We start from the raw sequence: 57671 nt of genomic DNA on the forward strand, positions 1-57671 counted from the left end.
GGCCAGGAAGTCGAGCGTGCCCTCCACCGGCCGGTGGTACAGCCAGGACAGCAGCCCGAGGGCGAACATGTTCTTGGCCCGGGAGGCGTCCTTGCGGCTCAGCCCGAACTCCTTGACCGCCTCGACGGTCATCCCGGTCAGGTCGAGCGCGTGCACCTGGTAGTCGGCCAGCGAGTCGTCGGTCAGCGGGTCCGCGGCGTAGCCGACCTTGGCCAGGTTGCGCTTGGTGAAGTCGGCGGTGTCGGCGATGATCACGCCGCCGCGCGGCAGGTCGGCGATGTTCGCTTTGAGCGCCGCCGGGTTCATCGCCACCAGCACGTCCGGCCGGTCACCCGGCGTCATGATGTCGTAGTTGGCGAAGTGCAGCTGGAAGCTCGACACGCCGGGCAGGGTGCCGGCAGGCGCGCGGATCTCGGCGGGGAAGTTCGGGAGCGTCGAGATGTCGTTGCCCCACAGCGCGGAGTCGGCGGTGAAGCGGTCGCCGGTCAGCTGCATGCCGTCGCCGGAGTCGCCGGCGAACCGGATCACGACACGGTCGAGCGTCTGGACCTTGTGCACGGCGGTGATGCCTTCTTTCCCCGATGTCGTCGGTGGTCTCGATCGGTGCGCCTCGTCGCGCGGCTCCGCACGGGATCCGGGTGCTGGAGGGTCGGCCGGAGCGCTGGCCGTCGGGTCACGCCGGCGATCCGACGTCCGGGCGCGGCTCGGCAACCTGGTCCATGTTAGGGGCGTCGGGAAACCCGGTCGGCGACGTCCGGGCGCTGGACCCGGAGCGGGCTTCCGTAGGGTCTGCTGCTGTGCGGATCGAGCCGACGGTCTTCGCCGACCCCGCGACGCTGGGGGAGGCGGTCGCTGCGCTGGTGCTGGCCCGGATCGGGGCCCGGCCGGCGGGCGCGCCGTTCGTCCTCGGCTGTCCGGGCGGCCGGAGCGCGCTGAGCAGCTATCGGGCGCTGGCCCGGCGGGCCGCCGCCGAGGGCACCGACCTGTCCGGGCTGCGGGTGCTGATGATGGACGAGTACGTCGAGCAGGGCCCCGACGGACCGGCGCCCGTCGACCCCGGGCTGGCGCACTCCTGCCGCCGGTTCGGCCGGGTGGAGATCGTCGAGCCGCTCCGCGCGGCCGCCGCGGACGCCGGGGTGCCGGAGTCGCGCCGGGTGGCCGTCGACGCGCTCGAGGTGCCCGACCCGGCCGACCCGGAGGCCTACGAGCACCGGCTGGACGCCCTCGGTGGCGTCGACCTGTTCCTGCTGGCCAGCGGCGCCGGCGACGGTCACGTGGCCTTCAACACGCCGGGCTCCGCCCCGGACAGCCGGACCCGGGTGGTGCCGTTGCCGGACAGCACCCGCACCGACAACCTGGCCACCTTCCCCAGCTTCGGCGGCCGGCTCGAGAACGTCCCCGCCCACGGCGTCACCGTCGGGGTCGGGACCATCCGGGACCGCTCGGCCGAGGTCGTGATGATCGTCCACGGCCGCGACAAGCAGACCGCCTTCGGCCGGCTCACCGCGGCCGAGGGCTACCAGTCGGACTGGCCGGCGACCGTGGTCGCCGACTGCCGCACCCCGCACCTGTACGCCGACCGGGCCGCCGCGGGCGGACCCGAGCGAAGGAGTTGACCATGGCCGCCATCTCGATCGCCTACGTGGGCGGCGGGTCGTCCCGGGCCGCCGGGACGATGGCCTCCCTGTTCAGCAAGGGCGACGCGTTCGACGGGTCGCGGGTGGTGCTGATCGACCAGCGCGCCGACACCCTCGAGCTGGTCGCGACCATCGCCCGCAAGATCGCCGCCCGCCAGGGGCTCGACATCACCGTCGAGACCAGCACCGACCAGCGGGCCGGGTTGACCGGCGTCGACGCGGTGCTCACCAGCTTCCGCCCGGGCGGGTTCGAGATGCGGCTGGCCGACGAGCAGATCCCGATGCGGCACGGGGTGATCGGCCAGGAGACCCAGGGCCCCGGCGGGATGATGATGGCGTTCCGCTCGGTCGCCGCCATGAAGACGATCCTCGACGACCTCGACGCCGTCGCCCCGGACGCGGTGATCTTCAACTACACCAACCCGGTGAACCTGGTGAGCCAGGCGATCACCACCCACAGCGACCGGACGATCTGGTCGATGTGCGAAGGACCGATCACCTTCTGGCCGCCGATCCTCCGCACCGCCGGCCTCGATCCCGACCGGGCCGAGGTGATGATGGCCGGGGTCAACCACAACTGCTGGTCGACCGTGCACCGCTACGACGGTGAGGACCTGATCCCGCGGCTCGCCGAGGGGTACGCGGCGGTCGCCGACGACCCGACCGTCGACGTCTGGTCGAAGCGGCTGCTGCACCTGGCGGTGGCCGTCGGCTCGGTGCCCAGCGACTACTTCCGCTACTACTACTTCGGCGAGGAGGCGTTCCGCGAGGCCCAGGCCGGGCGGCTGACCCGGGCCGGGGTGCTGCTGGAGGCGCTGCCCGGCTACTGGCAGCACTACGCCGAGCAGGCCGCCTCCGACGACCCGCAGCTCGACCCGACCCGCTCGCGCGGCGGCATCCACGAGCTCGAGCTGGCCATCGACGTGATGAGCGCCTACTACAACCGCACCCCGGGCACCGACGCCCCGGCGCGGCTGCCGGTCAACCTGCCCAACGCCGGGCCAGGGCGGCCGGCCGCGCTGCCGGGCTTCGACGACGACACCGTGGTCGAGGTGTGGTGCGAGGTCGACGGCGACGGCGTGCGTCCGGTCCCGCAGGAGCCGCTCCCGCACGCGGTCCGCGGGATCACCCAGACGCTGGCCGAGTACCAGCGGCTGGCCGCCGACGCGGCCTGGGACGGCACCCGCGCGGACGCCGTGCGGGCGCTGGTCAGTCACCCGTTCGTCCGCAACCTGCACGTCGCCGAGGAGCTCTACGACGAGCTCGCCTTCGCCAACCGCGACTACCTGCCGGAGCGGTTGCTCCGGTGACCGACCGCGCCCTGCACCTCGGGGTCGACGCCGGCAACTCGAAGACGGTCGCGCTGGTCGCCGACGACACCGGGCGCGTGCTCGGCCGCGGCCGGAGCGGCAACGGCGACATCTACGGCGCCGGTGAGCGGGCGGCCACCCGGGCGGTGGCCGAGGCGGTCGCCGCCGCGCTGACCGGGGCGGACAGCCCGCCCGACGGTGCCGGTCTGGTCTCGGCGGCGTTCTGCCTGGCCGGGGTGGATTATGACGACGACCACGCCTTCTGGCACGCGGAGCTGGCCGACCGGATGCCCGGGCTCGGCGCGCGGTACACGCTGCTCAACGACGGCTTCGCGCTGCTCCGGGCCGGTGCTCCCGACGGCCTCGGCGTCGCGCTGTCGGCGGGGACCGGGGCGGCCGCGGTCGCGCGCGGGCCGGCCGGCCCGGACGGGGCGGTCCCGGAATGGTCGGCCTCGTTCTGGATCGTCGGCCGGTTCGGCGGCACCGACCTCGGCTCGGCAGCGGTCGACGCGGTGATCAGTGCCGAGCTCGGGCTCGCCCCGACCACGGCGCTGACCGCGCGGGTGCTCGAGCGCTGGGACTATCCGGACGTCGCCACGCTGCTCGAGCGCACCACCCGGCGCGGCGCCGACCGGCGGAGCCGCCCGGCGCTGGCCCGCGACGTGCTCGCCGCCGCGGCGGAAGGCGACGCGGTGGCGCGGGCGATCGTCCTCGACCAGGCCGAGCGGATCGCCGGGTACGGCGTCGCCGCCCGTGACCGGGTCGGGCTCTCCGCGCCGTTCCCGGTGGTGCTCGGCGGCTCGGTGCTGAGCAGCGACCACGGGCTGCTCCGCGAAGCCACCGTCGAGGCGCTCGGCCGCCGGCTGCCCGGCTGCCCGGTGGTCGCCACCCACCGGTCCCCGGTGCTCGGCGCGCTGGCCGAGTCCTACGCCCGGGTCGGCCGGCTCGACGCGGACGTCCTGGCCGAGCTCGACCGACAGGTCTTCCCGCCGGACTTCCTGCTCACCTGACGCGCGGAGCGTTCGTCGAAGCGCCCTTCGACAAGCTCAGGGCACGGGGCGGGGTGGGCTCAGGGCACCTTGTGGGCTCAGGCACGGCCTGAGGCGCGCCCAGGTCACGCTGGATGAGGACCGCACGAACGCGCGCTGAGCTTGTCGAAGCGCCCTTCGACAAGCTCAGGGCACGCTGGATGAGGCCCGCACGAACGCGCGCTGAGCTTGTCGATGCGCCCTTCGACGGGCTCAGGGCACGGGGTGGGGTGCGCTGAGGCACGGGGTGGGGGTGGGCTCAGGCACGGCGTGAGGCGCGCCCAGGGCGCGCTGGATGAGGACCGCACGAACGCGCGCTGAGCTTGTCGAAGCGCTCTCGACGTATGTCAGCGGCCGAGCCGGTAGCGGATGTGGGTGGCCCAGGGTGAGTGGACCGCTTCGACGACCTCGAGGCCGGGGTCGTCGAGACCGTCGAGCAACCGGGCGCCCGACCCGAGCAGCGCCGGGGCGATGTCGATCAGCAGCTCGTCGAGCGCACCCAGCCGGATCACCTGCTGCACCGTCGAGGCGCCGCCGGCGACGTCCACCACGCCGTCCGGGCCGGCGGCCTCACGCGCGCGGTCCAGCGCCGCCGCGACACCGTCGGTGACGAAGTGGAAGGTGGTGCCCTGCAGCTCCAGCGGCGGACGCGGGTGGTGGGTCAGCACGAACACCGGCGCGTGGTACGGCGGCTCCTCGCCCCACCAGCCGCGCCACTCGGCCGGCTCGCCGTCGGGTGCCCAGCTGTCCCAGCCGCCGCGGACCGGCCCGAACATGTTCCGGCCCATCACGTAGGCGGCGCCGCGGCCGAGCAGCTGGTCGCGGAAGCCGGCGTCGACCTCGTGCCCGGGCTCGTCCGCTTCGAAGTGCCAGCGGTGCAGCCGCGGACCGCCGATCCCGAGCGGGTTCTCCAGGCTCTGGTCGGGACCGGCGACGAAGCCGTCGACCGACACCGACATGTGGCTGATCACGAGGGTCATGGCTGCTCCGACCTCCGACGGCGGCAGAAGTCATCGGCCTCCGCGACCAGGGCGACGGCGTGCTCGACGGCTGCGCCGAGCACGTCCGGAGCGTCGGTCAGACCGGAGAGCACGGCGCGAGCCCGCCCGGCGAACCCGGCCGGCGTGCCGGGCAGCGCGCCCACCTCGTCGACCAGCCCCTTCTCGGTGATCATCCACCGGTGCTGGGCCGCGGCCACCGCGTGTGCGGCCAGCCCCACCGCCCGGAACAGGGTCCCGGCCACGAAGACGAGGTCACCGCGGCGCGCCGATTTGGTCACCGCGCCCAGCAGGAACCGGGCCTCATCGAGCCGGTCGGCGAAGGCGGCGGCCAGCGCGTCCGGGTAGGGGTCCAGCCCGGCCCGCAACCGACCGAGCTCGCCGTCCGGGTCGGCCAGCACCCGTCCCAGCGCCAGTTCGCCGGCGTAGGCCACCTCGGCGAAGCCGAAGGGGTGGCCGACCTGGAAACCGAAGTCGAGCGCGCCGCGCCGGGCGGCGGCGCAGGCGGCGGCCACCCGGTCGAGGTCGCGATAGAGCCAGTCGACCGGGACGCCGTCGATCGTCAGCCAGCCGCCGCCGTCGACCCAGCGGCCCCAGCCGCCGGGCTCGGTCAACTCCGGCGTCGCCCCGCCGTCGCGGTCGGTGGCGAGCTCGGCGGCCAGCTTCCGCAGCCCGGGCACGTCGAGCGGGCCGCGGTAGTAGAGCCCGAGGTCGACGTCGGAGTCGGGGCGGGCCACGCCCCGGGCCCGGCTGCCGCCGAGCGCCACTCCGACCACGCCGCCGACGCGGGCCAGCCGGTCGGCCACGGCGGTCGGCCGGTCATCGCTCAGCACGGCGCCATCCTCGACCAGCCGGCCCGGCCGGGACAGTCCTTTTCGGGCCGGGGCTTTCGGTCCGGTGTTCTCGATCCGGGTGGGAGGGGTGCGGCTCAGCCCCCGTCGAGCACGTCGAGCAGGGACCGCGGGCCGAACGGCACCGCGCCGAGCGCCTCGACCCGACGGCGGAGCTCGCGGTCGGCGGTGACCACCAGCGTCGGACGGTCGTCCCCCTGCCCGACCACCTCCACGATCGCGTCGTCACCGGAGCCCGGCGCAGCGACCACCTCGACCCCCGGCACCGGCTCGAGCTCGCGGGCGGCCCCCTCGACCACCAGCACCACCGGGCAGTGCCGGCGGAGCGGTTCGAGGCCGGGACGTCCGAGCCAGCGGCCGAGCAACGGGTCCGGCCAGGAATCGACGGCGGCGAGCTGGTCGCGCAGCCGGGCCGCTGCGCCGGCCCGGTCGCGCCACCAGCCGTCCGGTCGGCTGCCCATGGTGTTGGCGACGTCGACCACCAGCCGCGGCGACCGGTCGAGCGGACGGAGCAGTGGCCAGGTGCGGCCGAAGCCGGGGTGCAGCTCGAGCCGGTCGGTCTCGGCGACCGCGAACCAGCGCAGGTCGTCGCTCTCCGGGCCACGGGGTCGTGGCGCCGGCTCGGCGTCGGCCCACCCGATCACCGTGGTGTAGGTCCAGCCGCCGTGGTCGTCGGTGTAGGTGGCCTCGACCTGCACCCGGCCGGGGTCGAGCGTGGTCTCCTCGGCGACCTCGCGGAGCGCGCCGGCGACCACTGTCTCGTCGTCGTCGCGGGCGCCGCCGGGGATGCCCCAGGTACCGCCGTGGTGGCTCCAGCAGACCCGCTGCTGGAGCAGGATCCGGTCGACGGCCACGCCGGGCGGGCTGCCGGCGTCGGGGAAGGCGTGCAGCAGCACGCCTGCCGCACCGAACAGCCCCCAGTGCCGGTGGCCGCGTCCGCAGGTCGTCCAGCCGTCGCCGCTGCCCCTCACCGGAGCCGACGACCGTTCGGATCAGGCGCCGACGGGCTCCCGGCTGATCTTGCCCTCGACCGCAGCGAGGACGTCGGGGGTGATGGTGGTGATGCCGTGGTCGGCCGCCGCGTGGGCGGCGACGGCACCGAGCAGCTGGTCGCGGTCGGTGTTCTCGAAGTGGGCGGTGCAGCCAGGCATGACGTCACCACAGGCGAGCTTGAAGACCATCGGGGGACTCCGTTCGGGGGGCGGACGTCACGACGTCCGGGAGCGACAGGGGGCAGCACACGCGCCACCTCACGTGCCCTCGGGCTGGGGAACGGCGTCGCCGGTCGGCCGGCGACGCGGCACCCGGACCCAGAAGGCCGCGCCGGCGTCGTTCTGGTCGACCCCGATCGTCCCGCCGTGCGCCACAGCGAGAGCTCGCGCCAGATGCAGGCCCATCGTAACCCCGGTGCTGTCGGAGTTGCTGTCGAACGGATCGAACAGGGCACCCAGCACCCGGACGTCCACCGGGTCGCCGCGACGCCGGGCCCGGAACTCGACCCACGGCTCGACCGCCCGGACCTCCCACCACCGCTCCTGCGGCGCGGGTGGGTGGCCGGCGGTCCGCCACAGGTCGCGGAGCACGCGGGTGAACTGGTCGAGGTCGACCTCCACCAGCGGCACCTCGGCGGTGTCCGCGCCGAGCCGCACCGGGGCGTCCGGCGCGGTCCGGGCCAGCAACGCGTCGGCCGGGACGGTCTCCGGCTCCAGCTCGAGACGCCCCAGCGACGAGGCGGCCAGCAGCTCCATCTCCTCGACCCGCTCGTTGAGCCGTTCCAGTGCCGCGGACAGCTTGGCCACGGCGCGGTCGCGCTCGGCCTCGGTGAGCTCTTCCTCGCGCAGCACGGTCGCCCAGCCCGAGGCGACCCCCAGCGGGGTGCGGGTCTCGTGGGCGTACGCGGCGAGGAACCGGTCGCGCTGCCGGGCCGCCCGCGGGTTCGGCTGGTTGGTCACCTCGGCGGCGCCGGCGTCGACGAAGGCCTCGACCCAGCGTTCGAGCAGCGCCGGCTCGACCACCTGACGACGGGCGACCTCGGCGAGCGGCTCGCCACCGAGCACCGCGAGCACCGCGGCGACGCGCAGGTCGAGCCCGTCGTCCGGCACCAGATCCACTCCCGTCGGGACTGCGCGGCGGGTGGAGGGCTCCGCCGGGATCGCGACCGGCACGGGCCGGAGCGGTCGGGCCCATCATCGCCCCTGGGCCGGCGACGGTCGGCGACCGGGCTCCTGCCCGCGCGGCGGTCGCTGGCTACCCTGCAGCCGTGACGACGCTGCGGGCCTGGCGGCTGACCGGGCGCGGGCCGGCCGACGGCCCGGACCCCGCGCTGGTCGACGTCGGGCTGGCCTGCTGCACGCTCGAGTTCGAGGCCGCGCTGGCCGCCTTCCCGGAGGCGGTGCCGGTCCCGGTGGGCGAGCTGCCACCCGGGACCCCGCGGCTGGTGGTGATCTCGGGGACGGTCACTGACCGGCTGGCCCCGGCGGTGCAGGCGGTGGTCGAGGCCTGCGCGGCGGTCGGACCGGTGACGGTGGCCGCGTTCGGGGCCTGCGCGTCGTCCGGCGGCCCCTACTGGGACAGCTACGCGGTCACCAACGGGATCGACCAGGTCGTCGGCGTCGACGTCTACCTGCCGGGGTGCCCGCCGCCGCCGGACGCGCTGGTCACCGTGGTCGAGGAGCTGCTGGCCGAGCCGCGGGACGCCGTCCGGGAGGCGTCGTGAGCGACGGCGACCTCGTCGAGCAGGTCGAGGTCGGTGACTGGCGGCGGCGGGTCGCCGAGGCCCGCGACCAGGGCTGGTCCTGGTTCGACTGGCTCGGTTGTGTCGACGAGATCGGCCGCGACGACACCTTCACCGTGGTGCTGCGGCTGATCGACCCCGCCCGGCCGGGCGTCGGACTCCGGCTGTCCACCACGGTCCCGCGGTCGACGCCGCAGCTCGCCAGCATCGCCGGGGTCTTCGCCGGCGCGGGCTGGCACGAGCGCGAGGGCACCGACCTGTTCGGGATCGACTTCGTCGGCGGCGACTCCCGTCCGCTGCTGCTCGACCACCACGCCGGGACGCCCCCGCTGCGCAAGGACGCCGTGCTCGGCGCGCGGGCGGCCACCGGTTGGCCGGGGGCCAAGGACCCGTCGGACCGGGGCGCGGTCCCGCGGTCGTCGCGTCCGACCGGTGCGGCCGAGCGTCCGGGCCCGGCGGGGCCGTCCGGTTCGTCGGGCTCGTCGGGCTCGTCGGGCTCGTCAGGCTCGTCAGGCTCGTCAGGGGCCCCGAGCCGGCGGCGGATGCTGCCGCCCGGCGTGCCCGAGCCGGAGGTCTGGGGTGACCGGACCGAACCCGACCCGGCCGGCCCGGAGGAGATCGCCGGGTCGGTGACCGGGGGCCGGGTGCGGAGGCGACGACGGTGACCGTTCCGCCCGGCCCGTCCGCCGGCCCTGCGACCGGGCACCGCTCGATCCGGCTGGTCCCGCAGGCGTGCACCTCGTGCATGATCTGCGCCCGCGAGTGCCCGAGCTGGTGCATCGACATCACCTCGCACACCGCGCCCGCCACCGACGTCCCGGCGGGCGCCCGGACCCGGACGGTGAATGTGCTCGACGCCTTCACCCTCGACTGGTCGCTGTGCATGTTCTGCGGGATCTGCGTCGACGAGTGCCCCTTCGACGCGCTCGCCTGGTCGGCCGACGCCGTGCCGGCGGGGGACCGGGTCGACCTGCTCCGGCACGGGATCGAACGGCTCGCGGACCCCGCGGTCACGGACTGAGCCCGACGGGCGACGGCCGCCCGGTCGGCCCGCAGTGCACGGCGTGCACGGCGTGCGCGCTCACCGGGGGGGGGCCGACTGTGCACTTCTGGCCGATGCACTGTGCACACCAGGCCCTGCTGGTCCGACCCGGTCCGCGCCATGATCGTCTCGTGCTTGCCGACCCCCGGGCGAACGCCGCCGACCTCGCCTCCTCCGCGCCGGACGCGTCCGGTCTGGCGCTGCTCGCCCGGCCGGCCCGGACGCTGGCCCCCGAGACCGTCCCGTCGGTCCCGGCCGCCCCGGTCGCTGCGGCTCCGGTCTGGGACGCCCCGACCGCGCCCGACCACGTCGGCGGCGCCCGGAGCTGGAAGCTGCTGCACAGCGACCTCGGTCTCGACGACGTCCACGGGCTCCGCCCGGTGGTCCGCCGGCTCCGCAGCGCGGTCCGCCGCGCCGAGCGCCTCGCCGCGGTCGGCCGGAGCGCCGGCCTGCTGCTCTATGGCCCGCAGGGCTGTGGCCGCACCCTGCTGGTCCGCGCGGTCGCCGGGGAGCTCGGCGGCAGTCTGGTCCGGCTCCAGGTCGCCGACCTGGTCACCCGCGCCTCACGCACCGCCGACCCGGCCGAGACCGTCGAGCTCGAGCTCGCCGCCCTGTTCGCCGCGGCCGTCCGCACCCCGTCCACCGTCGTGCTGCTCGACGAGCTCGACGCGCTGACCCCCGGCTCCGAGGCCGGCCGCACCGTCTGGACCGCCGCCGACGCCGTCGTCGGCCGGCTCGCCGCCGAGCTGGACGGGTCCTCGTCCACCGCCCGCCGGGGTCGCCGGGTCGTCCTGGTCGGCTCGACCGAACGCCCCTGGCTGGTGCCGCCGGCGCTGCGCGGCAGCGACCGGCTCGGCCCCGAGGTCCTGGTCGCCGAACCCGACCGGCACGCCCGCCGGGCGATCCTCGAGCGCCGGCTCGCCGGCCCGTCGGTCGGGCTGGTCAACCTCCGCCGGCTGGTCCGCAGCACCACCGGTCTGTCGGCCGCCGACCTGGTCTGGGTCTGCACCCGGGCCCGGGCGCTCGCGTCCTGGGACCAGCTGACCGGACGTGGTCCCGGGCTCGTCGGGATGGCCGAGCTGGCCGCCGCGGTCTCCGAGGTCCGTCCCACCGCCCGGCTCTGGCGGGCCGAGCGCACCCGCGTCGAGGAGCACACCGACGTCCCGCTCTCGCTGCTCCCCGCACGCTCCTGACCCCGGTCACGCGCCCTGAGCCGCCACCACGGTGCCCTGAGCCGCCACGACCGCGCCCTGAGCCTGTCGAACGGGCACGGTGCCCTGAGCCGCCACCACGGTGCCATGAGCCACCACCACCGCGCCCTGAGCCTGTCGAAGGGCGATCATGATCACGGTGCCCCGAGCCGCCACCACGGTGCCCTGAGCCTGTCGAAGGGTGATCACCCGCCCGCGCAGAGCCGGCCGATGATCACCGCGGCGACAGCGTCGCCAGCCGTTCGGCTGCGGCGCTGAGCACCGCGGGCCGCTTGCAGAAGGCGAAACGGACGAAGCTCGCCGCCGGTCCCGGGTCGGTGTAGAAGACCCGGCTGGGCACCGCGACCACCCCGCAGAGCTCGGGCAGCCGACGGCAGAAGTCGAGACCATCGTCGAAGCCGAGCCTGGCCACGTCGACGGTGAGGAAGTACGTGCCCTGGCAGCGGAACGGTTCGAGCCCGGCGGCCCGCAGCCCGTCGGCCAGCAGGTCACGGCCGGCGCGCAGGTCGTCGCGGATCGTGGTGATCACGGAGTCGGGCAGACCGAGCCCGGTGGCCACCGCCCACTGGAACGGCGCCCCGTTGACGTAGGTCAGGAACTGCTTGGTGGTGGTGATCGCGGTGATCAGCTCGGGCCGGGCGCAGGCCCAGCCGATCTTCCAGCCGGTCACCGCGAACGTCTTGCCCGCCGAGCTGACGGTGATCGTCCGTTCCGCCATGCCGGGGAAGCGGGCCAGCGGCAGGTGCTCGCCGTCGTAGACCAGGTGCTCGTAGACCTCGTCGGTGATCACCAACAGGTCGTGCGCGACCGCCAGCCGGGCGATCCCGGCCAGCTCCTGCTCGTCGAGCACCCGGCCGGTCGGGTTGTGCGGGGTGTTGATCAACAACAACCGGGTGCGCGGGGTAATCGCCGCGGCCAGCCGGTCGAGGTCGACACCGAAGTCCGGCGGCTCGAGCCGCACCGGGACGAGTCGCGCGCCGGCCAGCGCGATCGAGGCGGCGTAGGAGTCGTAGGTCGGCTCGAGCGCGATCACCTCGTCGCCGGCCTCGCAGAGCGCCAGGACCGCCGCGGTGATCGCCTCGGTGGCGCCGGCGGTGACCAGCACCTCGGTCTCGGGGTCGAACCGCTGCCCGCGCCGCCGCTCGCGGTCGGCGGCGATCGCCTGCCGCAGCTCGGGGATGCCGCGACCCGGCGGGTACTGGTTGTGGCCGTCGGAGATCGCCTGCCGCGCGGCGGCCAGCACCTCCTCGGGCCCGTCGGTGTCGGGGAAGCCCTGACCGAGGTTGATCGACCCGGTCCGGGTGGCCAGCGCCGACATCTCGGCGAAGATCGTCGTCCCGAACGCCCGCATCCGCTCGGCCAGCGGCGGCGTCCCCGCCGCCCGGGCGGGGGCCGGCACCGGTCCCCGCGCCGGACCGGGCTGCCCGGTGATCGTCATCGGCGGTGCGTCGCCGGCCGGGCGTAGCGGCCGGTCCCGCCCTGCTGGTACGGACGCGGGCCGGCCTCGGGGCGGTAGCCGACGCCGAGCGCGTCGAGCCGGGTCAGGTGCCCGGCCAGCCGGGCGGAGAACTCGGTCCAGTCGCGGCCCTCGGCATCGGACCAGGCGACCTCGGAGTGCGCGCACCCTCGCGGCCAGAGCGCGTACTCCACCCGGGCGGTGGTCGGCATGTACTCCCGCCAGACCTGGCACTGGGTGCCGATCACCCGCGGCTGTGCGTCCTCGGGGATGTTCTCCAGCGGGTCGAAGGCGTAGGCCATCTCGGTCGTGATCAGCCCGCCGATCGCGTAGGGCTCGTCGTCGCGGTCCGAGGGGTAGTAGTCGAAGTAGGTCGACGGACTCGGCGACATCACCACGTCCTGGCCGGCCCGGGCGCCCTCGACGCCGTACTTGGCGTCCCGCCAGGCCATCAGCACCGCGCCGTCGAGGATGCCCTCGTCGTTGATCTCGTCCCAGCCGACCAGCTGCCGGTCGCGGGCGGCCAGCCAGTCGCGGAGCTGGCGGGTGAACCAGTTCTGCAGCTCGGTGGCGTCGTCGAGCCCGCGTTCGGCGGCCAGCGCGTGCGCGGCCTCGCTGCGCTGCCACTCGACCCGCGGGCACTCGTCGCCGCCGACGTGGACCCAGCGGCTCGGGAACACCTCGAGCACCTCGGTGAAGATGTCGTAGACCAGCTGCATCGCCTGGTCGGACATGTTGAGCACCTCGTCGAAGATGCCCCAGGTGGTGGCCGGCTCGTAGGTCCGCGACGGGTCGTTGCTGAGCTCGGGATAGGCGGCCAGCACCGCGAGCACGTGGCCCGGGAACTCGATCTCGGGGACGATCGTCACCCCGCGCTGCTCGGCGTAGCGGACCAGCGAGCGCAGCTGGTCCTGGGTGTAGAGCCCCCCGTGCGGGGTGCCGTCGCCGCTCTCCCAGGCCGGGTTGCGGGTCTCGCGGCGGACGCTGGCCACGGTGTTGAGCTCGGGGTGCGTCTTCGACTCGAACCGCCAGCCCTGGTCCTCGGTGAGGTGCAGGTGGAAGCGGTTGTACTTGTGCAGCGCGAGCTGGTCGACGAAGCCGTAGAGGTCGTGCAGGGGCATGAAGTGCCGGCCCACGTCGAGCATCACGCCGCGCCAGGCGAACCGCGGCTGGTCGGTGATCTCGACGCAGGGCACGGCCAGCGCCCCGCCCGACGGGGCCGGGCGCAGCGTCGAGGCCGGCAGCAGCTGGCGCAGCGTCTGGGTGGCCCAGTTGACGCCGGCGAAGTCCGCGGCGGCGATGGTGACGCCCTCGGTGCCGACGGAGAGCCGGTAGCCCTCGGCCGGGACGGACGGGTCGGTCTCGATCCGGATGGTGCCGGCCTCGCCGTCGGCGGAGTCGGGCAGACCGAACCCGGTGCCCGGACCGAGCAACCGGCGGACCACCGCGGTCCACTCCGGCGGCCCGGAGACGGTCAGGTCGGGCGGCAGCCGGAACTCGCCCTCGCGGGGCTCGACCGAGGCGGGCTGGGGCAGCAGGTGCAGGTCGTCGGACGTCAGAGCCACGGGGCCACGCTACGGCGCGGGCGCGGGTGCGGACCCTGGGGTCCCGGCCGTGGCCGGTGGTCAGCGGTCGGTCGGCCGGACCCGGACGGTCAGAGCCTGCGGGACCACCTCGGCGACCAGCCGGGTGCAGTGCCCGATCGGGTCCCCGTCGAGCTCGTAGGCCTCCTCGTGGTCGACGGTGATCTCCACCCGCCGCCCGCTGAGCAGGTCGAACGCCTCGTCCTCGTGGTGCCGCCGGAACAGCACCTCGAGCAGCAGCTTGAGCCGGCCGGGCTGGGACTTGGGCGAGGCGACCAGCACGTCGAGCCGGCCGTCGTCGGGCTCGGCGTCGGGGATCAGCGGGATCTGCGCCTGCAGGTAGCCGACGTTGCCGACCAGCATCAGCACGGCCTCGCGGTCGAAGGTCTCGATCTTCTTGTCCTCGCGGCGCCGGCCCTTGTCGAGCACGATGTGCGCCTTGAGCGGCGGGCGGTCGGCGTTCTGGATGGCCGAGAACACGTAGGCGGCCGATCCCATCACCCGCTTGAGGTCGGGGTTGGCCGACTCCATCACCACCGCGTCGGCGCCGATCCCGGCCATCACCGCGAAGTGGTCGGGCTCGCCGTCGTCGGCGCTGATCCGCACCAGGTCGATCCGTCGTTCACCCTCGCCGACCGCAACCTCGAGGGCCTCGTCGAGCTTCTGCGGCAGGTCGAGGTTCCGGGCCAGCAGGTTGGCCGTCCCCATCGGCAGCACGCCGAGCGCGATGTCGCTCTCGCCGAGCCCGGCGGCGACCATCCGGACGGTGCCGTCACCGCCGGCGGCCAGCACCAGTCCGACGCCGGCCTCGCGGGCCTGTGCGGTCATCGCCCGGCCGGGGTCGTCCTCGGTGGTCTCGAGCCAGAGCGGCTCCTCGTATCCGGCGCCGGTGAGCGCCGCCGTGACGGTGCGGCGGAACTCCTCGCGGGCGTCGTCGTCGTCGAACTTGGAGGGGTTGACCACCACGGCCGCCCCGCGGCGGTCCTGCCCCGGCCCGCCGGCCGGGGTGCTGTCGGGGCTCACGCGACGGCTCCGGTCACCAGGTGGGCGTAGGGGTCGGTGCGCTCGCGGCCGCCGCGCAGGACGCAGAACTCGTTGCCCTCGGGATCGGCGAGCACCATCCAGCCCCGTCCGTCGTCGAGCCGCCGGTCGTCGACCTCGGTGGCGCCGAGCGCCAGCACCCGGTCGATCTCCTCGTCACGCGTCCGGTCGGTCGGGGCCAGATCGAGGTGCACCCGGTTGCGGACCTGCTTGGCGTCGGGCACCGCGATGAACAGCAGCCGGGTCCGGCCGTCCGGGGAGAAGATCATGCACTCCTCGTGGTCGGGCTGGTTCGGGTCCTGTGGGTCCTCGGCCATCCCGAGCACCGCACCCCAGAACCTCGCCTGACCGTAGGGATCCCGGGCGTTGACGGTGGTGTGCGAGATGCGGCTGGTCACGAGCGAAGTCTGCTGCATCAGCCTCAGCATCACCTCAGGAGGTACGGCTGACCAGCGCCTCGTCGCGCGCCCGGGTGCGGGCGGTGGCCACGGTGGCGACCAGCGGCTGGCTGAGTCCGACCGCCGCGGTCACCAGCAGCACCGAGACGACGATGCCACCGAGGAAGACCGCCACCCCGCCCGGATCCGACCAGGCCAGCGGGATCCCGATCGGCGCGATGATGATCAGCGAGGTCGCCGCGGCGATGGCCACCGACGCGGTCAGCGGCAGCCAGGTCTCACGCAGCCGGGCGGCGCGCAGGACCGTCAGGTCGGTGCCGGCCAGGTGGAGCAGCGCGTACTGGTCGCGCTGGTCGAGCAGCCGGGACGCCTGGCTGACCCCGCTGGACACGGCGGCCAGCACGGCGGCGATCACCAGGGTGAGGATCGCGCCGGTCATCAGGTCGGTGCCGAGCATCGCGCCCTCGGCGTCGCCCCGGCTGCCGGTGGCGTCGTGCAGGGCGGGGGCGATCGACAGCACGCCTGCGACGAAGGTGGCCAGGGTGACCCCGGCGACCGTCCGCCAGGCGCTCCTCGGGTCGTCCACCAGCCGCCGGGCGGCCAGCAGCATCGGGACCGTCCGGGCCCGGCCGGCAGCGATCCGGCCGACCACACCGAGGACGAACGGCCCGAGCAGGTTGAGGATCGCGAAGCAGATCCCCAGCACCACGAGGATCCCGGTCATCGCGGCGACGGTGGTCACGGTGCGGAACAGCGGGGCCCAGGCCGCCAGCACGACGACGGCGACGACCACCCGGAGCCAGCTCAGCCGGCTGGGGGTGGTGCGCCGGGCGACGCCGAGCGGGCTGATCACCACCTTCGCGAGGCTGAGCGCGGCGGAGACCACGGCGAGGGCGACCACGCCGGCCACGGCACCGAGCAGCAGCGGCCAGCCGACCCAGAGCTCGGCCCAGGCGAACGGGCGTCCCTGGAAGTGCAGCAGCGCGATCCCCGGCAGGGCGACCAGATAGAGCCCGACGCCGAGCACGGCACCGGCCAGCGCCTGGGCGGCGGCGTCGACCACGGCCATCGCCCCGACCTGGCCGCCGGTCATCCCGGCCAGCCGGAGCGCAGCGAGCCGCTCGTCGCGGCGCGCGACGCTGAGCCGGGCCGCCGCACCGCCGAGGGTGAGGATCGGGACCATCAGGATCACCGTGGCGGTCTCGGCCAGCACGACGTAGAACGAGCCGATGCCGGTGTCGCCGCGGCCGAGGAAGGCGTGGAGCCCGCCGAGCACGGTGAGCAGCACCCCGGTGGTCACGGTGAAGGCGGTCAGGGTGAGCGCGATGGTGAGGCGTTGGGCTTCCTGGCGCCGGAGCAGCCGCCACCAGAGCCTGAGCGCGATCACCGGGCCACCGCCGTCGCGGCCTGGGGACGGTGGTGCTCGGCGACGATCCGGCCGTCGGCCATGGTCACCGTGCGGGCGCAGGTGCGGGCCACGCCGGGGTCGTGGGTGACGACCACCAGCGCGGCGCCGGTGGCAACGACAGCGTGCTCGAGCAGCCCCATCACCTCGGCGCCGGTGCGCTGGTCGAGCGCGCCGGTGGGCTCGTCGGCGAAGACGATCCGCGGTTCGGTGACCAGGGCGCGGGCGATCGCGACCCGCTGGAGCTGGCCGCCGGAGAGCTCGCCCGGGCGGCGGCGTTCCATCCCGGCCAACCCGAGCCGGCCGAGCCAGACGTCGGCCCGACCGACGGCCTCGCGCAGCGACAGCCCGCCGAGCATCAGCGGCAGCGCGACGTTCTCGTTCGCGGGCAGCTCGGCGAGCAGCTGACCGCTCTGGAAGACGAAGCCGAAGTCATCGCGGCGGAGCCGGGTGCGCAGCCGGTCGGAGAGCGTGGTGAGGTCGGTGCCCTGGTACTGGACGTGGCCGCTGCTCGGCCGGACGATCCCGGCCAGGCAGTGCAGCAGCGAGGTCTTGCCCGAGCCCGAAGGCCCCATCACCGCCAGCGAGCCGGGGTGGACGTCGAGGTCGACGCCGGCCAGCGCGTGCACGGTCGAGGGGCCGCTGCCGTAGGTCATGGTCAGCCCGCGGCCGCTGATCACCGGGGCGGAGCGGTGGCCGGTGGTCGGCGGCTGGGTGGTCGGGGTGGTGTCGATCATGATCAGCAGTCTGGTCAGCGACGGCCCGGCGGCCATCCGGCGACGGTGCCGACCTCGGGGGCGGTCGGTGCGACTCGGGAGCACCCGGGCGCAGACTGTGGTCGTAGCCGGGCGGGCGCGTCCGGCGGCGACGCGAGGAGGCGGCGATGGAGCTCGGGTGGGACCTGCCGGTGTGCGCGACCTGCGCGGTGCAGTACGAGGCGGACGCCGACCGGGCGCACTGCCCGGTCTGCGAGGACGAGCGGCAGTACGTCGGACCGGACGGCCAGCAGTGGACGACGCTCCGCGAGCTGGCCGAGTCCGGGCACCGCACCGAGCTCCGCGAGGAGGTGACCGGGCTGTGGGGCGTCGGGACCACGCCGGCGGTGGCCATCGGCCAGCGGGCGCTGCTGGTGCCGGGGGAGGGCGGCAACCTGCTCTGGGACTGCACGCCCTATCTCGACGACGACACGGTGGCCGCGGTCGAGGCCCACGGCGGGATCGCGGCGATCGCGGTCTCGCACCCGCACTTCTTCTCCACGATCAGCGACTGGAGCGCTGCGTTCGACGCGCCGGTCTGGGTGCACGCGAGCGACGCCCGTTGGCTGGGGCGCCGGTCCGGGGTGCGGACCTGGGACGGGGAGAGCGCCGGGGTGTTGCCGGGCCGGACGCTGCTCGACCTGGGGATGCACTTCCCGGGCGGCTCGGTGGTGCACTGGCCGGGGCTCGACGGCCGCGGCGCGCTCTGCACCGGCGACATCATCACGGTCGTCGCGGACCGGCGCTGGGCCAGCTTCATGTACAGCTATCCGAACCTGATCCCCGAACATCCCGACACCATCGCCCACGCGCTCGGCGTGCTCGAGCGGTTCGACTACGACTCCGTGTTCGGCGGCTGGTGGGGCAAGACGATGATCGGGGACGCCAAGACCAAGGTGCTCCGGTCAGCCCATCGCTACTTCGCCCACCTCGGCGCCGACCCCTCGGCCCTCCCGCCGCTGAGGTAGTCGACGTGCGCTGAGCCCGTCGAAGCGCTCACCCGCGCGCTGAGCCTGTCGAAGCGCTGACCCGTGCGCTGAGCCTGTCGAAGCGCTGACCCGTGCGCTGAGCCTGTCGAAGCGCTGACCCGTGCGCTGAGCCTGTCGAAGCGCTGACCCGTGCGCTGAGCCTGTCGAAGCGCTGACCCGTGCGCTGAGCCTGTCGAAGCGCTCACCCGTGCGCTGAGCCTGTCGAAGCGCCGTCCACAGCCCGCGCCGCCCCCGGAGCACCGACCGCTCCCTGTGCACGAGCCCGGACCCGCCGCGCGCCACCCGCCCACGGTGAGGGCATGAACGCCGGACTCATCGTCGTCGACCTCCTCGCGCCGCGCGGGGACGACGTGGTCAACCTCCGCGAGGACGTGCTGTCGCTCGCGCTCGACCAGCGGGCGTTCGGTCCGCGCCGGCTGCTGGTCGCCTTCGGCACCGAGGACGGTGAGCTGACCGCCCTCGCCCACGCGCGGAGGACCGACCCGCCCGATCTCGGGCTGGAGGCGTGTCTGTTCGAGTGGGCGACGGTCGACCTGCGTTCGCGGACCGCGATAGCTCTGAGCGACGAGCCGGTCGTGTCGGACCAACCGCTCCGGCCGATCGCGGAACGCCTGGCCCTGGCCCGTGGGCTGGCCGCGGGGTTCGGCGTACACCTGGTCGACTGGATCGCCTGCGACGACCAGTCCTACCGCTCGTTCGCGCTCAGCGTGGGCCAGCCGGAGGAGTGGTGGAGTCGACCCGAGCCCTGGCCGGAGCGGGTGGCGGTCCCGGGGACGGGACGGCTGTCAGCGATGCCCGGGTACGCCGACGGGCCGGCGCACCGGCACAGAGCGAAGCGCCGGCCGGGCGGTCGCGCCGGGCGCGTCGGGTCGGCGGCTGGGCCGCGAGCGACGCGGGGTCAGCGGTAGTTGGTGAACTGCACCGCGAAGTCGTACTCCTGCTCCTTGACCAGCCGCTGCACGGTCTGCAGGTCGTCCCGGCTCTTGGAGGTGACGCGGAGCTCCTCGCCCTGGATCTGGGTCTTGACGCCCTTGGGTCCCTCGTCGCGGATGAGCTTGGAGACCTTCTTGGCGTTCTCGGAGCTGATGCCCTCGGTGATGGTCGCGGTGATCTTGACCAGCTTGCCGGAGGTCCGGGGTTCGGCGGCCTCGAGCGCCTTGAGGCTGATCCCGCGCTTGACGAGCTTGGACTGGAAGACGTCGAGGACGGCGCGGACCCGGTCCTCGGACACCGCCTCCATCTCGATCGCCTCGCCCGACCAGGCGATGGCCGCCTCGGTGTTCTTGAAGTCGAACCGCTGCCGGATCTCCTTGGCCGCCTGGTTCAGCGCGTTGTCGACCTCCTGGTGGTCGACCTTGCTGACGATGTCGAACGAGCTCTCCGAGGCCATCGGGCTTCCTCTCACGGTCGGCGGCGGCTGGGCAGGGTCATTGTGCCCGGAGCCGGCCCGACCCTTCACCACGGTCGGCACCGTCCCGATCCGACTTGGGCGAGCCCGCCCGGGCTTGCTATCGTTCTGCGTCGCGGCGCCTCCGGGTGTTGCACGGCAGGTTGCCCGAGTGGCCAAAGGGAGCGGACTGTAAATCCGTCGGCTCAGCCTACGAAGGTTCGAATCCTTCACCTGCCACCACGCGTGAAACAGCCTCTGGCCAGGCCGGATACTCTCCGGCCGGTCGATGCGGCTGTCTGGCTGTGAACGGCCGGATCCGGCTCCGGCCGGAAGTTTTCTCCCAATGCTCTCCCACGGGAGACGCGCCCTGAGGAGCCCGGAGCGCCAGCGGAGGGCGTCTCGAAGGGCACGGCCGACGGTTCAACCCGACCGGTCAGGTGGTCGCGTCCAGGATCTTCTGCAGGCTCGCCGACTGGGTGCCGTCGACGCACTTCGCGTAGACGCGGAGTAGCACCATCACGCTGTGCCCGGCCCACGCGGCGACCTGGGCGGGATCGCCGGTCGCCTTCAGCCAGGTCGACACGGCGGCGTGGCGCAGTGAGTAGGGGACTCCCATCAGGGGTGAGTCGGCTTCCTCGGGTGTGAAGGCGGCGGCCCGCGCCTCGTGGAAGATCCGCAGGTAGGTTCGATCGGTGACGGCGCCGCCGTGCATTCCCACGAAGAGGTGGCCGTCGGCTGAATAGCCGAATCGGTCGAGGTGGCGGCGGAGCATCTCGGCGAGTTCGGGGTGCATGGGCACGCTCCGGCTGTCGCCGCTGGCGCGGTGCTTGAGCGGTGCCTGCTCCCTCGGCCGGCCGCTCTCGGTCCACCGGCTTCCTGACCTGGGCACGGAGTGGGTGAGTTGGATCTCGCCCCAGCGGTTCGAGTTCGCCCCGGGCAGCCGGCTCAGGTTGCTCATGCGCAGCTCTGCCGCTTCCTCCGGCCGCATGCCGGCGTAGTACATGCAGCCGAAGAAGGCGGCCAGGCGCGCGCCGCGATCGCTGTGCTGATCGACTGCGGTCAGGAATCGGCGCGCCTGCTCGGCGTTCACCACGATCCTCGGATCGACCGAGGAGACGGAGCGTGGTCGCGTCCACTTCACGTAGGTCAGCGGGTTGACCGCGATGACGCCGGTCTCGCAGGCGTGGTCGAGTGCGTTGTAGATCACAGCCCGCTTGCGGGTCGCCGTGCTCGGTGCGGCGCTGCCGCCTGACTTCGTCTGGCTCAACCTGACCAGCACCTCGCGGACGAGCTTCGCGCCGGCTGCACGGTCGCCGATCGCGTCCATCCGGCTCGTGTTGCGTCGGAGCCATGCGAGCGCGTGCGCGGTCTGGCGGTCTGGATCCGCCTCCGGCTTGGCGAGTGCGGTGCTGAACGCCCATCGCATCGCGGCCCGGAGCTGCTCGCGGTCGGGACCGTCGCTCTTGGTGATCAAGGCCTCGGTGGCGTCGGTGAGCGACTCTGCGATGCCCCGTCGGTGGTTCGGGGAGGCCCGTGACCATTTGCTGGCGGCGTAGGACTCGGCGAAGGCGAACCAGGTGATCTTCTGACCCGGGCGTTGCCACGCTGCTGGCTCGCCGGTGTCCACGCGGAACGCCTCACCGCGACGCGCGACCGCGATCAGCTCGGCACGGAAGGCGTCGGCCTGAGTGCGGGTCCCGAAACTGCGCCGATGGAGCTGCCGATCGACCCGCCAGCAGACGCGGAACGAGGAAATCTTGCCCTCAGCGGTCTTCCGCTTCTCGAGGTTCTGAACCCGCGCGTCGTAGGAAAGTTCAGCCACCGAATCCTTCCTCGTGTTCGGCGAGCCAGGCGTCGAGGTCGCTGCGGCGGATCCGGAGGTCACCATTCGGCAGCTTGATGCAGCGCGGTGCGTGTCCCTTGGATCGCCAGTCATAGAACGTCGATCGGGCGATCTGCAACTCGTCGCAGAGCTGGGCGAGGGTGAGCTTGTCGAGCCGGTACTCGCTGCCTCGCACACCGGCTGTGCCGTTGATCGGAGTCGGTCGGGCGGTGGTGGTCATTCGTCGCCATCCTCGGTCCGGACGGGAGCGATCGTGACGTTGGGAAGGGGCACAACGGCGTGAGCTCGCATCCAGCTCTCGTCGACCAGCGGGTCGCCGAGCGGGTCGGCGTTCAAGATCGACTTGGTCTCGCCGTCCCACCAGAGCGACTCGGGATCGGCGTCGCTGATCACGGTAACGCTGGTCCGGAGCCGGAGCTCGCTGACCACAGCGGTCACTACCGTCTCGAAGCGCTCTGCGTACTCCGCGTAGCTCAGGTGGTAGCGCCGCTCGAGGCTCGCTGCGTCGCGGTCGTAGTCATCGGCTCGCGGGTCGTCGTCGGTGAGGTCTGGATACCGGTCGCCGAGGAGTTCGACCGCATCCGCGAGGCCCAACAGCCCGGGATGCAGGACGCCGTCCTCGACCAGCTGGGCGACGTTGAGCGGAACGGTCACCGCTTCGGTGCGCAGCCTGATCCAGTGCGAGGGGTCGTCGCCCATGGCGCCCGACAACAGGCTGGAGATGCGGGAAGACTCCCAGGAGGCCGGCCGACCGGACAGGAGCAGGTCGGGCCCGCCGACGTTGGCCGCGGCCGCAGCCAGGGAGTAGGTGAGGATGTCGGCGAAGTCGGTACCGCTCGCGTGGGTGAGGGTGTGCCGCGCGATCGCAGTCAGCAGTCCCGTCAGACGATCGGCGGCGTCACCCGTCGACTCGAACGCGCTCACCGCTGAGACCCGTTCGCCTTGGTCAGCTGTGCCGGAGTGCGCGGCCCACGCGCCAGTCGGTCGACGTCGAGCTTCATCAGCTCGAGATCACGAACCTCGCGGTAGGTGCGCTCCATCCCGGCCCAGAGCCGCTCGCGATCCTCACGGTCGAGCCCGCCCCGCCATTCCGCGCGGTCATCGCTGGCGATCGCAGCCGCCAGGCACTCGGCCGCAACGGGACAGTGCTGGCAGGTGTCTTCGGTCGCCGTGAGGCGGTTGGCGCACGCCGCCGAGTCGGTCCACTCCAGGACTCTCCACTCCGCCGTCACGCCGAGCCGGCGTACCACGAGAGTCCGGTACTCGTAGACGACGAGATCCATCAGTCGCTGCCTGCTCATCGGCCCGCCCTGCTGTTCCTGTTCGCTCACGATGACGCTCCTCTGCTGCTGGTCAGTTGACCGGAGCGTGGTCCGCCGGTCACCTCTCCGTGAGCGTCGCCGAGAAGCTGTGGACATCTGCAGCCCATCTAGAGGACATCTGTGGACATCTACTGTGGAGACGGACGATCGGCGTGATGGTAACCTGAGTTAGTGGTCAACCATCGGCTCCGCGGAGCGATGCTGAACGCCGAGCTGACCCCGGCACGCCTTGCCGCGATCGTCCAGGTCGACATCAAGACTGTCCAGCGCTGGCTGACTGAAGACCGTGTTCCATACCCGGTTACACGCGCGCGGATCGCCCGCGCCACAGGCGAACTCGAGACCTCGTTGTGGCCGGCGCTCCTGCTCGAGCAAGACGATGATCCGGGGTGTAACGCCGTGCATCGCATCTGGCCCAGCCTCAATGCGGTTCATCCAGACGTGTGGTACGCGCTGTTCAGTAGAGTCCGTCGTCAGCTCGACATCATCGACTACTCCGGTCGCTTCCTCTTCGAGATCCTCGATGTCGTCGACGTTCTCAGGGCGAAGTCGGCGGAGGGAATCAGCATCCGCCTTCTCCTGGCTGACAGCGCATCGATCGCCCTCGAGCAGCGAGCTCGCGAACTCAGTGCGCCGTGGCTGGCCGACGAGAGCGCTGGCGTGCTTCGCCTGCTGAGCAGAGCCGAGCTGCCAATGGCAGTTCGATCGCACCAGTTGGGGCTCGCGGCCAGCAGCTTCCGCTTCGACGACACCATGATCGTCAACCTGCATGCCTACGGCGCATGGCCATCGCAGTCTCCGACTGAGCGGGTGCTCTGCGGTGCAGGCCCCCTCTTCAGCTTCTACGCGGATGCATTCGAGCGAGCATGGGTCATGGCGGTGTAGGTCCTCACTCGGCTGGTAAGGCCACCATCAGGTAGGCGTGCGGGCGCGGGCTGGTCGTCCGAGATGTTCGGCTGAGCGGCTGTTGACCCGGCCGGCGAAAACAATGGGGCGGTCCCGTGTTGGGCCTGGGCTTGGCAAGATGCTCACAACCGGGAAGCTCTACGCCTTTCGAGTTGGCACGGTCTGATCAGGGTGTCGGATGATGTCGAGGTCGATGCCGGGTCTGCGGGCCACTTGACGAAATCCGATATCCGGGTCGTAGGCAATCACCTGGCCGCGTTCAGCCAGACCCTTGAGCCAACCGGTCAGGCGGATGCGTGCGGCCTCAGTCAGTTCAGCGCCTGCACGGCGACGAGCCTCCCACCGCAGGCACATGAGGTCGGCATGTTCCCGGTCAGGTTCCTGCACGATCCAAGGGATTAGCTCAAGATCTCGGACAGCCCGCGGGTCCATCCCGCGCTTGCGCCGGATCTCAGAGAACATACTGGTGGTGGTCTCGACGTTGTATTTTTCTGCGTACTGTTCCACCATCCAGCGGTAGGTCCTTCCCTCACTGATCCAGCGATACACCTCGGGATAGTTGACGACCTTTGATCGCGCCGGCACTAACGCCTCACCCTCCTTGATCTGGCTGCGAGAGGAGAATTGTACTTCGCTCTCGTGAGCCCGCAAACGCTCGGCGTGTCGGCAGCGCAATTCTCATGCATCTGATGGAAATGGTGCACGTGCTAAGGACTCCGTTTACGATTCAAGAGGGTGTTACAGCCTTGCGTCAGATGGAATTTCGAAAGACGGTGCATGCAAGCGCCTGAAATCCTACCGGATATTTTTCCTCGTGCTTTCAGCAGATCTTGAGAGAAGGGCATCTACAACTTCGGGATTGCCCGGCGCCAAGGCTTGCGCCATCCATCCGAACATCGTGACGGACGAGGTTGTCGACCTGGTACCCAAGAGTTTGACCCCTGAAGCCAGGAAAGCATCTGCAGTAGCTAAGCCTCGGGCTACCCGGGCCCGGGATCCCCACACACACTTGCTGAATGGTTCAAGAAAACGAGTGTCGCGACGACGACTCACCTGATGCTCGGACCTGAAGCTATCGTGTGCCGGGTGACCTCCCCCACCACGCTCGAAGTCGGACAGCTCGTCCGGGCACGGGGTCAGCAGTGGATCGTCTCCGACATCGACGTCTCGACGCTGCCGGTGGATGAGCTGTCGGCCAGTGCGATCCCCGGTCGCACCCTCGCCCGACTGACCTCGGTCTCCGAGGACGACCTGGGTGAGGAATTGACCGTCGTTTGGGAGGTTGAGCCGGGCCGCGGGGTCGTTTCCGCCGCGGAACTCCCGGCGGTGCCCTCTCCTGAGCATTGGGACGACCCGCAGCAGCTCGGCGCGCTGATCGACGCTGTGCGTTGGGGCACTGTCGCTTCGGCCGACGTGAATACCCTGCAGGCACCGTTCCGTTCGGGCATCCAGATCAAGGACTACCAGCTCGAACCGGTGGCCAAGGCGTTGCGGATGCCGCGAGTGGCCCTGCTGATCGCCGACGACGTGGGTCTTGGCAAGACGATCGAGGCCGGTCTGGTGGTCCAGGAGATGCTGCTGCGCCACCGGGCCCGACGGGTCATCGTCGTCTGTCCGGCATCCCTGACGCTCAAGTGGCGCGAGGAGATGCGCGACAAGTTCGGCCTCGACTTCACCATCGTGGACACCGAGATGCTGCGGCAGCTGCGCCGCACTCACGGGCTGCAGGCCAATCCGTTCACCATCTATCCGCGGATGATCATCAGTCTGCCCTGGCTGCGGACCCCACGCGTCCAACGGCTGCTCGACGAGGTGCTCGACCCCGATCTGCACGGACCAGCATTCTTCGACCTCATGGTCGTCGATGAGGCCCACCATTGCGCCCCTCCGGCACCCGCCCGCGCCCGGCGGGGCTATGCCGTCGACAGCCTGCAGACGAAAGCTGTCCGCCGACTTAGCCACCACACTCAGCACCGCGTACTCCTGTCGGCCACTCCGCACAACGGCCACAGTGAATCCTGGCAAGCCTTACTCGAGATCGTCGACTCACGCCGCTTCCAGCGTGGTCTGGCGCCCACCCAAGAGTTGGTGGACGAGGTGTGCGTCCGACGACTCAAGGACGAGATCCGCACTGCTGACGGCCGGCCAGAGTTTGCCGAACGGCTGCCCGCCACTCCGCTCGAGGTCCACTACACCGACGACGAACGCCGCGGCCACGAACTTCTCCATCAGTACTCCACGCTGCGCACGGGTTCGCCACGCCGCAACGATCTGGTCACGTTGCTCCTCAAGAAGCGGCTCTTCTCCTCACCGGCCGCATTCGCCAGGACGCTCGCGCAGCACGCTCAAACCGTGCGCGGCCTCGGCGCCGCCCCCGATGACGACCCGTGGGACACCGGCTACGACTACGACGATGAGCCCGATGACTCCGTCGGTTCGGATCGCGAGGCTGCTGAGTTCGTCGCCACAGCGACTGCCCTGACCCCCGAAGCCGCTGCCGCGCTCGATGAGCTACTCCGATGGGCGGACCTGCATACCGGCCCGGCCGACAGGAAGGCCGAACGGCTGGTCGCCGAGCTGAAGACGATCTGCACGCCCAACGGACCCTGGAATGACGCGCGGGTCGTTGTTTTCACCGAGTACCGCGACACTCAGCTGTGGCTCGCCCAGTTGCTGAGCGCCCGGGGTCTGGGCGGTAACCGGCTCGGCCTGCTGCATGGCGGCATGGACTCCAAGGAACGCGAACTGCTCAAGCACGCCTTCCAGGCGCCACCGGATCGGCACCCGGTCCGCATCTTGCTCGCGACGGACGCCGCCAGCGAAGGCATCGACCTGCAGGCCCACTGCCACCAGATCATCAACTACGACATTCCCTTCAACCCCAACCGCCTCGAGCAACGCATCGGCCGCGTGGACCGCTTCGGTCAGACCCTGCCCGTCCATGTCGCCCACTTCGTCGGGGCCGACTGGCAGCAGGCGTCAGCCGGCTCGTATGAGGCGGACCTGGAGTTCCTCAGCCGAGTGGCGAGCAAGGTGGCCCAGGAGCGGGCGGACCTCGGGCGCGTAAACCCGGTCCTGGCTCAAGCGGTAGAGGCACGGATGCTGGGCCGGCCGATCTTCGACGATCCGCTCGCCGCGCGGCCTGGACCGAATCCGCTGCGGGCCGAGCGCGACCTCCGCGCGCAAGTGGCTCGGCTCCGGACACAGCTGGACACCAGCGTCGAGACGCTGCACGTCGCGTCGGCGAACATCCGCCGCCTCGTCGACACCGCCCTGAGCCTGGCTAGTCAGCCCCCACTCGTGGAGCGCGCCGATGGGCTACTGGAGCCGCCCGAGTTGAGTCGGGGCTGGGAGCGCACCCTCGATGGTCTCGCCGATCCCCTGTCACCGCATGTGCTTCGTCCGATCACCTTCGATGCTGAACGAGGCAACCGAGATGTTGTCCGTCTCCATCTCGGGTCGCAGCTAGTCGACCAAGCACAGCGGCTGGTCCGCAGCGCGGTGTGGGGTGAGGTGTCCGGTATGAGCCGAGTCAGCGGCGTGGTCGCCGACCTTCCGTCCGAGGTCCGACCGGGCGAGCGGCTTGCCACAGTGATCAACCGCCTGGTGCTGGTCGGCACCGATGGCTCCCGGCTACATGAGGAAGTGATCCTCGCCGCGCGCGCCGTGCCGGAGACCGGGCGTCCTCGCCGGATCGAGGTGGAGGAGCGCCGTTTCGACGAGCTGCGCCGAGTCGTCGAGGACGCCCTCGACCCTGATCGATGTCTGCCGGTCAGCCGTACCGACGCCCAGGCCTTCGCCGAACAGTGGCCCACCTTGTCCGACCAGCTCGTCGGCGATGTCGCCGCCCGCGCCGCGGTCCGCAAGGCGGCGCTCCAGCGCGACCTCGAGCGCCGCAAGGAGGACGACCTGCGCCGCGTCGACGCCATGACCGAGCAGCTTCGCCGACTTCTCACCGACGCGCTGAGCGAGTCACCGGCGGAGTACCAGCCGACCTTAGATGAACTCGACGAACCTCAGCGCGACCAGCTGGCCCGAGACCGTGCCGCCTGGGTTGCGCGCCTGGACGGCCTCGACGCCGAGAACGAGCGCGAGCGTGCAGCCGTCACCCACCGCTACGAATCCGTGCGCGAGCTGACCTTCCCGGTGGCGGTGCTCCTCGTCACCCGGCCGGAGGGATCATGAGCACCGACGCCGCCGCCCGCCGACACGGGTGGCTGGAACTGCTGCAGATCTCCGGTCCGTTCGTGACGATCCCGGTCGCCGACAGTGTCTGGCCGACCGGACTGCCTGCGGTCTCGACGGCGACCCGGGCCCAGGTCCGGGCTGCTGTCTCTGGCCTGCTGGACGGCGACGGGCGGACCCAGAGCGAGGTCATCCGCACCGTCTTGTCCGAGATCCTCGGATGGAACGAGGCATTGTTGACCGGTCCGGCGATTCCGGCCGCCTTGATTGAGGTGGTTGGCGAGCACGGCACCACGGTCGCGCCCGATTTTGCCTTCCACGTCTCGCCCGAAGCAGACGCCGAGGACGACGAGCTGCTCGAGCCCGAGGCGTCGGACCACCTCGACGAGGACGTGGCTGATGAAGGGGACGAAAGCGAGGAAGGCGACGAGCCTGGGCCTGCCGCTGATCAGGCCGGTACCGTCGTTGACAGTCCATGGCGGCTGCTGGGTCTCATCTCGCCGTGGGGCTCACACCCGCTGGCCCGGACACTGAACGCCGGTTGGGCTGCGAGCCCAGCCGAGCGGTTGGCCGCCCTCCTCCGCGCCCGGAATGTCCCAATCGGGCTGGTCACCGACGGCCGATGGTGGGCCGTGGTGTCGGCGCCCCGGGGGAAGCCGATGGGCGTCGCGGTCTGGGACGCCAGCCTGTGGAGCGAAGAGCCGGAAACACTGGCAGCCTTCGTCGCTCTGCTTGAGCGTCGACGATTCGTCGGCGTGGCCGCCGCCGACCGTCTACCGGCCATCTTGTCCCGCAGTGCCGAGGCGCAGGAAGACGTCACCACCGCCCTCGGTGGGCAGGTCCGCACCGCCGTGGAGATGCTGGTGCGCCGGTTCGACGCGCTGGACCGCAACAGTGGCGGTCAGCTCCTTCGCGACGTCAACAACGACGACCTGTACGCCGGGATCGTCACCGTGATGATGCGGATCGTCTTTCTGCTCTTCGCCGAGGAACGACGGCTTCTACCCAGCGACGACGACGCCTACGACCGCGGCTACTCCGTCGGTCGGCTGGTCGAGCAGCTGCGGCAGCGCGCCAGTCTGAACGGCGAGCAGACCCTTGAACACCGGACCGGCGCCTGGCATCGGCTGCTCGCTTTGACCCGGGCACTCCACTCCGGGGTGCACCACCAAGATCTGCGGCTCCCGGCCTATGGCGGTGCGCTCTTCGACCCCGACCGTTACCCCTGGCTCGAAGTCCAGGGATCGACCACGCCCCCGGTGGACGACCTCACCGTGCTGCGGATGCTCGAAGCGGTCCAGTTCGTCCGGATCGGAGGCGAGTCCCGCCGGCTCAGCTTCCGTACCCTCGATGTGGAGCAGATCGGCTATGTCTACGAGGGCTTGCTTGAGCTCGAGGTGCGAACCGCGACTGAGCCCGTTCTTTTCCTGCGCCGGCGGCCGGGTGTCGTCGACTTCGTCTTTGAGTCCGAAGCCTTGCAGGTTCTCGTGGACCTCCCGGAATGGACCGCTAGCACCTACCTGGGGAAGAAGAAGGCAACGGCGGCAACCCGGAAACAGGCCGGACGGCTCCTAGCCCCTGACGGCAAGGACGCGTCGCCCGTGGTTCCGAGTTCGCCGCTGGAGCGGCGGCTCGGTGAGGAGCTCGCCGCGTTGGGCCCACTCTTCCGGCGGGACGAGAGCGATCGGCCAGTGATCACCCCGCCTGGTGGCCGCTATCTGGCCGCGTCATCGCGTCGGACGGCGACTGGCGCCTACTACACCCCCCGGTCGCTGGCCGAAGAGATCGTCAAGCACACGCTCGAACCCTTGGTCTACCGGCCCGGCCCGCTGCAGACGCTGGACCGCGACCAATGGGTCTTGCGTCCGTCGGCGGAGCTCGAGCGGCTCCGGGTGGCCGACATCGCCATGGGCAGCGGCGCATTCCTGGTGGCAGCCTGCCGATTCCTGGCTGACCGGTGGGTGGAGGCCCGCGACACGGAAGGCGACCTGGCCGCTACCCGTTCGCTGGCCGACCGCACCGAGGGTGCCGCGGACACCGAGGTCGATGAGATCATCCTCGCCGCGCGGCGGGAGATCGCCGAGCACTGCCTCTACGGTGTCGACATCAACCCGCTCGCCGTGGAGATGGCCAAGCTGTCGCTGTGGCTCGTCACCATGGACAGGGAACGACCTTTCGGATTCCTCGACGACCGGCTCGTGTGCGGTGACTCCCTGCTCGGCATCGCATCGATGGACCAGCTTGAGACGCTGCACCTCGATCCGGTCGCTGGCCGCGCGCTGACCCACGGAACGCTCGACTTCGGCCACTCCTGGCGCACTCAGCTTGCCGGGATCGCCGACATTCGTCGCCGCATCGTCGCCACGCCGGTAGTCACCGTCCGCGACGTGGAGTTGAAGGCAATTCGCCTCCACGAGGCCATCGCCGCGTCCGCGACCCTGTCCCGGGTCGCCGACGCGCTTACAGGAGCCGGCATGCTGGCGGCCGGTCAGAGCGTGGCCAAGCGACGGGCCACGTTCCTCACCCTGCAGACTCACCTGTCCAGTGACCAGGCGGTGGCCGACGACCCGTACCTCGACACCTTGACCGCTCACGTTCAGGAAGGTCGGCCGGCAGGCAAGGAGCGAAGGCGCCCCTTCCACTGGCCAGTCGCCTTCCCCGAAGTCTTCGCCGACACCAGCGCGCCGGGCTTCGACGCGATCATCGGGAACCCCCCGTTCCAGGGCGGCAAGAAGATCTCCGGCGCTCTGGGTTCCGACTACTTGGCGTGGCTGATGGCTTGGGACGGCCGTGGCGCGCGCGGCAATACTGATCTGGCGGCGCGCTTCGTCCTTCGAGCAGCGCGGCTACTGAAGGCGTCCGGGCAGCTGGGCTACGTCACCACGAACACGCTAGTTGAGGGAGACACCCTCGCTGTCGGGTTGCTTCAGCTGGAAGGCGATGGGTGGCATGTCCGCCGCGCCGTCAGCGCCCACGCCTGGCCCAGCCGGAGCGCCAGCTTGTCCGTGGTGGAGGTCTGGTTGGCTCGCGGAAAGCAGGCTGCCAGCGCAGTCCTGGACAGCGAGGCAGTGCCCCACCTCGGCGTCGACCTTCAGCCGTACCTGACCGAGACAGGCCGCCCGGAGCGGCTGTCCGAAAACGAGGACATTGCCTTCATTGGCTCTTACGTTCTCGGGCTTGGCTTCACGATGACCGACGATGAGGCGGCAAACATGATCGCCGCCGACCCCAAGAGCGCTGACGTGATCTTTCCTTACATTATCGGCGCCGACTTGAACCGCCGGCCCGACTGCTCCGCGAGCCGATCAATCATCAATTTTCACGACTGGTCTCTCGAACGCGCCGCGCGGTACGAATTACCGATTGAACGGGTCCGCCAGTTCGTGAAGCCAGAACGCGAAGCCAAAAAGGCTCGGGACTACCGCCATTATTGGTGGCGTTATGGCCGTCGAGGAGCGGATCTGTACGAGGAAATTCGCGATCTAGACCACGTGCTTGCACTTTCACGAGTTGGCAACACGCTGCTGCCGGTGCGAGTGCCATACAGTCGCCTAGTCTTCTCGGAGCAGTGTGTCGTATTCGCAATGAACAAACTCGCGAGCCTTAGCATGCTCTCGTCTTCGGCCCATCAAGTCTGGGCCATCCGCTACACCTCGACCCTGGGTACAGGAATCCGGTACGCCCCGTCCGATGTCTTCCTGACCTGGCCGCGTCCGGCGCCAACCGTTGAGCTCGAACAGCTCGGCCAAACGCTGGACGCCGAACGGCGCAAGGTCATGCTCGGCCGCTCGCTCGGTCTGACCAAACTTCACAACCAGATCAACGACCCGGCGGTCACCGATCCGGCCATCGTTCGCCTACGTGAGATCCATGCTGAGATCGACCAGGCCATGCTCGATGCTTACGGGTGGACCGAGCTCGATCTGGAGATCGGGCACCACCCGACCAAGATCGGCACCCGCTGGACGGTCTCACCACGGGCCCGCTTCGAACTGCTCGACCGGCTGCTCATCGAGAACCACCGCCGCGCCCGGGAGCAGGACTCCACCGCAGGCAGCCAACGCAAGGTGTCAGAGCCCCGGTCTACCGTCTTCGCGTCAGTCGAGGTCGAGGAGGCGAGGAGACGATGACGGTGACCCAGAGCGCGACCGGGTATAACGTGCGGGCCGAGCTCGAGAATCTGTTGGTCCGCGATCTGCTCGGCCCGTGGGACGGCGACACCGAAGAGTTGCCGCCCGGGTCGACTCCCGGGGAGCGCTATCTGCTGGGCCGGCTCGTTCCCCGTCGCCCGGAGGCCGGTGAGCCGGCGCCCGAGACGGCTGCCGAGGACGATGATGTCGAGGACCGGCCCGAGCTGGTAGAAGAGCCGACACTCGACCTCGATGGTGACGATGCCGACCCACCCTCACCCGCGGCCGTCCGTACCCGGGCCATGGCCGCTTCTTCGCTCGGCTTGGTCTGTTCGGTGCCTGTCGATGTTGACGTTGTCGTCGTCACCGCTTCCTGGGGTCGGTATGAACGTGGCCCGTCCGACCACCACACCACCGAGACCGGCAGCCCCCGGACGGTGTGGAAGCGGGTGCCGACCGCTGGCAGTGTCGAGGTCCCGACCGACACGGATAGCGCCGGTGAACTGGTCCCCGTCCCCGAGCATGATGGCGTGCGGCTGCGCTGGCGGGTCCGGCACCGGGACGGTCGGCGGACCGTCGAGTTGTTTCTGGTGAACGGCCAGCCGATCCCCGCCGACACCCCCGACCGCGGCCGGCTCTTCCAGGCCAAGCTCGGGGTAGTCGCCCTCGACGGCGGGGCCCCGATCTTCCTCGGCCACAACGACCCGGCATTGCCGGACGCAGCGCAGGGCTTGGAGGCCGAGCAGCGACTCCTCGCCCTGCAGCACCGACGCCAGCGCGAGTACGCGATCGGTCGCCTCTGCGCGGTCGACGCTGACGTCCGCCCTGGTGAGGCGCGGGCCTGGCGCCTGACGACCACCTCCTTCCCCGCCGCTGACGTGCGCATGGTGATCCCCGGCGACCCAGACGACACTCCCGGCCTGGTTCTCGATATGGCCCGTCTGGGTAGTCACGATCTCCAACCCGACGACCTCGTGCGCGCATTGCGGCCGCTCGTCGACGGCTACCGGGTCTGGCTGACTGGCCAAGCGACGGTTATCGATACCGACCCCGAGGTGAACCGCTTCGCCGACGTCGCCCGCCCGGCCCTCGAGCGCGCGCACGCGGTCGCCGACCGGCTCGACCGGTCGATCGACCTGCTCGCCGGCAATCCACGGGCCCGAGAGGCGTTCCGTTTCGCGAACCAGGCGATGGCCCGGCAGCGGGTCCGAAGCGAGATCGTCCGGCGACGCATCGGTGACCCGACCGCAAGCCTCAAGTCGCTGCAGGCCGAGTTGGACGTCGCGAAGAACCGCAGCTGGCGACCCTTCCAGCTGGCCTTCCTCCTGCTCTGCCTACCCGGACTGACCGACCCTGCGCACGAGGACGCACGACGCGGACCGATGCTCGACGGCGAGGTGGAACTGCTCTTCTTCCCCACCGGCGGCGGCAAGACCGAGGCCTACCTCGGCCTCACCGCGTACACCATCGCCATCCGACGCCTGCAGGGCACGCTCGGCACCTCGTCGGGTGCGCTCGACGGCACCGACGGGGTCGCGGTGCTGATGCGCTACACCCTCCGGCTGCTGACGGCCCAGCAGTTCCAGCGCGCCACCGCACTGATCTGCGCCTGCGAACTGCTCCGCCGCGAGCGGGTCGCGGCCGGAGACGGGCGATGGGGTGACACTCCGATCCGCATCGGACTGTGGGTGGGATCAAAGGTCACGCCGAACACCTTCGACGACGCGGTCAGCCAGCTCGAGGATGCCGTTGGCCGTTCCTCGGAGGGCCAGGTCGGCGGGGTCCAGCAGTTCGCGAACTGCCCCTGGTGTGGAGCCCGGCTCGACCTCGGCCGGGACGGGCACGCGGACCGGCAGCGCCGCCGCACGGTGCTGTTCTGCGGCGACCCCGACGGGCGCTGCGCCTTCAGCCGGGCGCGATCCACCGAGGGCATTCCGGCCGTGGTCGTCGACGAGGAGATCTACCGGCTGACCCCCGCGCTACTGATCGGCACCGTCGACAAGTTCGCCGCGCTTCCGTGGAACGACGCCACCTCGCAACTTTTCGGCCTGGTCACCACCGCCTGCGAACGTCACGGCTACCGAGCAGCCGACCCACCTATCTGGTGCCGGGACGGCGGCCACCCCAAAACCCGCGACCTGCCGGCCACCAGCCCGGTCCCTGTGCAGCGACTGCGCCCACCAGACCTGATCATCCAGGACGAGCTGCACCTGATCAGCGATGCGCTGGGCTCGATGGTGGGGCTGTACGAGACCGCGATCGATGAACTCTGCACCCGCCAGCAGGACGGGCAACCAGTGCGGCCCGTGTTCGTCGCCTCAACGGCCACCGTCCGGCGGGCCGAAGCGCAGGTCAAGCAGGTCTTCGCCCGGAGCCTGACCGTCTTCCCGCCGCCGTTGCTGGATGCCGGAGACACCTTCTTCTCTCGCCGGGTCGACCCGTCACCCGCCACTCCCTCGCGCCGGTACCGCGGCATCCTCGCCTCCGGCGAACGGCTGACGGCGATCGAGATCCGGGTGATGACCGCGGTACTGGAGTACGGGCAATACCTTTTCGACACCTATGGCGAGGCGGCTGACCCCTACCTGACCGCGGTCGACTACTTCACCAGCACCCGCGAGCTGGCCGGCATGCGGCGGCTGGTCGAGGACGACATCAGCGACCGACTCGGCCGGCAGGCGGCGCTCACTCGGCGCCGGCGGCCCTCGGTGAGCGAGCTGACCAGCCGGATGGACTCGCGCAAGATCACCCAATCCTTGGCCGACCTCGAGCGGGGGTTCACAACCGAGCACGACAGCACCGCCGCACTCGATCGACTCCGAGCGATGCCGAAGGACGAGCGCGACAGGTACACACCGCCGTTGCGACCCATCGACGTGCTGCTGGCCACCTCGATGCTGCAAGTGGGGGTCGACGTCCAACGCCTCGGACTCATGATCGTCACCGGACAGCCGAAGAACATGGCCGAGTACATCCAGGCGAGCTCACGGGTCGGCCGGTCGATCGCCGGCCCGGGCCTTGTCCTCACGATCTTCCAGTGGAACCGGCCCCGCGACCTGGCGCACTACGAACACTTCGGCTACGAGCACACCACCTTCGGTCGCAACGTCGAGGGCCTGACCACGACACCCTTCAGCAAGCGAGCACTCGACCGTGGACTCACTGCCGTTCTCGTGGCGCTCGTCCGGCAACGGTCCGACGTGTTCCGACCCAACCTCGGCGCGCAAGTTGCCACCCTTGGCGAGCAGGCCAACCACCAATTGCTGGAACTGCTGAAAGCGCGCGCTGAGCTGGTGTCGGAGGACGCTGGCACGGGGCAGGACGTCCGCGATGCCAGTCTCGGACGCCTGGACAGATGGCTGCACAAGCGTGCGACCTTGCCCGTCGGGCAACTCGGCTACGAGCCAGGAGGGCAGGCTAGCGCTGGGCTGCTGCGTCCGCCGGACGAACAGCCGTGGGGCACCTGGAGCGCTCCGCGAAGCCTGCGCGACGTTGAGCCCGAGATCCTGCTTCAACTCCGATCGGCCGACTCGACCTGGGATTCGGCGCCGCCGTGGGATTTCACACCTCGACCGGGCCAAGGGGCCGGGGCGTGACCGGCTCGCAGCGCCAGCCGACGCGCATCGGCAACGCGCGCCCGAGCCAGCTGATGACAGCGGCCGGTATCGGAGCGGTAGCCGACCTCCCCGGCATGAGCGTCCTGGTCCGCGGCCTCGAGGCGTGGGGTGCCGGCGGGCCCGTCATCGCCGAGCCCCGGCTGCTGGCCGAGGTACGCGCCGCACTGCCCGGAAAGAACGTAACGTCGCTCCGGGCTGCGCCATTCGACCCGGCCACCGCCGACGATCCATACACCTCCGTGGGCATACCGGTAACCACCTTTCCGCGATGGCTGCGCTGCCCCGCCTGCAACCAGCTGCTGCCGATCGATGGTGTGAACCAACTGCAGCTGATCCACCGGTGGGGCCGCCGTCCGGACCTGGCCAAATGGATACATCAGTACTGCGCGAAGCAGGGCAACCGGCCGGCGGCCAGGCGGCGCGCCTGCATCCCCGCTCGCTTTGTCGTCGCCTGCGCCCGAGGGCATCTCGACGAATTCCCTTACGTCGACTTCGTCCACCAGGCCGACCTCAGCGCCTGCCCCGGACCCCAACTCGAGATCCGCGATGCCGGCAGCGTGCTCGGGCCGCGGGTGTCGGTCACCTGCACGGCCTGTAAGGCCCGACGCAACATCTCCGAGGCCGCAGGTACGCGCAACGCTGGCAACCTGCCCCGGTGCCGTGGACGACATCCACACCTCCAGACCTTCGAGACCTGCCCGGAGCAGCTGAAACTCATGGTCCTCGGAGCCTCCAACCTCTGGTTCGGCGAAACGATCAGTGCCCTCCACCTCCCGACGGCCGACCCGGCGCACACCGAGATCGACGAAAACTGGGACATCCTGAGCCTGGCGCCGGAAGCCGCCCTCCTGCACCGGATGGTCGCCGGCATGTCGAACGTTGGGGTCCTCCGGGAACTCGGGGCTGACGAACTCTGGGCGATGGTCGAGGAGGAGCGACATCGCCGGGCCGACGACTCCGGTTCGGACGAGGAGAACGGGGAAAGCCTTCTCGACGCCGAGTGGCAGCTCCTCTGCCACCCCACCACCATCGAGCAGGACGACGACTTCCGCGCGGTACCGACCCCACCACCCGCAGCACACGACAGACTGCTGAAGCAGGTGGTGCAGGTCGAACGGTTGCGCGAGGTGCAAGCCGCCATTGGCTTTACCCGTGTGGAGGCGCCATCCTCAGGCGGACCAGGTGTGCAGCGTCGAGCCCCGCTGTCGCGAAGCCATATTGGCTGGGTGCCCGCGGTCGAACGGCGCGGGGAGGGCATTTTCCTGGAGCTGCAGGAGCCGGCCGTGGCCGCCTGGGCTGAGTCCCAGCAAGATCATCCCGACGTGGTCGCACTGCGCGGCGCCTACCGGCGATGGCTGATCAACCGCGACCGACAGCCCGACCCCGACTTCCCCATCCAGCGCTACCTGCTCCTGCACACCCTCAGCCACCTCCTTCTACGCCAGGTCGCCCTAGAGTGCGGGTACTCCGCCGCCAGCATCCGCGAACGCCTCTACGTCGGCACCCCGAACGTGCCGACCGCGGGGATCCTGCTGTCGACGGCAGCGAGCGACAGCGAAGGCACCCTGGGTGGCCTGGTCGCGCTCGCCAACCGGCGATTCCTCGGACCTCTACTCGACCACGCATTGAGAGGCGCGGAACTATGCTCATCTGACCCGCTGTGCGCCGAGCACCTGCCCGCTGAGCCCAGCGACGCACTGCACGGTGCTGCCTGCCACGCCTGTCTGTACGCGTCCGAGACCAGCTGTGAGAGCGGCAACCGCTGGCTACACCGAGGAGTGCTCGCCAACCTCGGGACCGGCCTGGCGATCCAGCCGTGAGCGACGTCGAGGCTCTTGCCCGGCAGGTCGCGCGATCCATGCCCGCGGCTGCCGTCAGTGCGCTCGTCACCGCGTTACGGACGTCCGCGCCCGCTGTGGCGCAGCTGCAGCATGGCGCCTACAACGCGGCAACCCAGGACCTCCTGAAGAGGGCCGGCGAGGCAGCCAAGAATGGAGACGGTCCGTACCTGGCCGGGCTGATCCGGGCCTTCCGCGACTCCTACGCGACGCGCCCGGAAGTCACGCCAGTCTGGACCGGGCCGACCTCGTCCGTGCCCGGTGAGCGTCTCACGCTCGCGGTCGTTGCCGGTCTCATCGACGAGGCCGAGTCGGAGATCGTCCTGGTCAGCTACGCAACTCTCCCGAGCGTCGAGGTACGTGATGCGCTGAGACGTGCGGTGGCACGCCAGGTGAACATCACCACGCTGCTCGAGCGGAGTGTGGACAACCCGTCCTATTCCGGCTCGTCGAACCCGCTCGGCAACCTGCCGCACGCGGCGCTGGCCTGGCCCGCCACCGAACGCCCGCTGGGCGCTTCGATGCACGCCAAGATCCTGGTCGTCGACCGGAAAAGCGCTCTTGTAGGCAGCGCCAACCTGACCGGGTATGGCGTCGAACGCAACCTCGAGTGCAGCCTCCTCGTCCGGGGCGGACACTTGCCTGCAGCCTTGGCCAAGCACGTCCTCAACGCCGACGGACTCGTCATGATCTGCTAAAGCATCCGCCGAACACGGAAGCTTCAGTGTCAGACCCTCAGGTGATCCTGGTCTCGTGAGATCTCTTCCGGACGACTTGCTCCCGGGACCGGTGTTCGCGGTGGCTCGGGGCCATCTGGCAAGCGCACAAGCAAGTCGCGCGCTAGTCAACGCCCTCTGGAACTCGATGCGGGCCAGTGACCCCTTCTCTGCGTGGGTCGAGTCGCCCGAACCTCTCGTCCGTGAGCTGTGGTGTCGCTTCGAGCCGGATGACGCCCTGAAACGGGGGGCCGACCGCGCCATGGCCACTTTCGTGCGGGAGATCAAGAACGCACTAGACGCCTGCGTCGTGGCCACCGCGAACCACGTCTGCCATCCAGTTCGCTTGGTGGAGGCCAGCCACCACAAGATGCCGATCTTGTCGAGCGCCGAAGAATTTGACGCCCTTATTAACCAGGACGAGCTTACAGGATTACGCCCGGATCAGGTCCGCACCGTCCGGCTCTTCCAGCCTTTCGCCGAATACATGCAGGCGGATGCTAATTCTGTTCGGACTGTCGCCCGAGACATGGCGCACCTCGCAGCCGGGCTGGAAGCGGTGATGGCCTGGGAGGCATCTAAGGAAGTACGCACACTGTTTACTGCATGGGCCTCTCGGGCAGATCCAGAGCCCGTGCTTCCGGAAGGCGTTTCTATCGAAAGCACTGCAGTCGATCCGGCGGGCGCGCTCGATCAGCCAAAGCGTTTAGCGAGGTTTATGCTTCGCGCAGGCTCTTATGGGGCGTCGTTCTCTGGGAACCCGAATGTGTCATTCGACGTGATCTTGAATGCCCTCCCGCAGCCGTGTAACCCTGATGACAACTTCGCCAATCGCTCGCATAGGCTGATTGTTATCACAAGGCACCTCATTGAAGGACTGGAACGGTCGGTCAGTGATCGCCATTACGGAGATCTGCTCCGGGCGCTGGCACGTCGCTTTCCCCAAGAACGGGAGGCCGTATGGCTACCCGTCAAGTTTAACGGTCGGGAGGAGGAAGCCGAGGTCAGATCGGCCATCGCCGAGTCCGACAGGGGCATGGCCGTCTACCTCAACGACGACGGCACGCTTGTGTACATGCGGATCGTCGACAACGGCATCGTCGTGGGCCGCGAGATCGCACCAGCGCGAGACCTCCTGAATTTCAGCCAAGATGGGGTGGCCGTCGAGGAAGCTACGCGGGCCGCCGCCGGCAGGTGGGGCCTCGCTGATCTGGTGCTTCGGCCAGTCATCGTCCCGAAGGGCAGCGGAATCCGCGAACTCGGTGATGGAACGATCTTCGCCGGTCGCCGTGGCGTCAGCCTTCAAGTCAAAGCCCGAGGCGTCACCGGCGACAGTCCGGACAAGGCAGCAAGATGGATGTTGAAGAACGCTGCCCGCGGGCTCCGGCAGGCGCACGGAACTATCCGCACCACCCTACAGAACCCCACTGTCGACCTGACCAACCTGCGCGGGCGCACTGTGAGGATTCATGGCAGCACCGTCAGTTGGATCCCTGTCGTCGTGATCGACCACCCGAACCCTCCACCGACCGGTGTCGTTCCAGCGCCGGACCTCAAAGGCCCCAGCGTTGTGTTGACCCGCCGTGACTGGGAGTTTCTCTGGGACCAACTGCGCTCCGCAACAGCTATCGTCGACTACCTTCATCGGGTCGCCGAGGAAGTAGAACCTCTCGAGCTCGGCGCCGAGACCGATCGGTATCTCGACCTTGCAGAGAAGGATGCGCTGGCCCCGCCAGCGTCCTTGCCGACCTGGATCTCTGGGACCGACGCCGAGCCCACAACGACGCCCCTACTTCCCCGCGATCCGGTGGCGTCGGTCGACCGGCTCGGGCATGCCATCTTCCAGCAGATACTTGAGGACGTTGCCAGCACTGACTTCGCTGGAGAAGAAGCCGACCGCATCCGGCTTCTATCCCACATCGACCGAGTAGCGGTCGGAGCGCGAGCCGAGCTAGGCAGACTTCTTTTGCAGCGGCTGATTCGTTGTGCCGAGGCGGTGCCGGAGGGACACCGGATGGAGCACCGGATTCTCTATCTCGACCATGGAGCCCTACAGGTGACCTTCACGACCATGTCACAGCTAACCGGCTACCACCAAGACTTCTACCGCTCGTGGCTACTATTACGTCGCCAGACCTTTCTGGAGCAGTCCGGCGCCCAGGGTCCGATCTACCCGTGGACGGTCGGGGTGCTTCTCACACCCCGTCCCGACGGCCCACGGGCGTGGGACACGACGACCATATCCACGAACGGGCCGCCCGCCTACGACGATGCGGACTATGAACGTCTCACTGAGGTCTTCTTGCCGAGCGATTCAAGCACGTAGGTCGCCCGCGTGATCATCCTCCAAATCCGGGGCCAGTCATTGTCGTCGTTTAACCTCCAGGGCGGCGTTGGTGCGCGTCATCTGGCGCCAACTACGAATGTCTACTCAGGAGTGACTCGAGTGCGAATCCCCGTTGCCGTAGACGAAGACGTGTATCCACGGGTAGGAGCAGGTGATTCCAACTTGGCTTGGTTCGCAAACCTTGAACTGATAGTCAGTCTCGAATTCTCCGTGGCTCTGGCCCGCCCACGTCTGCCAGTAGCTCTCGTGATGGGCCACACTGATGTCAGGACCGTTGCCCTGCCCAACGGTCCAGTGATTGTTCTCAGAGGTGATGACGCAACCCGCGTTCGCTGTCCAGGCCACGTCGACATACACCTTGAGCCTGTTGATGCTGCCGACCTCCATTCCAGGGTGGGTGTAGTAGCTACCCGACGTGCAGCCGCCCCCTGGAAGGGTGCTCGCACTGGGCCCTGCGCAGATCCCAACGCGGCTGCACCTGCGAGGGTCACGGCTGCAGCCGCGGTCGTCAGGCGCGTGATCGCTTGCCTCGCCATACTCATCTTGCGTCTCCCGCTTGGCTCGGAGGTAGATCGTTCTACTCGCATCTAGACCTGATCGCGGTATCACTGAGGCGTCTGTCGAGAACTCGGTCATCTCCGGCCGGCATCAGGAGTACGCCAGGTTCCGCCCGCGTCAGGCGCCGTCGGGAAGGAGAGATGGGACGGCAGTGCGCGTCGGACTCAGGTCAAGATCCGAGAAGCGTTCACAGACCCGTGAATGAACCGTGACGGGCAGGCTGAAGCGGCGCCGGTGGTGACCGACGCCGAAGTGGGGCCAGGGTTCAGGCGGCCGGGGCGAGGGTGACGGTGTGTCCGAGCTTCTCCAGTTGCGCGACGAGCCTGCGGGCGTGGGCCTCGGCGTTTCGCTTTTCGCGCCAGTCCGGGCCGAGGTCGCGGTAGGGCTCGTCTCGGATCAGCATCCAGTAGGCGGTGACCAGGATGGAGTGCGCGACCGCGACCTGGGCCCGGCCCATCCCGCGGCGGCGGGTCAGGCGGGCGTGCTTCGCGGCCAGGTAGTTCTTCGACTTCATCCGGCCGACCGATCCGGCCGCCTCGACCAGCATCGCGGTCAGCCACTTGTTGCCATGCCGCTTCCCCGCCGGGGTGACCCCGGCCGGCGGACTCGTTCATCGCCGGCACCAGGCCGGCCCAGGCGGCCAGATGGGCTGCGGTCGGGAACCGGGTCATGTCAGCGCCGGTCTCGGCGATGATCACCTGCGCCACCTTCGGCCCGACCCCGGGGATCGTCATCAGCAGGTCGATCTGGTGCTGCCAGGGCCGGCAGGCCTCCACGATCACGGCGTCCAGCTCGGCCAGGGCGTCCTCGACCAGTTGCAGCCGACGCAGCAGCGCTTTGGCCAGCTGGGCATCGTGGGCATCGAAGGTGCCGGTCAACGCCTGGGCCAGCTCGGGGATCTTGCGGCGCATCGGCCCGCGGGCCAACTCGGCCAGCTGCAGCGGGTCGGTCTGCCCGTCGATCATCGCAGTCAGCATCGCCCGCGCCGACACCGTGTTCAGACTCGAGGCGACCGAGGACAGTTTGATGCTGGCGTCTTCCAACATCAGCTCCAGCCGGGTGGTGTCGCGGGTCCGATCACCCATCAGCTGCACGCGGTAGCGGGTCAGCAGCCGCAGCCGGCGGATCTCCGGCGGCGGCACGAACGACGGCGACAACAACCCGTGCTCCAACAGCTGCGCGATCCACTCCGCGTCGCGGACATCGCTCTTACGGCCCGGGACAGCCTTCATGTGGGCTGCGTTCAGCAGCCACACCGTCATCACCTCCTCCAGGCAGTAGTACGGCGGCTACCAATAAGTCGAGGTTGACTCCATCGCCGCGATCTCCACCCCGGCCTCGACCAGCCAGTCCCGCATCAACCGCAACGACCCGAACGTCGTCTTGAACGTCCGCGTCTCCGCACGCCGGCCCCGCCGGGCACCCGGCGTCCGCAGGCACACCGTGACCGAGTCGTTCCCGACATCCAGCCCGGCGACCCGGTCATACATCACCTCCATGATCACCAACCCCTTCCCGACACCGCGGGACGGCCATCGCCCCACAGGCGTCGACCGGAGGGCGCCAGGACACAGACCCACGTGCTCGCAGCAACAATCAAGCGGCTACCGACAACCCGCGCCATACACCTCTACCGGCTCACCCGGACCAGTGTGTGTCGACGTCGCCGGCCGCCCCCCCACTCTCATCAGCCAGCGCAGCGATCTCGAAGAGTCGCAAGTCGGTTACACCTCTTGCAGATCCCTCTGAGTGGTAACTACAGTTACCTTCATGATGACCATCCACGTGCTGCACGCTGGGGATGGCTACCTCTACCTGATCCGGTCGGTGGCCGCTCACGACGCCCAGCGTGCGCCGGGCGAGACGTTGGCTGGCTACTACGCGGCCGCCGGTCAGCCGCCCGGCCGATGGGCGGGCAGGCTCGCCACGGATCTCGGCGTCGCCGGCGAGGTAACTGAGGAACAGATGTGCTCGCTGTTCGGTGAGGGTCGGCACCCCAATGCTGACCAGGTCCGACAGGGCCTCCTCCACGACGGCTTCAGCGCCGACGAGGCCGACCGAGCCGTTCGTCTCGGTCGTCGTTTCCCCGTCTACGGCCGAGCCGCGACCCTGAACCCTGCCTTCGCGGAGGCGTACCGAGCCGAGGAGCGCTCGATCGGGAGAGGCCTCACCGACGAGGAGCGACTGACGATCCGGCAGCGGGTGGCCGCGGAGGACTTCGAGCGCCGCACCGGCCGTCTGCCGGTCGATCCGGTCGAACTGGAGGCCGTCGACCGCGGCACGTCCCGGAGCGCGGTGGCCGGCTACGACTTCGTCTTCACGCCGGTGAAGTCGGTGTCGGTGCTCTGGGGTCTCGGGTCACCCGAGACGCGGCGACAGATCCACGAGGCTCACCGAGCCGCCGTCGCTGACGCCATCCACTGGCTGGAGTCGAACGCCGCGTTCACCCGCACGGGCACCGAGGGTCAGGCGCAGATCGACACGACCGGGGTCATGGCGGCCACCTTCGACCACTGGGATTCGCGCGCCGGAGACCCCGACCTGCACACCCACGTCGCCGTCTCCAACAAGGTGCGAGGCGCCGACAGCAAGTGGCGCTCGCTCGACGGGCGGGCACTCTTCGCCGCAGCGGTCTCGCTCTCCGAGCGCTACAACACCCGAATCGAGGATGAGCTCCGCACCCGTCTCGGCGTCCGGTTCACCGAGCGCGGCGACGGCGAGGGGCGCCGGCCGGTCCGCGAGATCGACGGCGTCCTGCCCGCGCTGCTGAGGCAGTTCTCAAAGCGTCGGCTGAGCATCGAGGGCATCTACCGCGACCAGCTCGGCGACTACCGGGCCACCCACGGCCGCGAACCGTCCGAACCCGCCCGGCTCAGCCTCTACCAGCAGGCGACGCTCTCCGAACGACCCGAGAAGCAGCGTGGACGCTCGCTCGAGCAGATGGTCAGTGCCTGGCGCGTCGAGGCCGAGCGCGTGCTCGGGACCCCCGGGATCTCGGCTGCGATCGAGTCAGCCGCGCTCGGCCATCGCGCCGACCGCTCTGCCGTCGACGTCGATGCCTTGGCCGACGCCGTCCTGAACGTGCTCGCGAGCGAGCGGTCGACCTGGGCCATCCACCACGTCCGCGCCGAGGCGCACCGGCAGTCGCGGTGGGCGACCACCGACGACCGGGATGGTCTGGTCGAGCAGATCGCGAAGCTCGCCACGGCCCCGGACCGGAGCATCCGGATCGAGACCCCGCGCGCGGTCGCCGAGCCCGCCGAGCTGCGGCGGGCCGACGGTCTGTCGGTGTTCGTCGAGCACGGCTCGGCCCGGTTCACCACCCGAACCATCCTCGACGCCGAGGAACGCATCGTCACCGCGGCTCGGAAGCGCGACGCGATCACGCTCGATCGCGACATCGTCCGGGCCGCCGTCGATCGGGCCGGGACCGGATCCCGCAGGCTCAACGACGGTCAGCGCGCGCTCGTTCGGTCGTTCTGCCTGTCGGGCCGACGGGCCCAGCTGGCGCTCGCGCCGGCCGGGGCCGGCAAGACCACGGCGATGCGCGCCGTCGCCGATGCCTGGTCCGCGGCCGGCCACGAGGTGATCGCGCTGGCGCCCTCCGCCGCAGCGGCCGACGTCCTCGCCTCGGAGATCGGCGTCCCGGCGGACACTGCGGCCAAGTTCGACCACGACCGGCCGGACGTCCGACCAGGAACGCTGATACTGGTCGACGAGGCCGGCATGACCGGGACCCTGGTGCTCGACCGTCTCGTCGCAAGGGCGGGCGCAGCCGGGGCGGTCGTCCGGCTCGTCGGTGATGACCAGCAGCTCGGCGCGGTCGAAGCCGGTGGGGTGATCCGCCAGATCGCCCACGACGTCGGCGCCGTCCGGATGGAGCAGGTGGTCCGGTTCGCCGACTCCGCCGAGGCCGCCGTCACGCTGCAGGTCCGTCGCGGGGACGTCCGGGCCATCGCCTTCTACCTCGCCAAGGACCGGGTCGTCGCTGGCACCACCGAGACCGTCCCCGACGCGGCTTATGTCGCCTGGCTGACCGACCTCGACGCCGGCCGCGACAGCCTGTTGCTCGCTCCCTCGGCGAGTCAGGTGACCGCCCTGAACGCCCGAGCCCGCGCCGACCGGGTGCTGGCCGGAAAGGTGGCGGCGGACGGCGTCGCGCTGCGGGACGGGACGGTCGCGGGGGTGGGTGACCACATCACCACCCGCCGTAACGAACGCCTGCTGCTGGTCCACTCGGGCCGCGACTGGGTCAAGAACGGCGACTCCTGGCGGGTCGAACAGGTCGGCGATGACGGAACGGTCACCGCCGTCCACCGACGGCACCGCGGGCAGGTCACCCTTCCGGCCGACTACGTCGGCGCCCAGGTCGAGCTCGACTACGCCCGGACCATCCGCCGGTCGCAGGGGCTGACCGTGGACCGCGCGCACCTCCTCGTCGATCCCCGGATGGCACGGGAGGACCTCTACGTCGGCCTCACCCGGGCGCGGGAGTCCACCAGGCTCTACGTGGCGATCATGACCGAGCCGGGACCGGACCATCTGCCCGAAGTGTCGGGCAGCGCAGCCGACGTGCTCCGCGGCGTCCTGGCGCGCACCGGTGTCGAGCTGTCGGCGGCCGAGACGATCCGCGAGTCGCTGGCGGCCGCGGGTGACCTGCGCCGGATGGCCGTGGAGTACGAGCACGCGCTCGGCGTGAGCGTCGGCACCCGTTATGCCACCGCCGCGGAGTCCGTCCGCGCTGGGATCACCGCCGATGCCGCCTGGCCGTACGTGGCCCGCCGACTCCACCGGGCGGAGGCCGATGGCTGGTCGGTGACGGAGCTGCTCCGGCGGGCCGAAAGCCTGAGCGGCTGGGCGGATGCCCGGTCGGAGGCGGAGGTGATGGCCTACCGGATCGACCGGCTGATGTCAGCTGGCGAGCGGCGAACCGAGCGGCCCGTACCGACCTGGCTGGCACCACCGCCGGCCCGGCACCTCGAGGCACCCTGGGACGACTACCTGCCGAAGCGGTACCGGCAGCTCGCCGAGCGCGTGAGAGACCTGGCCGCCGAGACCGAACGCGACGGTCCACAGTGGCTGACCGATCTCGAGGCAGCACCGAACCGGCCCGAGGCGTTGCGGCAGGTCGTCAGCTACCGCGCCGTCTACGGCATCACGGATCCGTCGCCGCTGGGTCCGGAGCCAGCCCTTCGGTCCCGGCAGCACGAGGCTTGGACCGAAGCGACGAGAGCGGCGCGACACCACGACGAACCCGAACCCGAGCCGGCGGCAGCGCAACGCCTTCTGGCCGAACTCGAAGGGCCGTCGGTCGCGTACGACGAAGCGCCCCCAGACGTCCACCGAGCTCACGCACGCCACCTCTGACCACCCACCCGAGAGGAACCAGACCATGATCACTTCCGAGTCGCCGACAGTCCCGACCCCGAGAGCCCGCCGCGCTCCCGACCTGACCTTCGTGATCGAGCAGCTGCAGAACCAGCTCGACGACCTGACCGAGACCGTCCGTCTGCAGCAGGAGCAGATCGACCGGCAGGCGTCGCAGATCCGCGCACTCGAACGCGTCTGAGCCGACCGTGCCCGATGAAGACGCTCGCCGGACGCCGGGCGTCGATGAACTCCACGCCCGGCTGCTGGCCGCGGTCAAGTCGATCGAGACCGGCCAGAACTGGCAGGACTGGCTCGACCTCGCCGGTCGGCTGCACCGCTACAGCTTCCGCAACCTGATGTTGATCACGTCGCAGCGTCCGGATGCCACGGCAGTCGCCGGTTACTCGACCTGGAAGGCGGCGGGACGTCAGGTCCGACGCGGTGAGAAGTCGATCAAGGTGCTGGCCCCCGTCTCGAAGCGGGTCACGAGCAACGACGATGATCTTGACGCGGAACCGGACGGGCGGAGCCGTGCAGACCGCAAGATCGTCGGCTTCCGGTCCGCAGCCGTCTTCGACATCGCGCAGACCGAGGGACCTCCGCTGCCCAGCCGGTCAGAGCCCCGGCTGCTCGACGGCGACGCTCCCGCCGGGCTCTGGTACGCGTTGGTGGCCGAGACGTCCGCCCGCGGCTACCGCCTGCTCCGCGGCGATGCGGACAGGCTGGGTGAGGCGAACGGGCTCACCGACGTCGAGCGACGCGAGGTCTGGGTGCGCGACGACCTCACCGGTGCCCAGGCGGCCAAGACCCTCGCGCACGAACTCGGCCACGTCCTCCTGCACGCAGACGGCGAAGCCGAGCAGTGTCGCGGCGTCGTCGAAGTGGAGGCCGAGTCCGTCGCCTTCGTGGTGATGGGCAGCCACGGCGTTCGCTCCGACGACTTCTCGTTCCCCTACGTGGCGCACTGGGCCTACCCGCTCGCCGCCGTCGAGCACGTGCCGATCACCGAGATCGTCAGCCGCACCGGTCAGCGCGTCGTCGAAGCTGCCCAGGCGCTGATCGACTCCACCCAGACCAACCACACCGATGATCACGTCATTCGCGCGCTCGCGGACCGGGTTTCAGAGGCGGCCGAACGAACTGCCTCGCTGCGTAGCCGGGCGGAGGCGACGGCGCCCGCGGAGGTCGATCACCGTGTGCTGCTGGCCGTCGTCGCCGATACCCAGGAGTTCTTCCGTCGCAGGGCCGCGGGCTCGTGGGTCCCCGGCTACCTCGAGGGCCGCGGGCTCGGAGCGGCCGTCGGCAGCCACGAGATCGGCTACGCGCCGAGGGGTTGGACGACGCTGGTCGATCACCTGCGCAGTCTCGGGTACACCGACACTCGGATCGAGGAGTCCGGCGTCGCGGGCCGGGCCCGGACCGGGCAGCTCATCGACCGCTTCCGGGACCGTCTGACGCTGCCGCTCCGGGACCACCACGGCATGCTCGTCGGCTTCACCGCCCGCGTCGGACCCGACGCCCCCATCGACGCTCCGAAGTACCTGAACTCGCCCGAGACGGCGATCTTCCACAAGCACGAGGTGCTCTACACGCGAGCCGGCGGTTGGGGTCAGATCGCTGGGGGAGCACGTGCCGTCGTCTGCGAGGGGGCCTTGGACGCGGTGGCCGTCGACCTGGCCTCGGTGGCCTCGAGGAAACGGCTCGTCGGCGTCGCCTCCTGCGGGACCGCCTTCACCGACGACCACGGTCGAGCGCTCGCCGGCCAACTCGGTGGCGCGACGGTCTGCCTGGCCTTCGACGGCGACGACGCGGGTGTCAAAGCAGTCGAACGTGCCTGGTCGGCCCTGGCCGGTTCCGGGCACCTGGCCGTGGTCGCCGCCGAGCTGCCGTCTGGAGAGGATCCGGCGTCGTTTCAGCAAGGGAGTCCGGAGCGACTGGTCGAGATCCTGGTGGGTGCTCGTGGCGCCGCGTGGATGCTGGCAGACCGGAGAACCGGGGAGCGTCCACCGGACGATCCGGGACGGGCTCTCCTGGCCTATCGCAATCTCAGCGACTGGGCGGACCGGGTCCCGCGCGACCAGCGCATCGATTTCGTACTGCACATCGCCGGCAGGCTCGGCATCGATCCGACCGAAGCAGCCGCAGACCTCGGTCGACGGCACCCGCAGGTCCTGGCCGAGAGCACCGGCCTGGCGACCGTGCTGAACTGTGCGCGATGGGCACAGGAGCTGGGCCAGCCCACCCAGACCGATCGCGAGTTTCGAGCCGAGCCGGCGAACCTGCCTGCTCTGACGCGAGGGAGATGAGGATCCGCATGGACGCCGACCACGATGAGCCCGAGCCGACGGCCGCCGAGGAGTTCGAGCATCCGGCCTGGGACCCGTCGGAGATCCTGCGGCAGCGTGCGTGCAGGTCGCGTGCGGAGGCCGACGCCGCGCTGGGCGAGCTCCGCGAGTCCATGTCGGACAAGGAGATCCTGGACGAGTTCGGGATCGACGTCGCCAGGTTCGAGGACTGAGCCGTGGAACGCGCTGTCGCCGAGACCGTCGTTCGCGGGACCCGTGACGATGCCGAGCAGGCGGCTCGAACGGACCTGTCCGAGCTGCGTCGGCGTGCGCTCGAAGCCGGTCGAGAGCGCTCCCGCGAGTTGATCAAGGTCACCCGCTTCGGCGCCGACGGGTCGATCAGGCACAACCCGGCCGGTCGTGTCCTCCGGGACTGGTACGTGCACGCCTACATGAACGGGCTACGTGCTTCACTCGGGCTGCCGCATGAGCCGGTCGACGCCCAGCAGACCGAGGAGACCGCCGCGCTGCTGCGCCGACTCCAGCCGGACTTCGAGCCGCTCCGCACGCTCCAGGCCGCCGGAGCGGTCCGGAAGCGGGCCGACGCGGACGCAGCCGAGGCCGTCGTGCACGTCGTCGAGGCCCTACGTCGGGGCGCGATCGAACGCGCGGTTCGTCATGCCGCCGATGATCGCTTCGACGGCGACGAGCTGCGCGTCCACGTCACCCGGCACTGGTACCAACGCTGCTACGACACCATCGTTGACGAGATGGTCGGCGCCCGCCACCCGCTCGCCGCGATCACCGCCGGCGAGGACGCGGAGGTCGCGCGGGCCCTCGCCACGGGCGAGGTCCGCCGGCTGATCGGCCGCGACGGCATCCCACTCGTCACCGCCCACCAGACCGTGATGAACGACCTCGACCGGCGACTCGCGGCAGGCGAGACCGGGCTCGTGCCGCCGTCGATCGTCGAGGTCCGCAACCACGACGGCTTCAAGCCGCTCGAGCAGCGGGTTCGGGCAGCCTGGACGTCGGTCGACCGCACGATGCGCGGCGAATGGTTGTTCCTGGCCGATGCGCTTCCGTTGCCGGACGACTCCCGCTGGAGCCGGCTCAGTTCCGAGCAGCAGACGCGACTGGTCGGGCACTACCTGAAGACCCACCGACTCGAGCTGCTCGGTCGGGACTTCGACCGGCCGATACTGCAGGGCGACAGTGCGGACGTAGCCCGCCGGATGTTCAACCACCGGGCGCCACTCGTCGCCGAAGGGGCGGAACCGGCCGCCGAGGCGCGAGGAGCAGGCTTCGAGCCCGTCGAGTCAGCCAACCGGTCGATCGAGTCGAGCCGCGGTCTGACCCGCTGAGCCGAGGGCAGCGCGGTCGCTGGACCGGGTTCGGTCGACCGGACCGTCAGCTGTGCGCGGCCTGGAAGGCTTCCTGAACCTTCGCCGGTATCCGGCCACGAGCACTGACCTCATGCCCGTTCGCGTTCGCCCACGACCGGATCGCCGCGGTCTGCGCCGGGTCGGTCCGCGTCGAGCCGCTCGACTTACGGCTTGGCGCGGGAGCGTCCGGCTGCGTACGCCGCCCTCCGGTGCGTCGCGCCTTCTCCAGCCACGGCGCGAACGACGCCCGTAGCTCGTCGATGTGCACCTCAGACAGGTCGATCTCGTACGACGCCCCATCGAGCGCGAACTCGACGGTCGCCGCCGCCTCCGATCCGTCCAGGTCGTCTTCGAGCAATACCTCTACGCGTTGAGCCACGCCGACAGTCTCCGCGCTCTACCCATCGACGCGGGTCAGCCGCGCCGGAGCCACACACTGTCCGGTTGGACGAGAGTCAACTCGCGTTGCAGGTGGTGAGATCATGGTTGCCTTCGATGGCGATAGAGACGGGACACGCATGGCTGGTGCTCGCGGTACGGGCTACTTCGAGTCCGATCTCTCTCGAGCCCGCGGTCTGAACCGCGATGAGTCTGAGCTTCGGATAGCACTTCGTCGCCTGCATCAGGCAGAGAGTCGGTTGAGGGATCGCGCGCCTGAGGGTGTCCCCCTCACTGCTGAGCGCGAGCTCATACTTGCGCGCTCAGATCTCCAGTTCAGGCTGCTTAGCTTGATCCAGACTATGCGAGCGATTCAGCGCGATGAATCTTTCTGGGATTCGCTGGTCTCGGGATCGCACTTGGGAATCCGCGAGAAGAATTGGGCCTCGTGGGTCAGTTTGGCGGAGGTTGGTGTTCAAGATTTCGCGGCAATCCTTCAAGCCTGCGGTTACGTCACCCCACCACCGCCGCCTGCCACTAGACTTGCTGAATCCTTGATGGACGCGATAGGTGAAATCGGCGCTATTCGTTCTGTCTCCGACCCCACGGTGCTAATCCGCAACGTTCAGCAAGAGATGATTTACGCGGTTCTTCGGATTGAGCGGCAGGTCAAAAAGATCGATCCCAAGTCATCTGGCGGTTCGTTAGCTGCTGTAGCAAAGCAGCTCGGTAAGCACGCTCGAGAAATTGTGCCGATCGCCTCGGTGATGGCGGCCGGAGCTGTGGTGGAGGAGGCGTCGGTGCTCGCAGTGGAGTCCATGACCGGGTCTATCAGCAGCGGTCAGGCCATTAGTGCTGTTGCGTCTGCCGCCGGGCTCATTGCTTCGGCTTCCGTGGTCGAATTGGGTCGACGAATGATGATTGCACCCCCTCGGTCGGCCGAGAATGATGATCGGCCGCGCGTGCTTCCAGTTGAGCACGGATATGTTGAACCAATTGAAGAATCGCGCAGAGAACTGGTCAGGTTTCTGACGAGGACGGCACGGCCAACTGGTGAGCAGGTCGGCCCCTACGTCGAGAGGCTGATTAATAATCTGGAAGACACGGGTCAAGAGCCTCCTGTACCACTGCGGAAACTTGCCTTGATTTGTCGCGAAAGTCCCGGCAGCCCGCTTGATTCGTCTGCTATTCAATTGGCTCGCAAGATGCGCATCGAAAGGACATTCCAACCGAGGGGACCAAGCTTGCGCATGTAGCTTGAGCTCGCCGTCGGGGGTGGCTACCCAGATCGGCTCTGATTAAGCTTGTCGATTTTGCAAACTGTGGGTACGGCGCTCGTCAATCCCATGGTCATCGTCGAGACAGTTCGCAGGAATCCACAGATGCATTCGCTGTTGGAAACCCGGTAGCCACCGGTCGTGCCACATCTGGGCGGCGTCGGAGTTCGCCTTGGCGTCATGGAACGCTCGCTGCCAACTCACCGCGAGCGTCGCGATCTCCGCGGCGAGACCAGGGTGCTCCTGCCAGCAGTAGGGGATGCGCTTGTTCTGGTCGAGCGGTGCGTATCGAAGGTTGAACCAGGCGACCCAGGTCGGGAGGACGTCGACGTCCTTCATCGGCGGTGGCTCGTGGTAGCACCAGGGCGCTCGCTTGAGCTTGCCCTCGCGGACGTCGATCAGCTTGCCGAGCACGGTGTCGATGGCTTCGATCGCTCGGCGCTGCTGGTCGACCGCGGTGCGGAGCGCTTCCACCTCCTTCCGCAGCTTCTCGACTTCGCTCTCGCCTCGAGCTGAGCCTCCGAAGAAGTCGGTGGGCTCGTCGAACGGGTCGAAGTCGTCTTCACTCATGCGGCGACCCCGATCTCCGGAGGCGTAGCTTCGACCGGCCGACCCTCCCCGGCCCGAACCGCCCCTGCGTCAGCCTGCAGCTGCTTCCAGTCCGGACGCTTCCAGGCCGGGACGAGCCGAACGATCGCCGCCGGCATTGAGCGCATGATCAGGAGCGCTCGGCCGCGCGGGAGTTGTCGGACGGCTGCGGGGTCGAGGATGTCCGTTCTCTCGCTGCCGATGTGCATGGACCCGATGTCGGTCCAGCCTCTGCCGGTCTGACGACTCCGTCGCTCCTCGAGCCGCCGGCCGACCAGGAGCGAGGCCCACTTGAGCGTCTCCTCCGACTTCAGCCCGCCAAAGATGGTCAGCGCCGTCGTGTTGTCGAAGAGCGTCGCGGCGGCCTTGCCCCACCGGGCCTGCGCCTGGGCCGGCGACTGCAGCGCGTAGTGGATCAGCACCCCGCGGCCGGCCGAGTCCGACAAGGTGTCCGGCAGATCGGGCAGCGGGCAGATCGAGGCGATCTCGTCGAGCACGGCGCTGAACGGGGGAGTGAGCCGCTCGCGGCCGGTTGAGGCGCTGCCCGCAATCGCCATCCGTCGAGCGGTGTCGAGCACGTCCTGAACGAACGCGGTGATCAGAGGAGCCTGCGATGCGGCGTCGTCCTCCGACCCGATCACGTAGACCGTCCCGCCCCCGCGGATGAAGTCCTCGGGGTCGAACTCGTCCCAGCCCCGGCCGGGCAGCGTGTTCTCGATCACCTCGGGATCGGTCAGACAGGCCACCGAGTCGCGGATCGTCTCCCAGATGCCCGACCGGGTCTCGTCGACCACACCCTGAGCCTGCTGGAGCGTCCGGCGGACAGCGGCGAACTCCGGCCGGGTGCGGAGGATCGTGGCAGCCTCGGTCCCCAGGTCGTTCTGGCACCAGCCGACGAACTCCGGCACCGACGCCCCGGAGATGCCGGCGGCCAGCAGGTACGCGGTCAACACGTCCACCGCCCGACGCTCGAAGAAGTGGTGGTTGCCCGCGGCGCCGTCGAGCCCGTCGCCGGCGGTTGCCCGGAGCAACGCCTGGGCGCGGCGCTTCGCAGCGCGGACCGTCTCGCAGCCACGGATCGGGTTCCAGCGGACACGGGCCGGCCAGCGGACCGCGCCGGTCGGGTCGAGCACCCGCACGCTCGAGCCGCCGCGCTCCCGGGCGCGCGCTGTCAGCAGGAACAGGTCGAGCTTGGTCGAGGTGACGATCAAACCTCCCGGCGCGGCCAGCACCTTGTGCAGCAGGTCCATCAGCGTCTTCCCGGACTGCTGTGGTGCGATCACACCGGTCGCGTTCTCCAACGGCAGCCAGAGGGCGCTGCCGCCGATCGCCGAGCGGTGCAACGGAATCCCGATCGTGCCCGCACCAGCCCGTCGTCGCCCACGCCGATCGAGATCGGGCCGGGTCGTCCTCGACCGAGCACGGCAGGTGCCCAACGACAGGTCTCGTGCGAGATCGGCACGTGAGGCGAAGCCAGCGCCGAGCGGAGCCGTCAGTCCGTAGGCGGTGACGGCGAACCAGCCGTAGCCGACCAACAGGGCGATGATCACGAGTGCGGTCACGGCCCAGAACAGAACAGGCTCGGCGCTGCCTCCGAAGATCAGATCCGGTCGGGAAGGGCGCTGCCAGAAGCGGATCGCGGAGGTGATCCACGGCGACCGGATCGGACTTCCGACCCACGAGAGGCGAGCGAGAAGCAGGCCGGTGATCATGGGCGACAGCGCCGCAACGAACATGCCGCCGACCGCGAACAGCAAGATCAGCGCCGCAGCCTGGCGGCGGTCCTCAGCTGTGTACCAACGCCACATCGCTAACTCCCCAACGATTCCGAGCCGTCGACCCCCGAGCCGCGAAGCTCTTCCGCCATCGCCGCATCAGGGTTGTGGATCGACTCGTACTTGTGGCTGCCCATCCGTGAGTCGGTCTGAATCAGGTCCCACTCGAGCCCGTCCCGCAGCACGGTGTGGTCGACCAGGAACGAACGCTGCGCCACCTTCCAGAGCGCGGTCGCCTGCGGCAGCTTCGGCAGCAGCTCGGACTCGACGTCGGTCAGGTTGAGCGTCGTCCGGGTCAACGGGATTTGGTCGTCGGCCTGGTTGTACATGATTCGGGTCGAGCAGTCGGCCAGCAGACCGAGGGCAAGGTCGCGCACCTCCGGGGCTGCGCCCATCAGGTCGGAAATGCGGTGCAGCGAGATCAGGGTCGCCGAGCCCGACGTGACGTCGTCGCCGCGGGCGAGCTTCTGGCCTTCCGAGATCCTGCGGACAATGTGCGGGTAGCGGATCTGTCGCCAGCACTCGTCGAGCAGCCGTACCCACTGGTGGTCGGTGAAGGTGAGGATTTGGTCGACGAGGGCTTGCGCGCAGGTCATGGTGAGCGCGACGCCCGCGTCGGAGGCCCGGATCCGCGAGATGTCGATCACCACCCCGGGCCGGTCCCAGTCCACCTCGACCGACTCGCCGTCGAAGACGCCCTTCAACGATCCCTTGACCATCGCGCGGAAGCGCAGCGCGAGATCAAGGCAGTCGTCCGCCAGCACCGAGAGCGGCACCGGGATGGCCGCGGCCATCTCCGGTGTGGGGCTCAGCATCAGTTCGCAGAACTCAGTGAGGTTCGGCTGCCGCATCCGGTCCGCGGCGACGTGGTCGGACTGACGGGTCAGCTGCGCCAGCGCCTGCTCTACCCCGGTCTCCTCACGGGCGCTCAGCGGCCGGCCGGAGGCGGTGGCGCCGAGCGCGTTGAGCAGCAGCAGCCGGTGCTGTTCGATCAGCTCGATGTAGCGGCGTTCGTCGACGTGGGGCGGACGGGCCGGCGCGTGCAGGGGGTTCAGGGCCTTGCCCATCCCCGGTCCGAGCTGGACCAGGGTCGCTCCGACCGCCCGGGCCATCGCGGCCATCTCGCCCTTGGTGTCGGCTGGGTTGATGAACCGCACCCCGAAGGCGAGCAGCCGGAGCGCCAGGGTCTTGATCAGCGACGACTTGCCGGAGCCGATGGTGCCGAAGATCGCGACGTTCGGGTTCGGCAGCAGGCCTGCGCGGTAGAGCTCGAACGGGTCGAACCGGAAGGCGCCGCGGGTGAACCGGTCACGGCCGATGAACGCGCCGTCGGCGGTGAAACCGCGTTCGGCGACGAAGGGGTAGGTGCCGGCCACCTGGGCGGTGGTCTCCTCCTGCGCGCGAAGGTGCATCCGGTGGAAAACACGACCGGCGTGGGGTCCACGCGGGCCGCGGCCGGCGGGCGCGAGATCCAGCGCGCCGAGTACGTCGGAGAGCGGGTTGTCGGTCTGCGGGACGGGCTGCTGCGTCCGCCACGGCGTCCTCGGGGCTGTGACGGGAAGATCAGATCGCCCGTCCGCGAGCGGGGTCGGTCGGCGCCTCACCGGAGACCTCTGGCCAGCGGCAACGCGGCCGCCCCGAACGCCTGGTCGTGCTCGCCGGACATCCGGGCCACCTCGAGCTGCGAACGCTGCGCCAACGACTCGATCTCTCCCGAAGCCGCCTCCAGGGTGGGCAGGTCGGCCGCGGAGACCGACAGGAACCCGAGCATCCGGTACAGGCCGTGACCGGCGACGAGCTCGGCCTCGCGACGGTCGACGTCGCCGGCCTCGACCTCCTGCCGCCGGGTGGTGCGGCGCCGAAACCGCTGCCGGAGCGCCGCCTCCGAGGTCACCCCCGACTGTCGTAGCGTCACCCGGCGGTTCGCCCGGCTGGGGCCCAACGGCTCGAGGACGATCGACACCGTCCGCCGGTGCTGGCTGGACAGCAGCAACGGCGAGAGGAAGCCGGAGTCGACGTACTGACGCGGCCACTGCAGGATCCACCAACAGCGGTGGACGGCGGAGTCGGTGCGGTAGTGCGACCAGACGTTCTCGGCCCGCATCGGCCCGCAGACCCTCGGGTCGACGCCGGACGGCAAGCCCATGTCGCCGCCGACGGTGTCCGCCGTCCCGCCGCCACGTCGCTGCACCATCGAGCGGGCGGCCGGATCGTAGGCGGTCCTGATCACCTCACCGAGCAGTCGGGGCGGGCACCAACCGTCCACCCGGACGCCGGCGGTCCTCAGCCCGTCGGCGATCTTGTCCAGCTCACGCAGCACCACGGCGGCGGCGCCTTCGTGCCCGCCGCCGGCCTGCCGGATCTCCGCGCCGGCCCGACGGGCGTCGACGCTCACCGCGACGAAGCACTCGTGCGCCTGGGTCGAGCCGTCGACCGCGGCGAGCAGCTGCTCGTAGTTGGCAGCCTGCAGGGATCCGTCGTGGACACCGCGCCGGGTCCAGTCGCGCAGCAGCGCGTCGCCGGAGTCGGGCAGCGTCCGCTCGAGGATCTGCAGGCGGGCGATCGCGCTGCCCTCGGTGCAGAGCTGGGCCAGCAGGGTGCCCCAGGCGTCGACCCGGGCGGTCTGCACCGTCGTCTCCAGCAGCGCGAAGGTCGAACCCTCGAGTACGAGAACGGCGGTGTAGGTCTTGAGGTGGGAGTCGTGGACCACGGCGATCTCGGCCTCGTCACTGCCGGCGACGGTGAAGGTGATCAGCTGCAGGTGGGCGAGGTCCCCGGGCAGGAACATCGAAGCCGCATCGTCACGGGACATCCGGAACACGCCCCCTCGGTAGATGTCGTGGCCGCTGGCCCGCTGCGCCCAGTAGTTGACGGCGACCGGCAGGTACTCGACCACCGTCCGTCCGCGCAGCGGAAGGAAGGCGACGATCAGGCAGACGGCGGCGAGCAGGATCCAACCCGCCCGCGCGGCCGCTCCCGTGTCGGTGTCGAAGATGCGGGTCGTCGTCCAGACCGCCACGACGCCCAGCAGCAGCTGAGGCGTCGTCATCCCGAGCAGCCAGCCGCGCGACTCCCGCGGCCCGAAGCGGACCTGTCGGCTAGTCATGATCACTCGCCTTCGAGGGCAGGGCACGCGGTGCGGTCGGCAGCTCGTTGGTCGGTTCGACGATGGTGCCGGGCATGATCACGCTGGTCGGGTCGTCACGTGTCAGTGCGGGTCGGCCCGCGCCCGCCGGTGGATGCTGGAGCACGGTGATCACCGCGGTCTGCGGGCGCTGCGACGCGCCAGCGGCCGGCTGTGCCGGCTGCTGTTGTGGCTGCGT

Annotated in this window: 50 protein-coding genes and 1 tRNA gene (2 of these 51 running past the window's edge); 23 read left to right on the forward strand and 28 right to left on the reverse strand. The window is 70.2% G+C overall.

Annotated elements, in window-relative coordinates; all coding sequences use genetic code 11:
• A protein-coding gene (locus tag FHX74_RS02045) for a 2-oxoacid:acceptor oxidoreductase subunit alpha (RefSeq protein ID WP_182558403.1) crosses the window boundary here: on the reverse strand, positions 1 to 558 show its 5' end (the start). 1362 nt of this gene lie to the left of the window's left edge; only the first 558 of its 1920 coding nucleotides appear in the window; it begins with the start codon at positions 556 to 558; its stop codon lies off the left edge, out of view.
• Positions 559 to 797: 239 nt separating this feature from the next.
• Between FHX74_RS02045 and FHX74_RS02050 the strand changes: the two genes are divergently transcribed.
• Genes FHX74_RS02050 through FHX74_RS02060 form a run of 3 tightly spaced genes read left to right on the forward strand, consistent with a single transcriptional unit; the run spans position 798 to position 3957 of the window.
• Positions 798 to 1616, forward strand: a complete 819-nt coding sequence (locus FHX74_RS02050; protein WP_328823575.1) for a 6-phosphogluconolactonase — start codon at positions 798 to 800, stop codon at positions 1614 to 1616.
• A 2-nt stretch (positions 1617 to 1618) separates the two neighbouring features.
• Positions 1619 to 2947: a family 4 glycosyl hydrolase gene (locus tag FHX74_RS02055; RefSeq protein ID WP_182558405.1), complete on the forward strand. Its 1329-nt coding sequence runs from the start codon at positions 1619 to 1621 to the stop codon at positions 2945 to 2947.
• A complete protein-coding gene (locus FHX74_RS02060; protein WP_182558406.1) occupies positions 2944 to 3957 on the forward strand; it encodes a BadF/BadG/BcrA/BcrD ATPase family protein in 1014 nt (337 codons plus the stop codon). The genes FHX74_RS02055 and FHX74_RS02060 overlap by 4 nt, the downstream gene beginning before the upstream one ends.
• Before the next feature lie 365 nt (positions 3958 to 4322).
• On the opposite strand, the gene FHX74_RS02065 is transcribed toward FHX74_RS02060, so the two are convergent.
• From FHX74_RS02065 to FHX74_RS02085, 5 genes are all read right to left on the reverse strand, one after another.
• Positions 4323 to 4955, reverse strand: coding sequence for a dihydrofolate reductase family protein (locus FHX74_RS02065; RefSeq protein ID WP_182558407.1), 633 nt, complete (start codon positions 4953 to 4955; stop codon positions 4323 to 4325).
• Complete coding sequence (locus tag FHX74_RS02070) at positions 4952 to 5806, reverse strand: nucleotidyltransferase domain-containing protein (protein WP_182558408.1); 855 nt, start codon at positions 5804 to 5806, stop codon at positions 4952 to 4954. The genes FHX74_RS02065 and FHX74_RS02070 overlap by 4 nt, the downstream gene beginning before the upstream one ends.
• A gap of 95 nt (positions 5807 to 5901) precedes the next feature.
• On the reverse strand, positions 5902 to 6795 hold the full coding sequence (locus FHX74_RS19965; protein ID WP_182558409.1) for an NUDIX domain-containing protein: 894 nt from the start codon (positions 6793 to 6795) through the stop codon (positions 5902 to 5904).
• Positions 6796 to 6816: 21 nt separating this feature from the next.
• Positions 6817 to 7005, reverse strand: a complete 189-nt coding sequence (locus FHX74_RS02080) for a DUF1059 domain-containing protein (RefSeq protein ID WP_182558410.1) — start codon at positions 7003 to 7005, stop codon at positions 6817 to 6819.
• Between the two features lie 69 nt (positions 7006 to 7074).
• A complete protein-coding gene (locus tag FHX74_RS02085; protein WP_182558411.1) occupies positions 7075 to 7926 on the reverse strand; it encodes a sensor histidine kinase in 852 nt (283 codons plus the stop codon).
• Positions 7927 to 8084: 158 nt separating this feature from the next.
• Between FHX74_RS02085 and FHX74_RS02090 the strand changes: the two genes are divergently transcribed.
• The 4 genes from FHX74_RS02090 to FHX74_RS02105 all read left to right on the forward strand — a co-directional run bounded on the left by FHX74_RS02090 (position 8085) and on the right by FHX74_RS02105 (position 10793).
• Entirely contained in the window at positions 8085 to 8540 is a 456-nt protein-coding gene (locus FHX74_RS02090; RefSeq protein WP_182558412.1) for an NADH-quinone oxidoreductase subunit B, read from the forward strand.
• Entirely contained in the window at positions 8537 to 9223 is a 687-nt protein-coding gene (locus FHX74_RS02095; protein WP_182558413.1) for an NADH-quinone oxidoreductase subunit C, read from the forward strand. Before FHX74_RS02090 ends, FHX74_RS02095 begins: the two co-directional genes overlap by 4 nt.
• Positions 9220 to 9579: an NADH-quinone oxidoreductase subunit I gene (locus FHX74_RS02100; RefSeq protein WP_407941455.1), complete on the forward strand. Its 360-nt coding sequence runs from the start codon at positions 9220 to 9222 to the stop codon at positions 9577 to 9579. Before FHX74_RS02095 ends, FHX74_RS02100 begins: the two co-directional genes overlap by 4 nt.
• A 152-nt stretch (positions 9580 to 9731) precedes the next feature.
• The gene (locus FHX74_RS02105) at positions 9732 to 10793 is read left to right on the forward strand and encodes an AAA family ATPase (protein ID WP_182558414.1); all 1062 of its coding nucleotides are present in this window, start codon (positions 9732 to 9734) and stop codon (positions 10791 to 10793) included.
• Positions 10794 to 10799: 6 nt separating this feature from the next.
• Here FHX74_RS02105 and FHX74_RS02110 read toward each other — a convergent pair whose 3' ends face one another.
• The 7 genes from FHX74_RS02110 to FHX74_RS02140 all read right to left on the reverse strand — a co-directional run bounded on the left by FHX74_RS02110 (position 10800) and on the right by FHX74_RS02140 (position 17467).
• A complete protein-coding gene (locus FHX74_RS02110; protein WP_182558415.1) occupies positions 10800 to 10949 on the reverse strand; it encodes a hypothetical protein in 150 nt (49 codons plus the stop codon).
• Positions 10950 to 11025: 76 nt separating this feature from the next.
• Positions 11026 to 12249 (reverse strand): pyridoxal phosphate-dependent aminotransferase, encoded by a 1224-nt coding sequence (locus FHX74_RS02115; protein WP_182558416.1) that lies wholly within the window; start codon positions 12247 to 12249, stop codon positions 11026 to 11028.
• Positions 12246 to 13832 (reverse strand): beta-N-acetylhexosaminidase, encoded by a 1587-nt coding sequence (locus tag FHX74_RS02120; RefSeq protein ID WP_182558417.1) that lies wholly within the window; start codon positions 13830 to 13832, stop codon positions 12246 to 12248. The genes FHX74_RS02115 and FHX74_RS02120 overlap by 4 nt, the downstream gene beginning before the upstream one ends.
• Before the next feature lie 60 nt (positions 13833 to 13892).
• A complete protein-coding gene (locus FHX74_RS02125) occupies positions 13893 to 14873 on the reverse strand; it encodes a diacylglycerol/lipid kinase family protein (protein ID WP_182558418.1) in 981 nt (326 codons plus the stop codon).
• A complete protein-coding gene (locus FHX74_RS02130; protein ID WP_182558419.1) occupies positions 14870 to 15289 on the reverse strand; it encodes a VOC family protein in 420 nt (139 codons plus the stop codon). Before FHX74_RS02130 ends, FHX74_RS02125 begins: the two co-directional genes overlap by 4 nt.
• 34 nt (positions 15290 to 15323) lie before the next feature.
• Positions 15324 to 16676 carry a hypothetical protein gene (locus FHX74_RS02135; RefSeq protein ID WP_182558420.1) on the reverse strand — a complete coding sequence of 451 codons (1353 nt, stop codon included), beginning with the start codon at positions 16674 to 16676 and terminating at the stop codon, positions 15324 to 15326.
• Positions 16673 to 17467: an ABC transporter ATP-binding protein gene (locus FHX74_RS02140; protein ID WP_235970082.1), complete on the reverse strand. Its 795-nt coding sequence runs from the start codon at positions 17465 to 17467 to the stop codon at positions 16673 to 16675. Before FHX74_RS02140 ends, FHX74_RS02135 begins: the two co-directional genes overlap by 4 nt.
• 110 nt (positions 17468 to 17577) lie before the next feature.
• Here FHX74_RS02140 and FHX74_RS02145 point away from each other — a divergent pair, with 110 nt between their 5' ends.
• Both FHX74_RS02145 and FHX74_RS02150 read left to right on the forward strand, forming a co-directional pair.
• Positions 17578 to 18417, forward strand: coding sequence for an MBL fold metallo-hydrolase (locus FHX74_RS02145; RefSeq protein ID WP_182558421.1), 840 nt, complete (start codon positions 17578 to 17580; stop codon positions 18415 to 18417).
• 320 nt (positions 18418 to 18737) lie between these two features.
• Positions 18738 to 19346, forward strand: a complete 609-nt coding sequence (locus tag FHX74_RS02150) for a hypothetical protein (protein WP_182558422.1) — start codon at positions 18738 to 18740, stop codon at positions 19344 to 19346.
• On the opposite strand, the gene FHX74_RS02155 is transcribed toward FHX74_RS02150, so the two are convergent.
• A complete protein-coding gene (locus tag FHX74_RS02155; RefSeq protein WP_182558423.1) occupies positions 19337 to 19828 on the reverse strand; it encodes a YajQ family cyclic di-GMP-binding protein in 492 nt (163 codons plus the stop codon). The genes FHX74_RS02150 and FHX74_RS02155 overlap by 10 nt on opposite strands.
• Before the next feature lie 155 nt (positions 19829 to 19983).
• Between FHX74_RS02155 and FHX74_RS02160 the strand changes: the two genes are divergently transcribed.
• Positions 19984 to 20068, forward strand: a tRNA-Tyr gene (locus FHX74_RS02160).
• Between the two features lie 193 nt (positions 20069 to 20261).
• Here the strand turns inward: FHX74_RS02160 and FHX74_RS20880 are convergent.
• Genes FHX74_RS20880 through FHX74_RS02180 form a run of 4 tightly spaced genes read right to left on the reverse strand, consistent with a single transcriptional unit; the run spans position 20262 to position 23002 of the window.
• The gene (locus FHX74_RS20880; RefSeq protein ID WP_182558424.1) at positions 20262 to 21650 is read right to left on the reverse strand and encodes a tyrosine-type recombinase/integrase; all 1389 of its coding nucleotides are present in this window, start codon (positions 21648 to 21650) and stop codon (positions 20262 to 20264) included.
• Positions 21643 to 21891 (reverse strand): helix-turn-helix transcriptional regulator, encoded by a 249-nt coding sequence (locus tag FHX74_RS02170; protein ID WP_182558425.1) that lies wholly within the window; start codon positions 21889 to 21891, stop codon positions 21643 to 21645. The genes FHX74_RS20880 and FHX74_RS02170 overlap by 8 nt, the downstream gene beginning before the upstream one ends.
• Positions 21888 to 22595 (reverse strand): hypothetical protein, encoded by a 708-nt coding sequence (locus FHX74_RS02175; RefSeq protein WP_182558426.1) that lies wholly within the window; start codon positions 22593 to 22595, stop codon positions 21888 to 21890. Before FHX74_RS02175 ends, FHX74_RS02170 begins: the two co-directional genes overlap by 4 nt.
• On the reverse strand, positions 22592 to 23002 hold the full coding sequence (locus FHX74_RS02180; protein WP_182558427.1) for a WhiB family transcriptional regulator: 411 nt from the start codon (positions 23000 to 23002) through the stop codon (positions 22592 to 22594). The genes FHX74_RS02175 and FHX74_RS02180 overlap by 4 nt, the downstream gene beginning before the upstream one ends.
• 189 nt (positions 23003 to 23191) lie before the next feature.
• Here FHX74_RS02180 and FHX74_RS02185 point away from each other — a divergent pair, with 189 nt between their 5' ends.
• The gene (locus FHX74_RS02185; RefSeq protein WP_182558428.1) at positions 23192 to 23878 is read left to right on the forward strand and encodes a hypothetical protein; all 687 of its coding nucleotides are present in this window, start codon (positions 23192 to 23194) and stop codon (positions 23876 to 23878) included.
• Positions 23879 to 24037: 159 nt separating this feature from the next.
• Here the strand turns inward: FHX74_RS02185 and FHX74_RS02190 are convergent, their stop codons facing one another.
• The gene (locus tag FHX74_RS02190) at positions 24038 to 24448 is read right to left on the reverse strand and encodes a hypothetical protein (protein WP_182558429.1); all 411 of its coding nucleotides are present in this window, start codon (positions 24446 to 24448) and stop codon (positions 24038 to 24040) included.
• Between the two features lie 537 nt (positions 24449 to 24985).
• Here FHX74_RS02190 and drmD point away from each other — a divergent pair.
• The 6 genes from drmD (at position 24986) to FHX74_RS02220 (ending at position 40711) form a co-directional block, all read left to right on the forward strand.
• The gene (gene drmD, locus FHX74_RS02195) at positions 24986 to 28084 is read left to right on the forward strand and encodes a DISARM system SNF2-like helicase DrmD (RefSeq protein WP_220483380.1); all 3099 of its coding nucleotides are present in this window, start codon (positions 24986 to 24988) and stop codon (positions 28082 to 28084) included.
• Positions 28081 to 32214 carry an Eco57I restriction-modification methylase domain-containing protein gene (locus tag FHX74_RS02200; RefSeq protein WP_182558431.1) on the forward strand — a complete coding sequence of 1378 codons (4134 nt, stop codon included), beginning with the start codon at positions 28081 to 28083 and terminating at the stop codon, positions 32212 to 32214. Before drmD ends, FHX74_RS02200 begins: the two co-directional genes overlap by 4 nt.
• Entirely contained in the window at positions 32211 to 35810 is a 3600-nt protein-coding gene (gene drmA, locus FHX74_RS02205; protein WP_182558432.1) for a DISARM system helicase DrmA, read from the forward strand. Before FHX74_RS02200 ends, drmA begins: the two co-directional genes overlap by 4 nt.
• Positions 35807 to 37651 (forward strand): DrmB family protein, encoded by a 1845-nt coding sequence (gene drmB, locus FHX74_RS02210; protein ID WP_182558433.1) that lies wholly within the window; start codon positions 35807 to 35809, stop codon positions 37649 to 37651. Before drmA ends, drmB begins: the two co-directional genes overlap by 4 nt.
• Positions 37648 to 38367 (forward strand): DISARM system phospholipase D-like protein DrmC, encoded by a 720-nt coding sequence (drmC, locus tag FHX74_RS02215; protein ID WP_182558434.1) that lies wholly within the window; start codon positions 37648 to 37650, stop codon positions 38365 to 38367. The genes drmB and drmC overlap by 4 nt, the downstream gene beginning before the upstream one ends.
• Positions 38368 to 38647: 280 nt before the next feature.
• Complete coding sequence (locus FHX74_RS02220) at positions 38648 to 40711, forward strand: hypothetical protein (RefSeq protein WP_182558435.1); 2064 nt, start codon at positions 38648 to 38650, stop codon at positions 40709 to 40711.
• Positions 40712 to 41454: 743 nt separating this feature from the next.
• On the opposite strand, the gene FHX74_RS02225 is transcribed toward FHX74_RS02220, so the two are convergent.
• Together FHX74_RS02225 and FHX74_RS19765 are read right to left on the reverse strand one after the other, a co-directional pair.
• The gene (locus FHX74_RS02225; protein WP_268925876.1) at positions 41455 to 42564 is read right to left on the reverse strand and encodes an IS110 family RNA-guided transposase; all 1110 of its coding nucleotides are present in this window, start codon (positions 42562 to 42564) and stop codon (positions 41455 to 41457) included.
• A 15-nt stretch (positions 42565 to 42579) separates the two neighbouring features.
• Positions 42580 to 42789 carry an IS110 family transposase gene (locus FHX74_RS19765; protein ID WP_220483382.1) on the reverse strand — a complete coding sequence of 70 codons (210 nt, stop codon included), beginning with the start codon at positions 42787 to 42789 and terminating at the stop codon, positions 42580 to 42582.
• Positions 42790 to 43060: 271 nt separating this feature from the next.
• Here FHX74_RS19765 and mobF point away from each other — a divergent pair, with 271 nt between their 5' ends.
• From mobF to FHX74_RS02245, 4 genes are read left to right on the forward strand one after another with little or no spacing between them, the layout of a single operon-like run.
• Complete coding sequence (gene mobF / locus FHX74_RS02230; protein WP_182558436.1) at positions 43061 to 46657, forward strand: MobF family relaxase; 3597 nt, start codon at positions 43061 to 43063, stop codon at positions 46655 to 46657.
• A gap of 25 nt (positions 46658 to 46682) precedes the next feature.
• Positions 46683 to 46859 (forward strand): hypothetical protein, encoded by a 177-nt coding sequence (locus FHX74_RS02235; protein WP_182558437.1) that lies wholly within the window; start codon positions 46683 to 46685, stop codon positions 46857 to 46859.
• Positions 46860 to 46866: 7 nt separating this feature from the next.
• Positions 46867 to 48966, forward strand: a complete 2100-nt coding sequence (locus FHX74_RS02240; protein WP_182558438.1) for a toprim domain-containing protein — start codon at positions 46867 to 46869, stop codon at positions 48964 to 48966.
• Between the two features lie 8 nt (positions 48967 to 48974).
• Entirely contained in the window at positions 48975 to 49178 is a 204-nt protein-coding gene (locus tag FHX74_RS02245) for a hypothetical protein (protein WP_182558439.1), read from the forward strand.
• Between the two features lie 237 nt (positions 49179 to 49415).
• On the opposite strand, the gene FHX74_RS02250 is transcribed toward FHX74_RS02245, so the two are convergent.
• Positions 49416 to 49577, reverse strand: coding sequence for a hypothetical protein (locus tag FHX74_RS02250; RefSeq protein ID WP_182558440.1), 162 nt, complete (start codon positions 49575 to 49577; stop codon positions 49416 to 49418).
• Here FHX74_RS02250 and FHX74_RS02255 point away from each other — a divergent pair.
• The gene (locus tag FHX74_RS02255) at positions 49572 to 50309 is read left to right on the forward strand and encodes a hypothetical protein (protein WP_182558441.1); all 738 of its coding nucleotides are present in this window, start codon (positions 49572 to 49574) and stop codon (positions 50307 to 50309) included. The genes FHX74_RS02250 and FHX74_RS02255 overlap by 6 nt on opposite strands.
• Positions 50310 to 50355: 46 nt before the next feature.
• Here FHX74_RS02255 and FHX74_RS02260 read toward each other — a convergent pair whose 3' ends face one another.
• Positions 50356 to 50709, reverse strand: coding sequence for a histone-like nucleoid-structuring protein Lsr2 (locus FHX74_RS02260; RefSeq protein WP_182558442.1), 354 nt, complete (start codon positions 50707 to 50709; stop codon positions 50356 to 50358).
• A gap of 349 nt (positions 50710 to 51058) precedes the next feature.
• Between FHX74_RS02260 and FHX74_RS02265 the strand changes: the two genes are divergently transcribed.
• A complete protein-coding gene (locus FHX74_RS02265) occupies positions 51059 to 51964 on the forward strand; it encodes a hypothetical protein (RefSeq protein WP_182558443.1) in 906 nt (301 codons plus the stop codon).
• Between the two features lie 42 nt (positions 51965 to 52006).
• Here FHX74_RS02265 and FHX74_RS02270 read toward each other — a convergent pair whose 3' ends face one another.
• The 5 genes from FHX74_RS02270 to FHX74_RS02290 all read right to left on the reverse strand — a co-directional run.
• On the reverse strand, positions 52007 to 52555 hold the full coding sequence (locus FHX74_RS02270) for a hypothetical protein (RefSeq protein WP_182558444.1): 549 nt from the start codon (positions 52553 to 52555) through the stop codon (positions 52007 to 52009).
• Complete coding sequence (locus tag FHX74_RS02275) at positions 52552 to 53856, reverse strand: type IV secretory system conjugative DNA transfer family protein (RefSeq protein WP_182558445.1); 1305 nt, start codon at positions 53854 to 53856, stop codon at positions 52552 to 52554. The genes FHX74_RS02270 and FHX74_RS02275 overlap by 4 nt, the downstream gene beginning before the upstream one ends.
• Positions 53857 to 54383: 527 nt before the next feature.
• Entirely contained in the window at positions 54384 to 55760 is a 1377-nt protein-coding gene (locus FHX74_RS02280; RefSeq protein ID WP_182558446.1) for a conjugal transfer protein TraC, read from the reverse strand.
• A gap of 188 nt (positions 55761 to 55948) precedes the next feature.
• Positions 55949 to 57454, reverse strand: a complete 1506-nt coding sequence (locus tag FHX74_RS02285) for an SCO6880 family protein (protein ID WP_182558447.1) — start codon at positions 57452 to 57454, stop codon at positions 55949 to 55951.
• A protein-coding gene (locus FHX74_RS02290; RefSeq protein WP_182558448.1) for a hypothetical protein crosses the window boundary here: on the reverse strand, positions 57447 to 57671 show its final stretch. 1626 nt of this gene lie beyond the right edge of the window; the window shows 225 of its 1851 coding nt (coding positions 1627-1851); its start codon lies beyond the right edge, outside the window; the stop codon is at positions 57447 to 57449. Before FHX74_RS02290 ends, FHX74_RS02285 begins: the two co-directional genes overlap by 8 nt.

The sequence above is a fragment of the Microlunatus kandeliicorticis genome, from assembly GCF_014137855.1.
GTDB classification, from domain to species: Bacteria; Actinomycetota; Actinomycetes; order Propionibacteriales; family Propionibacteriaceae; genus Microlunatus; species Microlunatus kandeliicorticis.

Excerpts from the sequence above, each read along its gene's own strand:
- FHX74_RS02065 (WP_182558407.1), bottom strand. The coding sequence starts at position 4,955 with ATGACCCTCGTGATCAGCCACATGTCGGTGTCGGTCGACGGCTTCGTC.
- FHX74_RS02140 (WP_235970082.1), bottom strand. The coding sequence starts at position 17,467 with ATGGCCGCCGGGCCGTCGCTGACCAGACTGCTGATCATGATCGACACC.
- FHX74_RS02235 (WP_182558437.1), top strand. The coding sequence starts at position 46,683 with ATGATCACTTCCGAGTCGCCGACAGTCCCGACCCCGAGAGCCCGCCGC.
- FHX74_RS02150 (WP_182558422.1), top strand. The coding sequence starts at position 18,738 with ATGAACGCCGGACTCATCGTCGTCGACCTCCTCGCGCCGCGCGGGGAC.
- FHX74_RS02270 (WP_182558444.1), bottom strand. The coding sequence starts at position 52,555 with ATGAGTGAAGACGACTTCGACCCGTTCGACGAGCCCACCGACTTCTTC.
- FHX74_RS02155 (WP_182558423.1), bottom strand. The coding sequence starts at position 19,828 with ATGGCCTCGGAGAGCTCGTTCGACATCGTCAGCAAGGTCGACCACCAG.
- drmA (WP_182558432.1), top strand. The coding sequence starts at position 32,211 with ATGACGGTGACCCAGAGCGCGACCGGGTATAACGTGCGGGCCGAGCTC.
- mobF (WP_182558436.1), top strand. The coding sequence starts at position 43,061 with ATGATGACCATCCACGTGCTGCACGCTGGGGATGGCTACCTCTACCTG.
- FHX74_RS02245 (WP_182558439.1), top strand. The coding sequence starts at position 48,975 with ATGGACGCCGACCACGATGAGCCCGAGCCGACGGCCGCCGAGGAGTTC.
- FHX74_RS02080 (WP_182558410.1), bottom strand. The coding sequence starts at position 7,005 with ATGGTCTTCAAGCTCGCCTGTGGTGACGTCATGCCTGGCTGCACCGCC.
- FHX74_RS02200 (WP_182558431.1), top strand. The coding sequence starts at position 28,081 with ATGAGCACCGACGCCGCCGCCCGCCGACACGGGTGGCTGGAACTGCTG.
- FHX74_RS02145 (WP_182558421.1), top strand. The coding sequence starts at position 17,578 with ATGGAGCTCGGGTGGGACCTGCCGGTGTGCGCGACCTGCGCGGTGCAG.
- FHX74_RS02280 (WP_182558446.1), bottom strand. The coding sequence starts at position 55,760 with ATGCACCTTCGCGCGCAGGAGGAGACCACCGCCCAGGTGGCCGGCACC.
- FHX74_RS02285 (WP_182558447.1), bottom strand. The coding sequence starts at position 57,454 with ATGACTAGCCGACAGGTCCGCTTCGGGCCGCGGGAGTCGCGCGGCTGG.
- FHX74_RS19765 (WP_220483382.1), bottom strand. The coding sequence starts at position 42,789 with ATGGAGGTGATGTATGACCGGGTCGCCGGGCTGGATGTCGGGAACGAC.
- FHX74_RS02220 (WP_182558435.1), top strand. The coding sequence starts at position 38,648 with ATGGCCACTTTCGTGCGGGAGATCAAGAACGCACTAGACGCCTGCGTC.
- FHX74_RS02115 (WP_182558416.1), bottom strand. The coding sequence starts at position 12,249 with ATGACGATCACCGGGCAGCCCGGTCCGGCGCGGGGACCGGTGCCGGCC.
- FHX74_RS02185 (WP_182558428.1), top strand. The coding sequence starts at position 23,192 with ATGCTGAACGCCGAGCTGACCCCGGCACGCCTTGCCGCGATCGTCCAG.
- FHX74_RS02170 (WP_182558425.1), bottom strand. The coding sequence starts at position 21,891 with ATGACCACCACCGCCCGACCGACTCCGATCAACGGCACAGCCGGTGTG.
- FHX74_RS02055 (WP_182558405.1), top strand. The coding sequence starts at position 1,619 with ATGGCCGCCATCTCGATCGCCTACGTGGGCGGCGGGTCGTCCCGGGCC.